Source organism: Neobacillus sp. Fa239 (genome assembly GCF_055395235.1).
Genome location: NZ_AP041611.1, coordinates 2,206,406 through 2,264,076, shown reverse-complemented (window position 1 = coordinate 2,264,076; position 57,671 = coordinate 2,206,406). Strand labels below are relative to the sequence as shown.

General features: G+C 37.9%; 55 protein-coding genes, 2 pseudogenes and 1 riboswitch (1 of these 58 cut by a window edge). Of the genes and pseudogenes, 20 read left to right on the top strand and 37 right to left on the bottom strand.

Going from position 1 to position 57,671, the window contains the following annotated elements:
- Window positions 1–685: the 3' portion of a helix-turn-helix domain-containing protein gene (locus ACZ5XR_RS10805; protein WP_464501658.1), read on the top strand. 524 nt of this gene lie to the left of the window's left edge; 685 of the gene's 1,209 nt are visible here — the last part of the coding sequence; its start codon lies beyond the left edge, outside the window; it ends in the stop codon at window positions 683–685.
- Window positions 686–986: 301 nt separating this feature from the next.
- Here the strand turns inward: ACZ5XR_RS10805 and ACZ5XR_RS10800 are convergent, their stop codons facing one another.
- The 3 genes from ACZ5XR_RS10800 to ACZ5XR_RS10790 form a co-directional block, all read right to left on the bottom strand.
- On the bottom strand, window positions 987–1,634 hold the full coding sequence (locus ACZ5XR_RS10800) for an SCO family protein (RefSeq protein WP_464501657.1): 648 nt from the start codon (window positions 1,632–1,634) through the stop codon (window positions 987–989).
- Between the two features lie 228 nt (window positions 1,635–1,862).
- Window positions 1,863–2,609: an SDR family NAD(P)-dependent oxidoreductase gene (locus tag ACZ5XR_RS10795; RefSeq protein ID WP_464501656.1), complete on the bottom strand. Its 747-nt coding sequence runs from the start codon at window positions 2,607–2,609 to the stop codon at window positions 1,863–1,865.
- Window positions 2,610–2,633: 24 nt separating this feature from the next.
- On the bottom strand, window positions 2,634–2,786 hold the full coding sequence (locus ACZ5XR_RS10790) for a hypothetical protein (RefSeq protein WP_464501655.1): 153 nt from the start codon (window positions 2,784–2,786) through the stop codon (window positions 2,634–2,636).
- A gap of 182 nt (window positions 2,787–2,968) precedes the next feature.
- Between ACZ5XR_RS10790 and ACZ5XR_RS10785 the strand changes: the two genes are divergently transcribed.
- Together ACZ5XR_RS10785 and ACZ5XR_RS10780 are read left to right on the top strand one after the other, a co-directional pair.
- Entirely contained in the window at window positions 2,969–4,198 is a 1,230-nt protein-coding gene (locus ACZ5XR_RS10785; RefSeq protein ID WP_464501654.1) for a cytochrome P450, read from the top strand.
- Window positions 4,199–4,503: 305 nt separating this feature from the next.
- On the top strand, window positions 4,504–4,992 hold the full coding sequence (locus ACZ5XR_RS10780) for a hypothetical protein (protein ID WP_464501653.1): 489 nt from the start codon (window positions 4,504–4,506) through the stop codon (window positions 4,990–4,992).
- 426 nt (window positions 4,993–5,418) lie between these two features.
- Here ACZ5XR_RS10780 and ACZ5XR_RS10775 read toward each other — a convergent pair whose 3' ends face one another.
- From ACZ5XR_RS10775 to ACZ5XR_RS10765, 3 genes and pseudogenes are all read right to left on the bottom strand, one after another.
- The gene (locus ACZ5XR_RS10775) at window positions 5,419–6,258 is read right to left on the bottom strand and encodes a pentapeptide repeat-containing protein (protein WP_464501652.1); all 840 of its coding nucleotides are present in this window, start codon (window positions 6,256–6,258) and stop codon (window positions 5,419–5,421) included.
- A gap of 124 nt (window positions 6,259–6,382) precedes the next feature.
- A pseudogene (locus ACZ5XR_RS10770) lies at window positions 6,383–6,670 on the bottom strand (DUF3231 family protein); the annotation flags it as partial.
- A 36-nt stretch (window positions 6,671–6,706) separates the two neighbouring features.
- Entirely contained in the window at window positions 6,707–8,953 is a 2,247-nt protein-coding gene (locus tag ACZ5XR_RS10765; RefSeq protein ID WP_464501651.1) for an MMPL family transporter, read from the bottom strand.
- 124 nt (window positions 8,954–9,077) lie between these two features.
- Between ACZ5XR_RS10765 and ACZ5XR_RS10760 the strand changes: the two genes are divergently transcribed.
- Window positions 9,078–9,695, top strand: coding sequence for a TetR/AcrR family transcriptional regulator (locus tag ACZ5XR_RS10760; protein ID WP_464501650.1), 618 nt, complete (start codon window positions 9,078–9,080; stop codon window positions 9,693–9,695).
- A 159-nt stretch (window positions 9,696–9,854) separates the two neighbouring features.
- Here the strand turns inward: ACZ5XR_RS10760 and ACZ5XR_RS10755 are convergent, their stop codons facing one another.
- Entirely contained in the window at window positions 9,855–11,216 is a 1,362-nt protein-coding gene (locus tag ACZ5XR_RS10755; protein WP_464500685.1) for an IS1182 family transposase, read from the bottom strand.
- Window positions 11,217–11,466: 250 nt separating this feature from the next.
- A complete protein-coding gene (locus ACZ5XR_RS10750; protein WP_464501649.1) occupies window positions 11,467–11,754 on the bottom strand; it encodes a transposase in 288 nt (95 codons plus the stop codon).
- 102 nt (window positions 11,755–11,856) lie between these two features.
- Between ACZ5XR_RS10750 and ACZ5XR_RS10745 the strand changes: the two genes are divergently transcribed.
- Window positions 11,857–12,402 carry an HXXEE domain-containing protein gene (locus tag ACZ5XR_RS10745; protein ID WP_464501648.1) on the top strand — a complete coding sequence of 182 codons (546 nt, stop codon included), beginning with the start codon at window positions 11,857–11,859 and terminating at the stop codon, window positions 12,400–12,402.
- 4 nt (window positions 12,403–12,406) lie between these two features.
- Here the strand turns inward: ACZ5XR_RS10745 and ACZ5XR_RS10740 are convergent, their stop codons facing one another.
- On the bottom strand, window positions 12,407–12,577 hold the full coding sequence (locus ACZ5XR_RS10740; RefSeq protein WP_464501647.1) for a hypothetical protein: 171 nt from the start codon (window positions 12,575–12,577) through the stop codon (window positions 12,407–12,409).
- Between the two features lie 141 nt (window positions 12,578–12,718).
- On the opposite strand from ACZ5XR_RS10740, the gene ACZ5XR_RS10735 reads away from it, so the two are divergent.
- Window positions 12,719–13,147: a pyridoxamine 5'-phosphate oxidase family protein gene (locus tag ACZ5XR_RS10735; RefSeq protein ID WP_464501646.1), complete on the top strand. Its 429-nt coding sequence runs from the start codon at window positions 12,719–12,721 to the stop codon at window positions 13,145–13,147.
- Between the two features lie 185 nt (window positions 13,148–13,332).
- Here ACZ5XR_RS10735 and ACZ5XR_RS10730 read toward each other — a convergent pair whose 3' ends face one another.
- On the bottom strand, window positions 13,333–13,881 hold the full coding sequence (locus tag ACZ5XR_RS10730; RefSeq protein WP_464501645.1) for a CBO0543 family protein: 549 nt from the start codon (window positions 13,879–13,881) through the stop codon (window positions 13,333–13,335).
- A 340-nt stretch (window positions 13,882–14,221) separates the two neighbouring features.
- Here ACZ5XR_RS10730 and ACZ5XR_RS10725 point away from each other — a divergent pair, with 340 nt between their 5' ends.
- Complete coding sequence (locus ACZ5XR_RS10725) at window positions 14,222–14,710, top strand: CBO0543 family protein (RefSeq protein ID WP_464501644.1); 489 nt, start codon at window positions 14,222–14,224, stop codon at window positions 14,708–14,710.
- A 170-nt stretch (window positions 14,711–14,880) separates the two neighbouring features.
- On the opposite strand, the gene ACZ5XR_RS10720 is transcribed toward ACZ5XR_RS10725, so the two are convergent.
- On the bottom strand, window positions 14,881–15,492 hold the full coding sequence (locus ACZ5XR_RS10720) for an FMN-binding negative transcriptional regulator (RefSeq protein WP_464501643.1): 612 nt from the start codon (window positions 15,490–15,492) through the stop codon (window positions 14,881–14,883).
- 171 nt (window positions 15,493–15,663) lie between these two features.
- Between ACZ5XR_RS10720 and ACZ5XR_RS10715 the strand changes: the two are divergent.
- Window positions 15,664–16,101: pseudogene (locus ACZ5XR_RS10715) on the top strand (MocR-like pyridoxine biosynthesis transcription factor PdxR); the annotation flags it as partial.
- A 318-nt stretch (window positions 16,102–16,419) separates the two neighbouring features.
- On the opposite strand, the gene ACZ5XR_RS10710 reads toward ACZ5XR_RS10715, so the two are convergent.
- Together ACZ5XR_RS10710 and ACZ5XR_RS10705 are read right to left on the bottom strand one after the other, a co-directional pair.
- A complete protein-coding gene (locus ACZ5XR_RS10710) occupies window positions 16,420–17,022 on the bottom strand; it encodes a hemerythrin domain-containing protein (protein WP_464501642.1) in 603 nt (200 codons plus the stop codon).
- Between the two features lie 136 nt (window positions 17,023–17,158).
- Window positions 17,159–17,866, bottom strand: a complete 708-nt coding sequence (locus ACZ5XR_RS10705; protein WP_464501641.1) for a DNA alkylation repair protein — start codon at window positions 17,864–17,866, stop codon at window positions 17,159–17,161.
- A 249-nt stretch (window positions 17,867–18,115) separates the two neighbouring features.
- On the opposite strand from ACZ5XR_RS10705, the gene ACZ5XR_RS10700 reads away from it, so the two are divergent.
- Both ACZ5XR_RS10700 and ACZ5XR_RS10695 read left to right on the top strand, forming a co-directional pair.
- On the top strand, window positions 18,116–18,892 hold the full coding sequence (locus tag ACZ5XR_RS10700) for an arylamine N-acetyltransferase family protein (RefSeq protein ID WP_464501640.1): 777 nt from the start codon (window positions 18,116–18,118) through the stop codon (window positions 18,890–18,892).
- A gap of 321 nt (window positions 18,893–19,213) precedes the next feature.
- Entirely contained in the window at window positions 19,214–20,008 is a 795-nt protein-coding gene (locus tag ACZ5XR_RS10695) for a YhfC family intramembrane metalloprotease (protein WP_464501639.1), read from the top strand.
- A 38-nt stretch (window positions 20,009–20,046) separates the two neighbouring features.
- On the opposite strand, the gene ACZ5XR_RS10690 is transcribed toward ACZ5XR_RS10695, so the two are convergent.
- The 7 genes from ACZ5XR_RS10690 to pruA all read right to left on the bottom strand — a co-directional run bounded on the left by ACZ5XR_RS10690 (window position 20,047) and on the right by pruA (window position 27,884).
- On the bottom strand, window positions 20,047–20,865 hold the full coding sequence (locus ACZ5XR_RS10690; RefSeq protein WP_464501638.1) for a DUF5995 family protein: 819 nt from the start codon (window positions 20,863–20,865) through the stop codon (window positions 20,047–20,049).
- Window positions 20,866–20,935: 70 nt separating this feature from the next.
- The gene (locus ACZ5XR_RS10685) at window positions 20,936–21,943 is read right to left on the bottom strand and encodes a M28 family peptidase (protein ID WP_464501637.1); all 1,008 of its coding nucleotides are present in this window, start codon (window positions 21,941–21,943) and stop codon (window positions 20,936–20,938) included.
- A 501-nt stretch (window positions 21,944–22,444) separates the two neighbouring features.
- Window positions 22,445–23,110 (bottom strand): MIP/aquaporin family protein, encoded by a 666-nt coding sequence (locus tag ACZ5XR_RS10680; protein ID WP_464501636.1) that lies wholly within the window; start codon window positions 23,108–23,110, stop codon window positions 22,445–22,447.
- A 265-nt stretch (window positions 23,111–23,375) separates the two neighbouring features.
- The gene (locus ACZ5XR_RS10675) at window positions 23,376–24,557 is read right to left on the bottom strand and encodes a cytochrome P450 (RefSeq protein WP_464501635.1); all 1,182 of its coding nucleotides are present in this window, start codon (window positions 24,555–24,557) and stop codon (window positions 23,376–23,378) included.
- Window positions 24,558–25,072: 515 nt separating this feature from the next.
- Window positions 25,073–25,219 (bottom strand): hypothetical protein, encoded by a 147-nt coding sequence (locus ACZ5XR_RS10670; RefSeq protein WP_464501634.1) that lies wholly within the window; start codon window positions 25,217–25,219, stop codon window positions 25,073–25,075.
- A gap of 99 nt (window positions 25,220–25,318) precedes the next feature.
- Complete coding sequence (locus ACZ5XR_RS10665; RefSeq protein WP_464501633.1) at window positions 25,319–26,233, bottom strand: proline dehydrogenase family protein; 915 nt, start codon at window positions 26,231–26,233, stop codon at window positions 25,319–25,321.
- Window positions 26,234–26,315: 82 nt separating this feature from the next.
- A complete protein-coding gene (gene pruA / locus ACZ5XR_RS10660) occupies window positions 26,316–27,884 on the bottom strand; it encodes an L-glutamate gamma-semialdehyde dehydrogenase (protein WP_464501632.1) in 1,569 nt (522 codons plus the stop codon).
- A gap of 193 nt (window positions 27,885–28,077) precedes the next feature.
- Here pruA and ACZ5XR_RS10655 point away from each other — a divergent pair, with 193 nt between their 5' ends.
- The 3 genes from ACZ5XR_RS10655 to ACZ5XR_RS10645 all read left to right on the top strand — a co-directional run bounded on the left by ACZ5XR_RS10655 (window position 28,078) and on the right by ACZ5XR_RS10645 (window position 30,936).
- Entirely contained in the window at window positions 28,078–29,463 is a 1,386-nt protein-coding gene (locus tag ACZ5XR_RS10655; RefSeq protein ID WP_464501631.1) for a sigma-54 interaction domain-containing protein, read from the top strand.
- A 229-nt stretch (window positions 29,464–29,692) separates the two neighbouring features.
- Entirely contained in the window at window positions 29,693–30,289 is a 597-nt protein-coding gene (locus tag ACZ5XR_RS10650) for a polysaccharide deacetylase family protein (RefSeq protein WP_464501630.1), read from the top strand.
- A gap of 350 nt (window positions 30,290–30,639) precedes the next feature.
- Entirely contained in the window at window positions 30,640–30,936 is a 297-nt protein-coding gene (locus tag ACZ5XR_RS10645) for a heterocycloanthracin/sonorensin family bacteriocin (RefSeq protein WP_464501629.1), read from the top strand.
- Window positions 30,937–31,100: 164 nt separating this feature from the next.
- Here ACZ5XR_RS10645 and ACZ5XR_RS10640 read toward each other — a convergent pair whose 3' ends face one another.
- From ACZ5XR_RS10640 to ACZ5XR_RS10625, 4 genes are all read right to left on the bottom strand, one after another.
- Window positions 31,101–32,195, bottom strand: coding sequence for a Ger(x)C family spore germination protein (locus ACZ5XR_RS10640; RefSeq protein ID WP_464501628.1), 1,095 nt, complete (start codon window positions 32,193–32,195; stop codon window positions 31,101–31,103).
- Entirely contained in the window at window positions 32,192–33,292 is a 1,101-nt protein-coding gene (locus ACZ5XR_RS10635) for a GerAB/ArcD/ProY family transporter (protein ID WP_464501627.1), read from the bottom strand. Before ACZ5XR_RS10635 ends, ACZ5XR_RS10640 begins: the two co-directional genes overlap by 4 nt.
- Window positions 33,293–34,657, bottom strand: a complete 1,365-nt coding sequence (locus ACZ5XR_RS10630; protein WP_464501626.1) for a spore germination protein — start codon at window positions 34,655–34,657, stop codon at window positions 33,293–33,295.
- 137 nt (window positions 34,658–34,794) lie between these two features.
- The gene (locus ACZ5XR_RS10625; protein WP_464501625.1) at window positions 34,795–35,370 is read right to left on the bottom strand and encodes a GNAT family N-acetyltransferase; all 576 of its coding nucleotides are present in this window, start codon (window positions 35,368–35,370) and stop codon (window positions 34,795–34,797) included.
- A 157-nt stretch (window positions 35,371–35,527) separates the two neighbouring features.
- Between ACZ5XR_RS10625 and ACZ5XR_RS10620 the strand changes: the two genes are divergently transcribed.
- A complete protein-coding gene (locus tag ACZ5XR_RS10620; RefSeq protein WP_464501624.1) occupies window positions 35,528–36,562 on the top strand; it encodes a DUF3231 family protein in 1,035 nt (344 codons plus the stop codon).
- An 83-nt stretch (window positions 36,563–36,645) separates the two neighbouring features.
- Here ACZ5XR_RS10620 and ACZ5XR_RS10615 read toward each other — a convergent pair whose 3' ends face one another.
- Complete coding sequence (locus tag ACZ5XR_RS10615; protein WP_464501623.1) at window positions 36,646–37,929, bottom strand: hypothetical protein; 1,284 nt, start codon at window positions 37,927–37,929, stop codon at window positions 36,646–36,648.
- A gap of 231 nt (window positions 37,930–38,160) precedes the next feature.
- Window positions 38,161–39,486, bottom strand: coding sequence for a glycosyltransferase family 2 protein (locus tag ACZ5XR_RS10610; RefSeq protein WP_464501622.1), 1,326 nt, complete (start codon window positions 39,484–39,486; stop codon window positions 38,161–38,163).
- A gap of 256 nt (window positions 39,487–39,742) precedes the next feature.
- Between ACZ5XR_RS10610 and ACZ5XR_RS10605 the strand changes: the two genes are divergently transcribed.
- From ACZ5XR_RS10605 to ACZ5XR_RS10595, 3 genes are read left to right on the top strand one after another with little or no spacing between them, the layout of a single operon-like run.
- Window positions 39,743–41,281, top strand: a complete 1,539-nt coding sequence (locus ACZ5XR_RS10605) for a spore germination protein (protein WP_464501621.1) — start codon at window positions 39,743–39,745, stop codon at window positions 41,279–41,281.
- Window positions 41,271–42,467 (top strand): Ger(x)C family spore germination protein, encoded by a 1,197-nt coding sequence (locus ACZ5XR_RS10600; protein ID WP_464501620.1) that lies wholly within the window; start codon window positions 41,271–41,273, stop codon window positions 42,465–42,467. The genes ACZ5XR_RS10605 and ACZ5XR_RS10600 overlap by 11 nt, the downstream gene beginning before the upstream one ends.
- A gap of 16 nt (window positions 42,468–42,483) precedes the next feature.
- Window positions 42,484–43,572: a GerAB/ArcD/ProY family transporter gene (locus tag ACZ5XR_RS10595; protein ID WP_464501619.1), complete on the top strand. Its 1,089-nt coding sequence runs from the start codon at window positions 42,484–42,486 to the stop codon at window positions 43,570–43,572.
- 86 nt (window positions 43,573–43,658) lie between these two features.
- Here ACZ5XR_RS10595 and ACZ5XR_RS10590 read toward each other — a convergent pair whose 3' ends face one another.
- Both ACZ5XR_RS10590 and ACZ5XR_RS10585 read right to left on the bottom strand, forming a co-directional pair.
- The gene (locus tag ACZ5XR_RS10590; protein WP_464501618.1) at window positions 43,659–44,054 is read right to left on the bottom strand and encodes a VOC family protein; all 396 of its coding nucleotides are present in this window, start codon (window positions 44,052–44,054) and stop codon (window positions 43,659–43,661) included.
- Window positions 44,055–44,257: 203 nt separating this feature from the next.
- Window positions 44,258–44,539 carry a hypothetical protein gene (locus ACZ5XR_RS10585; RefSeq protein WP_464501617.1) on the bottom strand — a complete coding sequence of 94 codons (282 nt, stop codon included), beginning with the start codon at window positions 44,537–44,539 and terminating at the stop codon, window positions 44,258–44,260.
- 524 nt (window positions 44,540–45,063) lie between these two features.
- On the opposite strand from ACZ5XR_RS10585, the gene ACZ5XR_RS10580 reads away from it, so the two are divergent.
- Window positions 45,064–45,891 (top strand): GNAT family N-acetyltransferase, encoded by an 828-nt coding sequence (locus ACZ5XR_RS10580; protein ID WP_464501616.1) that lies wholly within the window; start codon window positions 45,064–45,066, stop codon window positions 45,889–45,891.
- A 48-nt stretch (window positions 45,892–45,939) separates the two neighbouring features.
- On the opposite strand, the gene ACZ5XR_RS10575 is transcribed toward ACZ5XR_RS10580, so the two are convergent.
- The 7 genes from ACZ5XR_RS10575 to tenI form a co-directional block, all read right to left on the bottom strand.
- Complete coding sequence (locus ACZ5XR_RS10575; protein WP_464501615.1) at window positions 45,940–46,068, bottom strand: hypothetical protein; 129 nt, start codon at window positions 46,066–46,068, stop codon at window positions 45,940–45,942.
- Window positions 46,069–46,391: 323 nt separating this feature from the next.
- Window positions 46,392–46,535 (bottom strand): hypothetical protein, encoded by a 144-nt coding sequence (locus ACZ5XR_RS10570; protein ID WP_464501614.1) that lies wholly within the window; start codon window positions 46,533–46,535, stop codon window positions 46,392–46,394.
- A gap of 117 nt (window positions 46,536–46,652) precedes the next feature.
- Window positions 46,653–47,672, bottom strand: coding sequence for a thiazole biosynthesis adenylyltransferase ThiF (locus tag ACZ5XR_RS10565; protein WP_464501613.1), 1,020 nt, complete (start codon window positions 47,670–47,672; stop codon window positions 46,653–46,655).
- The gene (locus ACZ5XR_RS10560; protein WP_464501612.1) at window positions 47,669–48,436 is read right to left on the bottom strand and encodes a thiazole synthase; all 768 of its coding nucleotides are present in this window, start codon (window positions 48,434–48,436) and stop codon (window positions 47,669–47,671) included. The genes ACZ5XR_RS10565 and ACZ5XR_RS10560 overlap by 4 nt, the downstream gene beginning before the upstream one ends.
- Before the next feature lies 1 nt (window position 48,437).
- On the bottom strand, window positions 48,438–48,641 hold the full coding sequence (gene thiS, locus ACZ5XR_RS10555) for a sulfur carrier protein ThiS (protein ID WP_464501611.1): 204 nt from the start codon (window positions 48,639–48,641) through the stop codon (window positions 48,438–48,440).
- Window positions 48,642–48,651: 10 nt separating this feature from the next.
- A complete protein-coding gene (gene thiO / locus ACZ5XR_RS10550; RefSeq protein WP_464501610.1) occupies window positions 48,652–49,782 on the bottom strand; it encodes a glycine oxidase ThiO in 1,131 nt (376 codons plus the stop codon).
- A complete protein-coding gene (gene tenI, locus ACZ5XR_RS10545; protein ID WP_464501609.1) occupies window positions 49,766–50,407 on the bottom strand; it encodes a thiazole tautomerase TenI in 642 nt (213 codons plus the stop codon). Before tenI ends, thiO begins: the two co-directional genes overlap by 17 nt.
- Before the next feature lie 117 nt (window positions 50,408–50,524).
- A riboswitch (TPP riboswitch) is annotated at window positions 50,525–50,633 on the bottom strand.
- Window positions 50,634–50,943: 310 nt separating this feature from the next.
- Here tenI and ACZ5XR_RS10540 point away from each other — a divergent pair.
- Both ACZ5XR_RS10540 and ACZ5XR_RS10535 read left to right on the top strand, forming a co-directional pair.
- Window positions 50,944–51,597: an HlyD family secretion protein gene (locus ACZ5XR_RS10540; RefSeq protein WP_464501608.1), complete on the top strand. Its 654-nt coding sequence runs from the start codon at window positions 50,944–50,946 to the stop codon at window positions 51,595–51,597.
- An 8-nt stretch (window positions 51,598–51,605) separates the two neighbouring features.
- Window positions 51,606–53,498 (top strand): DHA2 family efflux MFS transporter permease subunit, encoded by a 1,893-nt coding sequence (locus ACZ5XR_RS10535; RefSeq protein ID WP_464501607.1) that lies wholly within the window; start codon window positions 51,606–51,608, stop codon window positions 53,496–53,498.
- A 56-nt stretch (window positions 53,499–53,554) separates the two neighbouring features.
- Here the strand turns inward: ACZ5XR_RS10535 and ACZ5XR_RS10530 are convergent, their stop codons facing one another.
- Both ACZ5XR_RS10530 and helD read right to left on the bottom strand, forming a co-directional pair.
- Window positions 53,555–55,048 (bottom strand): hypothetical protein, encoded by a 1,494-nt coding sequence (locus ACZ5XR_RS10530; protein WP_464501606.1) that lies wholly within the window; start codon window positions 55,046–55,048, stop codon window positions 53,555–53,557.
- A 91-nt stretch (window positions 55,049–55,139) separates the two neighbouring features.
- Window positions 55,140–57,467 (bottom strand): RNA polymerase recycling motor HelD, encoded by a 2,328-nt coding sequence (gene helD / locus ACZ5XR_RS10525; RefSeq protein ID WP_464501605.1) that lies wholly within the window; start codon window positions 57,465–57,467, stop codon window positions 55,140–55,142.
- Between the last annotated feature and the right edge of the window lie 204 nt (window positions 57,468–57,671).

Genomic DNA, 57,671 nt, shown 5'->3' with positions numbered 1-57,671 from the left:
AAGTATCAACCGCCAAAATATCTCTCTTCATCACGATCCTGCATTTGAGAAACATGTTCTTCAAGCCATTAGAGAAGGACGCTTAGAAGTATTATCCGAATATGCCACCTTAAATCCTCCGGAGGGAATTGGGGTCTTATCAAAGAAAAGTCAATTAAGGAACGAAAAAAATTTAGGTATTTGCGGTATTGCGCTTTTTACACGGGCTGCCATAGACGGAGGGTTACAACCAGAATTGGCTTATACCATGAGTGATTTATACATTCAAAAAATAGAAGACGCCACATCAGTTGGCGAAATAAATCATTTATCCTCTAAGGCGTTTATTGAGTTTTGCGACCGAGTACGTCAACGCAAACATCATCAATATTCCAACCCCGTATTAATTTGTCAGGATTTTATCTTTAACCATATTTATGAAAAAATTACAATTGCGGATCTTGCGAAATTGGTCCATCTTAATCCCGCTTACCTATCACGTTTATTTAAAAATGAATTGGGAATCCCCCTGGGAGATTATATTCAAAGAGAGAAAGTCGAGGAAAGTAAGAAGTTATTAAAAAATTCAACACACACGCTTCCAGAAATTTGCTCTTTACTTAATTTTAATGACCAAAGTTATTTCATAAAAGTATTTAAAAAGTTCACCGGTACTACTCCTAAGCACTTCAAAAACAAAATCTAAGCAGAGGATAGGGCAGGAGTTTTACATACAATTTAAACTCCTGCCCAATTTATCATACTTAAAAAAAGGAATTTTTTTAAAATCATCATTTAACTTGTTTACTGCCTCTAGACCCCTGAAGAATAGAAGCTGATAGTAATATTTTATAGTTCATTAATACAAAATGAATTTTTTTATATTAGTTATTGAAGGAATTGTGCCCTTTATATTTTCAAGCAAACGAAAAAGATTCGTCTCAATGGAAAAGGAACGAATCTTGGTTTTTAGGGTATTATGTCGCTCTATAGAAGTAAAAATTATATCAGGGCATCTTTTTCACAAGATAACTAATCGCATTTGACCATTCTTTGATTGTAGACCCATCATCTTGAGGGTTCCCATCATACATTTCTTTCCCACTGCTATTCACAAAAAGCATTTCAGATGTATGTATTACATCTGTTGTTTTACTTGGTACTACTGTAATCCCATAATCTTTCCAAATCTTTTTAAGAGTATCAACCGAACCAGTGAGGAAATACCAGTTTTTGAGGTGGGATAGACCTTCCTGGTCTGAAAAAGCTTTTACATCGCTTACGCTTTTGTGGTATTCGTTTACATTCAAACCGATGTAAACTACATCTTTCCCACTAGCTCCTAATTGTTGGTCCGCATCGATTAACTCTTGAGAAATAATCGGGCATACATCAGTACATTTGGGATCGATTGGTTGGATAACTAGTTTTTTATTTTTAAAATCAGATAAAGAAACTACCTTCCCGTGTTGGTCTGTAAGAGTAAAACTAGGAGGATTTTTAAGTGAAACTTCTGAAATGCCAAGGTCTTTTTTAAATTTATTAAGGGTGGGATCATTCCAGGCGGCGGTCTTTTGCTGAAAGTATTGCCAAATGTTAAAACCAACCAAAACAACTACAACAAAGTATAGAAACCATCTTAACTTTTTTAGCATTTTTCTACATCCTCTTCCATTCATTATTGATACTCTTTTAATTATAAAACAATTCAGCTAAAGAAAACCATAATATTATCTGATAATTCTAAAACCCACTTTCCGTTACATCAAAAAACGGTCTTGTATTAATATCTGCATTTATCAAATAATCGGGGGTTATTCGAACATGAAAAAGCAGCTGGATTATCATTCTAGCTGCTTTCATTTTTATTTTCTAAAACTTTTTTATTCCTCATATATCATTTTACGTGTCATTCCACCATCAACAATGATGTTTTGTCCATTAATAAAATTATTTTTTGGATCTGCAAGATATAAGCATGCCAAAGCAATATCATCAGGAGTGCCAACTCGATTTGACCAATGTTGAAGATGGTCCTTCTCACTTAATTCATTATAATTTACATTTTGAATCCAGCCAGGACTAATACAATTTACTGTGATTCCTTTTGATTGTAGTGATGCTGCTAATGAATGAGTTAAAGCCACAATTCCACCCTTTGAAGCAGCATAAGCTTCAGAATTAGGTTCAGACATAATCGCTCTAGTTGATGCCATATTAATAATCCTACCACCTCGAGGCATCATTTTAGAAGCCTCTCTTGAAGCGATAAAAGTGCCTCTTAAATTCGTATTGATTACATCATCCCATTCATTAGTCGTTAATTCAACTAATGGTTTGAATCTAGAAACTCCAGCATTGTTTATTAAAATATCTACCTTTCCAAACTGCTCTTTCACTTTTTTCATTAAATGAAAAATATCTTCTTCATTTCTTAGATCAGTCTTATAGAAAAATACATTTTGGTTGACTTCTTTGATTTGATTTAAAACATCACTTCCCTTTTTTTCATCTACATCTGCGATACAAATATTGGCCTCATAATTTCCAAACGCTTTCGAAATTCCTTCACCAATTCCATTAGATCCACCAGTAATAATGACAGTTTCATTTTTAAACCTTTCTATCATTCACGTTCATTCCTTTATATCCGATTAATCATGCTTAGGTGAAGCTGCTGGATCACCTATTTGCGATACGGTATGCTCATAAGCAATCAATGTAACACCTAATTGATTTTCAAACTGTATGAGCTTATGCATCTGTTCATCTGATAAATTAGCCACTTTAAAATCATTATTTGCCATATTCCCACCTCCCAAATACAGCATATTATTTACCAATATTTGAATTTCAAAACGAACATTATGTTCTTTTTAAAAATAAATATGAATATATTTTTAACTCAGTAAAATTAAGAATATAAAATAATAAGCATCCTTTGTAAAAGCATGTTCAAATATTAAAGGTACCGACAAGGAGGAAACATATGTATAAAGAAGTTATTGCCATTAATGAAATTCCAAATTTCCAATCTCGTGCAGAAGAATTTTTTCCTATTGATTGGTATAAAGAAATGCTTCACCATCATCCTGTTTATTATCATGAAAAAACGGATACTTGGAATGTATTTAAATATGAAGATGTTAAACTAGTGTTAAGCAACTATGAATACTTTTCAAGTGAAGGATCTCGAACCACTCTTTTTGTTGGAGCTAAAGGCAATCTAGAAAAGCACTCTCTTACCAACATAATAAATATCGATCCTCCCTTACATAGAAAGAGCCGCTCCTTGTTAGCGTCCGCTTTCACTCCACGCAGTTTGAAGAACTGGGAACCTCGTATTCAACAGCTTGCTTCCGAACTTGTAGGAGAGTTACATGAAAACACTACTCTTGATATTGTTCAAGCATTGGCTGCTCCATTGCCTAGCCTCGTTATAGCCGATTTATTTGGGGTGCCGATACAAGATCGGTTTCAGTTCAAAAAATGGGTTGATATACTTTTCCAACCTTACAATAAGGCAACATTGGAAGACATTGAGCTTGAAAAACTAAATGCTGCAAAAGAATATTTCCAATATCTCTTTCCTATTGTCGTTCAAAAACGCTCTAATCTCTCAGAAGACATCATCTCTGACTTAATCCAAGCTGAAGTAGATGGTGAAAAGTTTTCGGATGAAGAGATTGTTCAGGTCACAATGCTACTTTTAGGGGCAGGTGTCGAAACCACCAGCCATGCGATTGCCAATACTTTTTATTCATTGCTATATGATGATCAGTCATTATATAGGGAGCTTAGAAATAATTTAGAATTAGTGCCAAACGCTGTTGAAGAAATGCTCCGATATCGGTTTCATATGACAAGGAGAGAACGTACGGTTAAACAAGACAATAATTTATTAGGCATTGAGTTAAAAAAAGGAGATGTAGTGATCGCCTGGATGAGTGCATGCAATTTGGATGCGGATATGTTTGATAATCCTTTCTCACTAGACATTCATCGTCCAAACAATAAAAAGCATTTGACATTCGGAAGTGGCCCACATTTCTGTTTGGGTGCCCCTCTTGCACGCTTAGAAATGAAAATTGCCTTAGAGACTTTCTTACAAAAGTTTGCGCATATTGAACCAGTGAATGGGTTTGAATTAGAAGAAAATTTGACGGCTTCTGCTACAGGACAGTCGTTAACAAATCTTCCGATAAAAGTTTATAAGTAAGGATTTATTTATAGTAATGAATCCATATTCCAACCTAGATCTAACGGCGTTTCAATTAATATCACAGTGTGTACTTTTAAATAATGTTCAAAAGCAGAGGGGACTCCCCTCTGCTTTAATCTTTTGTTATGTATTTCATTAATTTATTCGCAATTTAGCCCCTTTACATTCCGATTCAGAACATTTTCTAAACCTATATAGGCACCTACACAGTCATATAGGCATTGACCTACATATGGTAGACAAAGTAATGACCAAATGCGGATTCCTTTAAATCTAAAGGTAATAGCATTGGAGGGATAAGGATGACAAAATTTTTTTCGTTTCAAGGTACCGTCACCAGGATTACTGATCTTATTGGTCAACATGGTGAAGAAGATGGCTGTAAAAAATTATTTACTGTAGAAAACGGAACGGGAGCAATCGTGAATTTCGTAGTGTCCCCCACCACTTACTTTGTCGATCATCTATTGGTGGCAGTAGGAGATCAAGTGACTGGATATTATGACGGGAATGCACCTGCTCCGCTTATTTACCCTCCACAATATCAAGCGCTTGTCATGGTAAACAAAAGCCCAAAACAGAATGTAAAAGTAGATTATTTTAATAGTGAGTTGGTGAGTAGTGATGGGCAATTACGATTAAATATTTCCCCCTATACTCAACTAAGATTAACCAATGGGCAGCTCTTTTCAAGGAATCCAGCGAACCGTGATCTCATCGTTATCTATGGACCTGCCACGAAAAGTATCCCGGCCCAAACCACACCCTACAGAATAATCGTTTTGTGTTAGTGGCGATAAAAAATATTCATCTATCAAAGCCATCAGGTTTGAAAATAAGCGGAGAAATTTCTCTTAATTTGGAAATAGCACTGAAAATTGCTTAAATAGACGGAGAGATTCCGCCTATTGACTCAAAAAACATGAAAATGAGGGATTTTTCTTTGCATAACCGGAAATCATCCCCTTATTTCCCCCGAAAAGAGCTCCATTCTGAATTTAACCGAAATATCTCCGTTTATTTTAAATATCACCGGTTACTCAATAATGGAAAAGACTTCTAATGTTTCAAAGCATTTTTTGTAAGATAAATTGTCTATCAAATTGAGGGTAAAATTGTAGGGTACAACAGTCATTGTACCCCCACAATTTGGGGTGCATTTCCCTATGTAATTTCCACTTAAATGGCTACACACCAATAAAAAATGAGTGTCAATTTCATATCAAAAGCCAATGTTCAGGAACTCTTAATGATGAAGGCAATATTGTATTCCTATCCCCTTTAGCCGAATTCACTTGTACCTGGGTAAGAAAAATGCTTCCTTCTAAATTAGCACCTGTTAAATCAGCGTCTCTCAAATCAGCACCAATAAGATCTGTTGATCTCATGTCTGCTCCCCGAAGATCAGAAGCAATAAGGAGTGCTCCTCTTAAATTAACTCCCCTGAGGTTCGCTCCTCTTAGATTCGCACCGATTAGGTCGCGACCCTTCATTTTTGTTCGTTTCCTTCCATGGTGATGGTTACTCTTTACCTTTGACCGGACAAGTTCACTTGTTTTTAAAAGTAATTCGTTAACCTTTTCCCGATGGCTGGGTACATAAATGGCTAGGAGGGCATCTGGGGTTAAATACGTGAGCTGTTCTGTTTCTTTCATTGCTTGCTCTAATTCCTTATAAATAGACCTAGCAGCATCATAACTAAGAGCCTCATTCAAATAATAAAGCATTTCATGAAGTTGTTGCATAATCGGAAATACCGCAAACATTTCATCTGCTGTTGCTTCATTATTCCGCCAATCAGATCCATTATAAGTTACTTGAGAAACCTTTTGGCCAGCTCCAAAGCATTCATATACTGTGCATCCTTGAAAGCCATTTATTCTAAGATTTTTATGGATCCCGCAGCGATAATCTGATTGCAGATTCCGGCAAGGAGTCCCTTCTTTTTTATCAAAGGCAAAATCACAAGATGCAGTAAATGATAAAGCTACACAGCATAAACCAAAACATTTCTCGCAGTCAGCACTCAATTTCTTATTTATTTGTTGCTCAGGCAATACTTACACACCCTTTTCGTTCTCGACATGGATTCACTGGGTATTAATATTCTAGGGTTGGTGGAAGTAATCCTTCTTAAAGGAAATCTTTCACTTAAAAAGAAAAAAGTGAAGCAAATAAACTTCACTTTTTTGACATGGATAATTTTTGACGATCTTCTGCCATAGGCGGCTCTTCAAGCCATTGATTATCTATCATTAAATCCATCCACTCTTTACCAATTTTTGCGTCGTCTGCAATGGCTGACATATATTTAGGACTTAAATCTTTTCTGGGAGAGGATCCCCATCCCGTACCATAATAAATCATGGCGGTAGTAAATAAAAATCCCACATAGAACATGATTTGCTTCTCCGAAAACGGAGAATTAATAGAATCCGTCACTTCTGCGTCAAAAGTGGGAGGTGCAGGTAAGTGGTCTTCCTCGGGTTAATATGTGTTACCTATTTATTCAGGTAAATTGGTTACAAGGTCATTTGTTTCATAGTTTTTATTCTTCCAAAGTTCACCTGGCCAGAATGCGAATCGCCCAAGAACGGTAGTAATCGCGGGCACAAGAAGTGGACGAACAAAAAATGTATCTAATAGCACGCCTACTGCTGTAACAATACCAAATTGCACCAAAACTTGAATTGGTAAAGTAGCTAACACAGCAAATGTTCCCGCTAAGATAAGACCTGCCGATGTAATAACACTTCCTGTTTTGACCACACCACTAGATACCGCATCAAGATGTGATTTAGTCCGCTTATTCTTCCATATTTCCGATACCATAAAAATATTATAATCTTCACCCAATGCAACAAGGAATACAAAGGCATATAAAGGAATTGCTCCTGAAATAGCAGAAGCTCCCAACCCAAAGTGAAGGATAAGCCAGCCCGCACCTAGTGCAGAAAAAAAGGATAAAACCACAGTTAAAATCAAATAAATCATGGCAATGATTGAGCGTAAGTATAGCAGTAACAATAAAGAGATAATACAAATCATAACAGGGATAATAATAGATTCATCCCGTTCTGTGGTTATTTTTGTATCATATAATGCAGCAGTCTCACCGCCAATCCAAAAATGCTTTTCAGTATCATGGATATCTGCGTTAGCTAGCATTTTCTTTAGATTACTTCTGAGCTTCGGAATCTGGCTCAGTGCTTCACTGGAAAACGGATTCTCAGCCAAGGATACTTCGTACAATTGAAATTGATGATTATATTTTCCTTCCATCGGCTGGGTTACATCCGCTACAAAAGAAAGTTGTTCCAATTTCTCTTTTAAAGGTATTCCTTTTCCCGTTGTATCGACAACAATTTGTACAGGTGCCAATTCACCGGGAGAAAAATGACCAGAGATTAAATCAAACCCTTCCCGTGAAGGCATATCTTTAGGAAAAGACTCCAATAAATCGTACGTATATTGAATCCGAGGAACAACTGAAGCCAATCCTCCCAGTAATACAAGTGTTGTAATAATAACAGTCCACGGTCGTCTAGTCACTAGCCCGCCAAGCTTCTTACTAAAGAATCCTTGCGTTCTTCTTAGTTTTATCGATTTTCCTTTCTTTTTAGCTAGATTTTCTGTCATTTCCTTTGTTCTTGGAATAAACGGAAAAAATGCCACTCTTCCAAAAATAGCAAGCAAAGCAGGAAGAAGTGTTAAAGCTGCAATCCCCATTAGGAGAACTGCCAGACTAAATGGAACAGCAAAACGGTGAAAAGAACCGAAATGAGCAAGTAATAATGTCCCTAACCCAATTACCACAGTAAGAGCACTCATTGAAATAGCCCCGCCTGATTCTTTAATCCCAAGTCGTAAGGCTTTAAACTTATTTTCCTCATAAAGCAAAAATTCTCTATATCTGGAGATGAGGAATAAACAGTAATCCGTTCCCGCTCCGAACAATAGGACCGTCATAATGGAAACGCCTTGGGCATCCGCGGTAATCCACCGATGATCAGCCAAAAAGCCAAGTGCTGGACTGATAATCCCGTAAGCAAATCCCACGACAATCAAAGGTAAAATTGCCAATAGGGGTGATTGATAAAGAAGAATCAATAGGACTAATACCAGAAGTACAGTTGCAACCAATAATTTAACATCTGCTTGACTGAACAAACTAACAGCGTCTGTTTGAATCCCAACAGGCCCAGATAAACGAACATGTAAACCGGAATCTGATACTTTTCGATTAAATGGATCTTCGTCCATCGTGCTATTAACTTTTTTCTTTAGCTCATCCATATTGTTTTGGAGAATTTCTATTCCGGCATTTTCATCAAAAAATACAGGAGTAATCAGCGTGGTACCATCTTTTGATACGCTTTGCGCAAGTGCCTGTTCCGGAATCGTATCAAGAAGAGGTAAAGTCAATTGTTTGGATAATGGGTTTTCTTTTAGCTGCTTATAGACACCTTGGATTGCTGTAAAATCCTGATGATCTAGCTTGTTATCATTGTGCCAAACCATTAGGACGGGGTTACCCGAATCGTTTGGAAATTCCTTTTTAATTAGTTTCTCAGCTTGTTGTGACATTGCTGAATCGGGAAGGTCTGCTGCTGAATCATCCTCGACTGTGTTAATAGCTGGCCAGGTGTAAGATAACACCACCGTTAGAAGGACCCAAATGACCAGAGTAATCCAGCGCGTCTTTGGACCTCCAACAATTTTCCCCCATGAATGTAAAGGACTTTTTTCCATATAAACCCACCTTTACCTTTATTTAATTTATAATTAATTATATATACTGGTAGGTTAATTACTCAAGTGTAATTTTAAAATATGTTATAATATTTTTGATATTAGGTAGTTAGGAGAGAATGACATGCAACGGGAAATTCGACCACTCGGGAGACCACGTCAAGATCATCAGAATAAGCCTACAAAAACTGTAATTTTAGAAGTAGCTACTCAACTGTTTCTGGATAAAGGCTATCAAGTAGTTTCCATGGACGACGTTGCAAAAGAATGTAGTGTTACAAAGGCAACCGTGTATTATTATTACAAAACGAAAGCAGACCTTTTTACCGATGCAATGGTCCAAATGATGCTTCGAATTAAGAAGCGAATTTTTGACATTCTTTCTACAGACAAACCGCTCAAAGACCGATTACTTGAATTCGCCAAGGCGCATTTACAAGCAACTGTCGATATTGATATAAATGGGTTTATGAAAGAAGCAAAAACTTCCCTTTCGATTGATCAATTACAGCAAATGAAGGAAGCTGAAGATAAAATGTATGAAGTAATAGAGCACGCTTTAACAACTGCAATGGAAAAAGGTGAGATTCGACAGGGACATCCGCAATTAGGTGCTCATGCTTTTGTAGCTTTGCTAACAATAGGAAATTATAAGGATGCTGGCCAAAAACCTATCATTCCATCATTAGATGAAATGACAAAACAAATTGTTGATTTTTATTGGAATGGACTTGGGAATTAATTTTATTTATGTAATCATTCGGTTGAGGAACATTAAAAGCCATGCAAATGCATGGCTTTCAGATTGTAGACAAAAGGCATCCGAATGTGTCCATTCGGATGCCTTTTTGTTGGACTTTTGCTCGTAAGAGCAAAACTTAGACTTATCTTATTCATATATTTACCCCATTACCGGACTTTTCCATGTCCAGCTGGCCATCTTTTTCAAATTCATGGCAGCAAAAGTAAGCATCGCTTGCATAGACAATTTTTTTAGACCTCTTAAGGTTGTCCATCGCATTCCATGCTTTTCCTTAGCATCCGCAAAGACACGCTCAATCGTTTCTTTACGTCTTGCATATATAGTTTTATTTTCTTCTGTATGACGAAGATGGTCGGCTTCTTCTAAATAGTTTTCCCACACATGTCGTTGAATTAGTTTTTTATGTTCTTTACTCTGTGTACACTGTGATAATAATGGGCAATTTTTACACTCAATGGGGTTAGAGAAGTATTGTCGATAACCCTCCTTTGTCGTTGTTGCATATTTTAATATTTGTCCTTTCGGACAGATATAACAATCATAGTATTCATCATAAACATATTCATGCTTTCTTAAGAAGCCATCCTTCGTACGAGGGCGAGTGTAAGGTAATGCAGGCGTTATATCATTTTCAAATAAGTATTGGGCAATGGCAGGCGTTTTATATCCAGCATCAGCAGCAACAGCCTCAGGTTTCCCGTGTTTTTCAATGACCTTTTCTAGAAGTGGTTCAAAAATAACGCTATCGTGTATATTCCCTGGTGTAACAATCGTACCCAGAACAAAACCATTTCGATCAGCAGCTGTATGGAATGAGTAAGCAAACTGTTTAGTACGCTCGTCCTTTACGTAATAACCACTTTCTGGGTCCGTGGTGCTTTCTTTAATTTCTTTCTTTTCTTCCTTTTCAAATTTATCTGGAGGAAATGGCTTTTTCCCGTGATCTTCGCGGTCACTATTAATCTCCTCTTGTAATCGCGCTTCATATGCTTTGGTTTCTTTTCGAACGACTTTCTTCTCAATTTTACGCTTATTTGCACTTGCTTTAACATGTGTGGAATCAATAAAAACGTGATCACTGCTTATTAATTTTTTATCAGAAGCTTCCTTCAAAATACGATAGAAAATCTGCTCAAACAAATCAGTGTTCTTGAAACGTCTTTCGTAATTTTTACCGAAGGTTGAGAAATGTGGTACTTTATCATAAAATCCAAAGCCTAAAAACCAACGATAAGCAATATTTGTGTCGATTTCCTCTATAGTTTTACGCATAGAGCGAATACCGAAGGTATATTGGATAAACGCCATCTTAATCAATACTACAGGGTCAATACTCGGACGACCTCGATCAGATGAATACATATCTTGTACAAGTGAATAGATAAATGAGAAATCTATGGCAGCTTCTATTTTGCGAACCAAATGGTTCGCAGGTACAAGTTGTTCTAAAGCTATCATTTCTATTTGGTCACGATTCATCTGTGTATTTTTTGAAAGCATAGTATCCACCTCATTAAAATCTTCATATATCAATTATACAAAAAAGACTGCCGGCAGACCCGATTTTTCTCGGATTTGTCGACAGTCTGAAAGCCATGCAAATGCATGGCTTTTTAACATTTTGAAGAATGATTAGACCCTAGTCGTCCTTTAATTTTGATAAAGCAGTTTCCTCACCAATTTATGTTGAAGCTAGTACACTAATACCAACAAGGCTACCATAATTTTCCAAATGAAACGAGGAGCGCATTCATGCCTCATCGATGGTTATTATTATCAGTCGATAAATGATATAAATACCTAAATATCCACCGGTTAATAAGAAAAATGGATTTAGGAAAATGGAATGGATATTTGTCATAAACACAGTATGATCTTTAATGATTTCATAAACAGACACAGAAGCAATATCTCCAAATATAATTGCTGATACAACGGCACCTAAATTAAAAATCATACGGAATTTTATTCGAAATTTCTGTAAAAAGAACATAATTACAGGAAGCACAAGGCTAGTTAGAACGAAGAAAATCTTCATAAAATCACCTTATATAATCAGTGTCCTAATTCTTAAATTCGTTCCATGGCATAAGAATATATTAATTAGACATGCTTAGGTATCCCCATGAGGAGGCTAATTATGCTAGAGACAGTACATAAACTTTTTAATCTTGAAACAATTATTTGGTTGTTCCCTGTCACTTTTATGTTCCATGCCTTAGAGGAGATTATAACTGTTGAGAGTTTTATGACAAAATTCAAAAATAAGGTCCGGGAAGCTTTCCTTGTTAAACTGACGTTAACCATCAAAAAAAAGTTGGGTGCGAAATCAGCCCAACTTTCTATTAGTATGGCATGGATTTTGCTTTTTATATCATTTAGTGCATTTATGGCAGCCTACCCTTTGCCATCCAGGGCAAACTTTTTTCTATTTACTGCTATATTAAATGTATTTTTTATACAATCATTTTCTCATATTGGTCAAACGATCATCTTTCGCAGTTATACACCTGGTATCATAACAGCGTTATTCATTGTCATTCCTTATTCTCTTCTAACCTATTACCGCTTGTTTGAATTAGGCGTCATAGACGATCATTTACTATTCAAAAGTATTCCCCTAAGCATTTTAATGGTAACCATTTTTCTTATAGGGAATCTTTTAGGACGAAAATTTATACGATAATCAATTATATTGAAGACGTATCTGCTATATCAGTAGTTCTCTCCGTGTTTGGATCAGGTTGTCCGTAACCGGTAACCTTTCCTGCATGATCCTCATGGTATTTCGATCCTGAACCCGGTTGATTTCCGGACTGCCCTCTTTGTTTCTCGGCATTAGTACGTTGCTGATTTGACAATATAAGCACCTCCTTTTATCCATTAGGATTTGTTACATCCCTGAAGTTATTCGAAGTATGTAAAAATTGTAATTTTTTTACAGTTTATTTGTCATGTTTAAGTGAAAATTAAAAAGAAGCTAATCCATGGGAGGAAAATCAATGATCAATCAAGATTTAAAAGAAAAGGTTGTTAACATCATCTCTAATCACAGGACAGGTACCCTAGCATCCGTTGAAAATAATAAACCTCATTCACGTTATATGACATTTTACAATGAGGACCTGACATTATATACACCAACGAAAAAGGACACGGAAAAGATTGACGAAATAAAAAAAAATTCCTATGTATCCGTATTGCTTGGATATGAAGATAAAGGACAACACGATGCCTTTATTGAAATTTTAGGTACTTCCTCTATTAATAATACACAATCTTTGAAAGATAAATTCTGGGAGGAATCATTTAATAAATGGTTTGATGGTCCAAACGATCCCAACTACGTATTTCTTGAAATACAGCCCGAAACGGTCCGTATCTTAAATCTAAACGGTGAACCACCACAAGAATTCTCGTTAAATTCCTAATTAGTTATAATAATTTTCCTCATCGGCTCTTCCTTGCATATGAAGAAGAAAATAGATGAATATGGAAAAGAGCATCCAAATGATGCTCTTTTCTGTTTTTTTTCACATCAGGAGAATACGTATTTATTATCCCCAACCCTTTTTGTTTCCTGATTCAAATTGTTCCTTTAATACCAACGATCTATCTAACTTAAAGGAGTAAAATCATTTCTTTTGGTCAGCTTGTCAGCCACTAAATAAATCACAATATAAATCGGAAACGAGTAGTAATATTTCCAAAAAAGTGGATCATAAATACCCATGAAACGAAAAAAAGGTTCAGATACAAAGGCTGCAAAAAAAGCAAAAAATACTGCTTTATAGGCAGGTTTAATATTTGGTTTTACTTGAATTAAACTCATGATCGAAACAGGCATGAGACAGAGATCAAATGGTAAATAAGCAGGGACGGCTGGAAAAATCGGATATATGTAATGCCATGCTTTTAATTGCATACCGATTGCGTCAAAGCTAACGGAAACCAACATAATAAACAAGCCTGAATAAAAAAGTCGATCAGAACTATTGCGTCTCCTTATTAAGAACCAAATGATCCAACTTAATAACGATAAACCAATTCCAAACCACCAACGCCAAGAAAACAGTACCTCTTCCTGCCATATTTTTAACCTTATTTCATAACCTTGATTGATTAAATTTAATCCTTTATACATTTCATAGTGTAATCGATCCAAAAACATCACCCAAAATATAAAATTCCCTATTATTGTTAAACTAAACTGCTATCGTTTGCACCATAAGAAAGTGCTCTATATTATACGTAGAATTTTTTACAACCCAGAGTAAATACTATAAAAAACTTTTTCCTTTTAGGAGGAGTTATGAAATTAATAAAACCAACAAAAATAGGTGCATATACATCATGAAACAACGAATTAAGAAGTACAAATATCGCATGCAACGGAATGGGAATAAAATAGATTCATGATTGTCTTCTCGACGATCAGTTCTTGTATGACATAAAGATGGAAATTTCTTACTATTCTCTTTTCCCCTTCTTATTGAGGTGAAGTTATGAAACACACATTAGAGAAAAATATATTAAGGGCTTTATTAATTTTTGGAATCATCTCATTCGTAAATTTGATTAGAAAACCACCCACAAAAGATTGGTTACTTGTCTTTCTTTTTAAAGGTTTTTTATCTTCCATTTTAGATAATTTAGTTGTGAAAAAAGGATACATTAAATATCCAATAAAATTATTCAAATCATTTGATTTTAGCTTTATTTTTGATTATTTACTTTATCCTATTACGTGTGTTTACTATAACCAAGTTACTAAGAAATCCAATATTTTAGGTATATTTTTTAAAACATTCTATTTTAGTATTCCGATGGCTGTAACAGAGCATTTGTTAGAAAAGAAAACGTCTTTACTTAAATTTAAAAAGGGTTGGACTTCCTTTACTAGCTTTTGGACTTTAAGTATAACTTTTCTTATTTCTAGGGCTTTCATCGCTATCGTCCGAAAAGCAAATAACAGTCCTGTACCAAAAAATTAATTTTCTTTGGATACAGGATTTTTTAATGAAAAACGCTTTTAAATATGCTATGAATTTTAAACATTTGTATGATAAGGTCAGCCATTTTTCTGGTTGACCTTTTTTGTAAGGAGGCTGTCGTTATTAGCAGCCAGTTCTAGTCGGTTCAACAAAACAGCATTAAATAATTTTTATTTTTGTAGATTTTTCTTCATTAGAGATGCCACTTGTAAGTTATCTAGTTGGGAAGTGTTTTCTAGTTGCTTAATAATTAACTCTTGTCGTTCCACGGGATGATTTTGACTTAATTTAGCTTTTGCTTCAATTTTTGAGATGTTAATTTTGAAGGCTACAATCCCTTTGCTCATTCCTTCGATATATTGGGAATCTACATCATTTAAATTGTATAAGCTATCTGGTCTTTCATATTTTTTTACCAAGTCATTTAAAGAATCAAATATTACTTTTGGATCCTCCACTATCTCCATCTTTCCATAGATTTGAATAGATACATAATTCCAAGTAGGTACTGCCTTCATTGTTTCGTACCAAGAAGGTGAAATATAACAGTGAGGACCTTGGAAAACAACAAGAACTTGTTGGTTTTCAATATCCTGCCACTGTTCATTTTGGCGAGCAAAATGACCATATAAGGCACTCTCACTTTTATTTAAAGTAAGAGGAAGATGGGTTGCGTATGGTTCTCCATTATGCTGAGAAAATAAAGTGGCAAAGCCGTATTTTTCGATAAAATCATAAATCATTTCTTCGTCCTCTAGTTTAAAATGTTTAGGAATATACACGATATTCTCCTCCTTAATTAGCGATATCATTATTTTATAATGCAAACTGACATATAAAAAGGTACAATTATAAAAAAAGAACATGTCAAAGGTGTATTGTAATTGAAAATACCATTTTTGCTTTTAAAGATGACTCTCCCAAATACAAACAAATCTACGAGCAGTTTAAATATGGTGCTACCACCGTTACTTTTAAATCGTTATAAACATCAATTTCTTCATTTCGAGAATACTGCTTCCCTTCTTAGCCAGCTAACAATGGCTAAATTTATGGAAGAAGGGGAATGGAATCGCCATATTAAACGGATGCGACTTGTGTATAAACGAAAAATGCAGTGCTTAGTTTCAGAATTAAAAAAACACTTCAACAAACATATATCCATTATTGGCGAACAGTCTGGTTTGTACCTTTTAGTGAAGGTTCATATAAAACGTTCAGAAGAATGGTTAATCGAACGTGCTTCCTTTTTTGGGGTTAAAGTGTACCCTACCTCCATCTATTTCATACAAAATCATTCTGATGAAGCAATGATTAAGCTCGGATTCAGTAATCTTACATGTGAGGAAATACAATTAGGTGTAGAGCTTTTAAAAAAGGCTTGGACATAAAAAACACCCCGTCACATTAGTTGAATCTAACGATTGCGGGGTGTTCCACTTGGAGAGTCATGGGACCACTTTGCAATTGGTGTTGCAAGGTTAGATTTATCTATTGAGGAAAGGTAATGAACCACAAGCCAAATTTTCCGACAATTTTGTGTAGCAAAACTATCCCGACCAATAAAATAAAACTAGTAAAAAAAGAAAAATGACCGCCTTAGTGACGATCATCTTGAGTGCAATTACCTCTTAACCTTTTTCCAACTTTTATACTACCTTGGAGTGGATAATCTAAATTGATATCCCATTTGATATGCTAATTTTTCTTTATTCAGCAAGAACAGAGTTCCATCCCGATTCAGGTGCGAATTGTTTTACCATTTCTAAAATCATTTTTCGTTCTGGTGGATTCAAGTAAGGCAAAGTATATCGCAAAAACGTGAGCATAGATGCGGGGTCTTCGTCTTTTCCCGCTTCTTGATGAATGGCGAGCAATTGTTCATCCGTCATAATTTCCCATAATGCAGGCACCGCTTGCACTTCTTCCACTAGAATGTGTTGAAAATAATCTGCTGTATATTGATGGAGCTTTTGTGTTAGATTATCCCAAAATACTGAAGGATCTTCGCATTCGAATGCCTTAACGGCGAATGCCCTAATTTCTTCTATTGTATGATCTAATCGAAGGTGATCAGATTCTAATTTTTCTGCAACAGCTGGACAAGCTTTAACGTATAAAGGATGAAGAAAATTGTCTTCTGTATGAGAGTGGAATTTGAGCATGTGAGTAACAAGTTCTACCTCTTCGATAAACCCTTTAATCGCTTGTGCATCGTTTACATCCATGGAACTTGCTTTCATACAAAGTGTGTTCAATGCGTTTCGTAATCCTCCGTGTGGTAATTTTAATAATTGCAAACGTTGATTCATGGGACACCGCCTTTTTCTTCTTAAAATTTCAACCCATGTCCAATGTATGCCATCAATCCCCCAAAAATACTCCAAATTAGGCATTTATGTGTAGTATTTTTATACTACGAAGTATTTCATCACACCACAATCGACTCTAACACCTTACATATTTCCGTTTAAAACCAAGTCTCCCTCGATCTATTTCCTTTTGGATATTTTCGGAAGCAAGGAGAATGCTGCTTTTTTTCTGGTCCCTTCTTATTTCGACTGGCCCTACTGCCTTTGCAGTTTCAACCGCCTTTTCGTGAAGCGGCAAATAGTGAATCCCGACTGTGAATATAAAATTATTCATAGCAGATTTTGTTCGATCCGGAGAATTATGAATCGTTTTTTCTGCCTGATCAAGCATACTGGCAATCTTGGTTTCGCTAAATTCGCTGTCCTTGCGATTCCCCAAAAGCCAGCAGTAGCAGCTCCATCCTGCCGACATTTTCAGTTCTTCCCCACTTGCGATCCATTTATCTGCAACCTCTTGCGCAATATCAGTTTCAGCCAGAGTGACGGCAACTACATAATCAGACAGCATATAAAAATACGCCGCATCGATCCAACGCTCAAAATCCGCCTCCGTCATGATCTTTGGGTCCGCAATAATGCCGGCAAAATACATGGCATCGTAGTTTCCGGTGGCGTAAAGCTTCTCGGCTAGAGGCTGGTTGTTCTTGATTTTCTTTGCGAGTGGCTTCATTGCGCCTGTAGCCACACCAAAAAGCGGTTCATGTGCCCCATTGCTTAGATAAGTCTTTTTCATTCGTTCCTTGCCAAGCGCTTCCAATTCCTGCATCACCATTTCAAAATCCATTGTTTTGCACTTCCTTTACAATCATTTCCATTACATTGTACCATCTTTGATTTTATTACCTAAAAGATTTTCTGGGAAGGAAATATTAACTACAGCCCTAAAGAGAAGGTACATTTCATCTCACAAAAGGATGCAGGCGATTTCAATAAAGAGTATCATTAATTGAAACACCTATACCAATTGAATTAGAGGTTTACTAACAAGATAAAAGTTTGCTCTTGTTTCACAATCATTTAAGGGGTGCGATTAATGAATAACTTAAACATACTATTTCGTAATAGAATTGGGATCCCACATCATGAAGTCATTACATTTGAAAATTTAGATAAGGTGCTTGAAAAGACAGCGAAGGTAATTCCGTTTGAGAATTTGTGTATTATAGAAGATCGAACAACTGAAATTACGAAAGAAAATTTAATGAGGAAAATACTCGAAAAAAACGAAGGCGGACTTTGTTATGAACTAAACTCAATCCTCCATCTATTTTTGATTGAAAATAACTTTAACACAACCTTAGTCCGTGGAGTGGTATATGACCAATTGAAACAACAGTGGAATACGATGGGGAAAACCCATGTGGCTAATCTTATTAATCATAATGGGCAGCTTTATCTGGTTGACACTGGTTTTGGAGGGAATTTACCGTTAGTTCCTGTACCGTTAAACGGGCAGACAGTGGTATCTAACAATGGGGAATTTCGAGTTGATCGTGTAGAAAGTGAACATGGTGATTACGTTTTCTATATGAAATTAATGAAAAAAGATGAAGATTGGAGAATAGGCTACGCATTTAATTCTAAGGAAGGAATTCACGATATAAGTAAATTAAATGAAGTACAGAAAGTCATCATTGAGCATCCAGAATCGTCATTTAATAAAAAGCCATTAATCACTAGATTAACAGACAATGGAAACATAACATTAACAGAGACTTCGTTTACCGAAAGTGTGAACGGAAAAGTGAAAAAGGAAGAGATTAATGAAAAACAATTCAAAGAAATAAGGAAAGCATATTTTGGGTTATAATCTTTTGCTATGACAAAGTTTTTGATTTTTAAATAATGCGAGCATGGTCTAATTCCCTCTTCACTTAAATATGTTTTTACTCTAACCTTTGGAGATGATGATTTTTAGATTAGGTGCATCAGTTTATTTAAAAATTTTTCCATTTTAGTTGACTTATTGGAAAAAACTTATTATTATCAAAAGTGATAATAATAAGTTTTTTATTTTTTTGACCGAATATTATCAAAAATGATAATAAAGGATAGAATTCGAAAAACGAACAGTACTATTATCATACCAAAGAAAAAATAATAATTTGATAATCTTGGAGGGGGAATCAGATTGGTTAGTCAAATGAGTTTTATCGGAATGGGGATTCAATTATTGTTTGGAATTGTCTTACCGGTTGCCGTTTATCTATATTTGAGAAAAAAACAGTTGGTTTCATGGAAGGCCATTGGCGTGGGGATTTTAACCTTTGTGGTTTTTTCTCAAATTTTAGAAAAAGTCCTTCATTTTGTCATGCTGAATCCTGATGGAATATCATTAAAATGGACCTCCAATCCCTATATCTTTGCCTTATATGGGGGATTGGCAGCAGGTATTTTTGAAGAAGTTGGCCGCTATTTAGCTTTTAAACTATTACTAAGAAAAAGACATAGTTATAAGGATGGTTTGTCATACGGTTTAGGACATGGCGGTATCGAAGTCATTCTGGTCTGTGTGCTTATGGCCCTTAATTCGTTTATCATGGCAACACTTATCAATACCGGAATGTTTGACAGCCAGCTTGGTGCGAAATTACCAGCCGATCAGCTTCATGCGATAAAAGACCAAATCATCAATCATGGAATTGGATTTTACCTTCTATCATCATTCGAAAGAATTCCTGCATTCTGCATTCACCTATTTTTAAGTTTAGTTGTACTGTTAGGTGTTAAAAGAAACAAACTTAAGTATCTCTTTTTGGCCATCGGCATACATGCTCTCATAGATTGTTTCCCTGCTTTATATCAAGTGGGAATCATAAAAAGTATGGTTTTATTAGAACTGATTGTCTTTGCCTCGGGTTTGATTTGTTTCTTATTTATTAAGCGGATCAAAATAGAATTTGAAAAAGAAGAAGCTTATGATTGAGCTTCTTCTTTTAATGAAATCGTTCCTCTCTTCTATCTCTATAATAAAGAAATCCCCCCTTCTGGTTGAGTTTCAAATTTATAATGGTTCAAGAGCTCCAAATTTCGTTTAATATTATTTGATTCTCGAAGCCGAATCACCCATAGCCCCGTCCTTAGTATCCAGTCTTCTGGTTGTGCGACCATGTTTCCGATCCCGGCAATCTCATGATTTCGAACCTTGATTAGCTCATCCCACTCCGTTTTAGCGGCTGCCGCAAGTGTCTGCGCAAAATTCCATGCATAATCGCGAGCTTTCTCCATACTAAAGTTAATCATCGCTTTAGATGCCTTCCAATCAATCCGGTCTAAAAAACCAATCCATGGCGAAATCTGATCCAGCTCACTTCTTACCTCATCCACGAGCGATGCCAATATGTCATTTATTTTCATGAAATCATCATGAAGGGATAATATATCGGAGTTTTCGCAGGTCATTGCCGCAGCAACCCCTAAATCGAGATTGATATGGGCATTCATGCCGAGCAGTAAATGCTGGAGAACAATGGGTCTTCGTTTTCTCGTACAGCGAAAGGCGACGTCCCAGCTAAGGCTTGTTGGTTTTTCATTGAAATGGTCGTTTAGCGCATTCAAATAAAAATTGGCAAAACATACATCCAACTGTTCCATTCTGGCGCCGTTTTCAAATTGATTATTTATAATTCCTTCTTTCACTCTTACGGTTACCATCCGATAAAGAGAGGTAAAATATCCTAGTTTGCTTTTCGTTTGGATGCTCATCGCAATAATTTCGTCCAATTGCCAAATGACTTCCTCAATGGTCCTCGCATTCCCTAGCCTGCCAGCCAATCGATTCATTTTTCAATCTCCTAACTTCTAATATTCATAACCTGCAAATATGAAGCAACTCAACTGCGGCTTAACATTATTAAAGAATCCGCAAAGCCTTCATCATATATCTGATTCTCCCAAGATCGGTCGGTTGACCTTTCTTTAATTCTTTCAATAGCACTTGACAGATGAGATCAAGATTATGATGAGGACCTAGTTCCACTTCTAAAAAGCGTCCCAGCTCAGCGGCTTCCGCTTCACGATTAAATGGAGGATAGCTGTTTCCCTCAAAATCCGAGTTGATATTCAGAACCGTCTGTTTTACAAGGTCAGTGACCGCTTCGATTTTCTTTAAATTAAGGTTTTCAAAGGTATCTTTCGGGGTATGCATGCGGGGGTCATGACCACAAGTAATAAATAAGTTCGGGTTTTTGTTGATATCAAAGATGTAATGATCGGATAAATAATAAAATTCTCGGCTTTTTAACCGATAGACTTGGAGATCCTTTATATTGCCTTGAGCCCTTTCCATCGATTTTGAAAGCAGTGGAGATGAATTAGCTCCGACCGCTAACAAAGCATTTTCACGTCCTTTTACAGGAACATTATGACCGCATAAGTCTAAGATCAACGTGCCAAGAAATTGATCGTAGTCCAATTGTCTTAGAGACTGATGATAAAATTGAATACTTCCCATGCTATTGGTCATGAAGTATCGTTGCTCTTCCATATCAAAGAACGCTAATACAATCGTAATATTTAATTTGGCAGATTTCAATGAATCAATGACTGATAATAAAATCCCAATCGCCGCTGCATTATCATTTGCACCTGGGCAGCCCCTTACATGATCATAATGCGCGCCCAAAAGCAGCCATTTATCTTCAATCCCCTTTCTACAGGCTAAGAGGTTTTGGCCAATCTGTCCATTGAAAGCCGTGTAGGATTGTTCCCATTCCGTATCAAATAAAGGGGTTAAGGACAATCTCTTAAACTGTTCTAAAATAAGATTTTTTGCAGTATCATGGCCTTTTGTGCCAGGAACACGCCCTTCCAGGCTTGGGTCGGAAAGCTTTTGAATAAGGCGGATATATTCTGTTTTCACCCCTTCCCCTCCTTCGCCAGGTAATGGTGTTTTTTTCTATAAAAATGAGTAAATAAGGATGTAATTCAAATGATGGCAATGCGCGGGCCCAAGGTACTTAAGAGCAGCTCATATTGCCCGAACAGACACGTTAAAATCCTTCAAGGTAAATAAAAGTGGCTCCTATTGACCGAGCAGGCACGAAAAACCACTTCAAGGTAATTAAGGACCGCTCCTATTGACCGAGCAGGCACGAAAAACCACTTCAAGGTAAAAAAGAGCGGCTCCTATTGACCGAACAGGCACGAAAAACCACTTCTAGGTTAATAAGAGCGGCTCCTATTGACCGAGCAGACACGAAAAACCATTTCAGGGTAAATAAGAGCAGCTCCTATTGCCCTTCCGAACTGGGATGGAATGACAATAACTAGAAAGGGAACAAAATCAATACGATTTTGCTCCCTAAAATAAACAGTCATTCTGTTATTTGCCTGTCAAATCCACAAAGCAGCGACTTTCAACTTAATCTTCGGAATCTAACACATATTTTGCAACAATCGCTGCAACGATACCGCCTACAATTGGGGCAACAAGATATACCCAATATTGAGAAAGAGCATCCCCGCCAGCAAATACAGCTGGTGCCAAGCTGCGTGCAGGGTTAACCCCAGATCCTGTCAATGGAATTCCTAATAAGTGAACTAACAGCAAGGTAAAACCAATGACAAGTCCGGAGAAAGCTGCGTTCCCTCTTTTACCCGTTACCATCATAATCACTAGAATAAAGACGAATGATAAAATAAATTCCACTAATAAAGCACCCGATGTTCCAAGATGGGTAAAGGTATTTTGACCAACATTTGCTGTTGACATCTTTGATAATTTTAAGAAAGCATCTAAAATAGCCGTTCCTAAAAAAGCACCTAAAACTTGTGCGACAACATAACCAACAAGCTCACTGCCAGTTATTCTTTTGTTTACATACATGGCAATCGATACAGCCGGGTTTAAATGGGCCCCTGAAATGGATCCGATACTGTAGGCCATAACGAGCAGCGATAAACCGAAGGCCAGACCAATTCCAAAAGTGCCAATTCCATTGACTCCGCCGCCTAAAACAAGCGTTCCCGTTCCGAATAAGACCAGCACAAAAGTACCAATAAATTCAGCAATCCCCTTTTTCAACATAAAATTCCCTCCTCACAAGTTGTTAAAGCATCAGTTTGCAAAGAATATGGGTCAGTTTGTAGGGTATTTAAACATTGCCTTACCGGATCCGCAAGCAAAATATGAAATTTTAAGGTCACAAAAATTGATTCTTGCCTTAGAGCTCTAAGTTACTATGAATATATGACAATTATGTTACAAATAAAACTTATTTTAACTTCTTTTTTTTCACTAAAAAAAGTACCCCAAAAAAGCTGCTTTTGGGGCACTTTTATTAAATCTTCTTTTATCCTACAAAAACAGGAAGCTCTTTATATCCATACACAAATGTACTAGGTATCAAACGAAGAGGTTTGGTTGAATCCAATTTCATTGCTGGCAGTACCTTCAGCATCTCGCTCATGCATATATTCGCTTCTAATTTTGCCAGCTGCGATCCGAGACAAAAGTGTACTCCCGCTCCAAAAGAGAGATAATTGTTTGGTGTCCGATGGAGTTCAAAAACGTCCGGGTTTGCAAAAACGGTTTCGTCTCGATTTGCCGAACCAATCCAGGCCATGACTTCCTGCCCTTTTTTCAAGTTCATCCCTTTAAATTCCATATCTTCCGTAACGAAGCGATTCATGCCGTGAACGGGAGGCTGAAAGCGAAGGGATTCTTCAATGACTGCCGGAATAAGAAAATGGTCTTTATATAATTGGTTTAGGATATCCGGATGCTCAAACAAAGTAAGCATGGTATTCGTTATTAAATTTGTAGTTGTTTCATTCCCTGCGACAAGAAGAAGGAAGCAAAAGTTTAATAATTCTTCCATCGATAATTTCTCTCCATCCACTTCAGCCGCGATTAAAGTCGAGATGATATCGTTGGTAGAGTCAAATCGCCTTTTTTCAACTATATGTTTAAAGTATGTTTTCAGGTCTAAGAGTGCTTTGCCATGTTCGACAATGAGCTGGTTCATCTCCTCAGCAGATTGGGTTTGTGTACCAGTTACGATGATATCAGACCATTCTTTAAACATGTCGCGGTCCTCGCTCGGTACACCTAGCATTTCGGCAATCACGATTACAGGTAGTGGATAAGCGATATCCGTGACAATATCAATCTCGCGTTTTCCTCTTACCGAGGCCAATAATTCATGTGTAATCGCCGTAATTCTCGGTGCAAGCTCTTGTATGGCTTTTGGTGTAAATGCCTTGCTGACAATATTGCGGTATCTGCGATGGGTTGGAGGATCCAAATCCAGTAAGGTTGGAAAAAGCCCATTTCTTTTTGAACTGAATTGCTTGTAATTTTGTAAAACCATTTGGACATCCTCATAACCAAATACATCCCAGCAATTCCGAACAGGATCAAACGATACCGGAGTGTTGTTTCGCATCTTTTTATACCATTCATATGGTGAGTTTGTTTCATCCAAGCCTCTTGGTCGTACTAGCAGTCCATAGCTAATTCTTTGTTCCTCCATCTTGATTCCCCCTAAAATACACTATTAGGTATTTCCTTATTGGATAAGTTATGTAACCATACAATTTATGCGGTTTAATTTGTAACTATGTACTTATTAAACGGTAGAAATAATACCTGCAGATTAATCTTTCTTCAACTAGTCTATTTTTATAAGAAGGAAACGCTGAAAGGATTAAAATTCAAATTTCCTGTTTACAAATTTCTTATTTCAAACCCGTTCACCTCCCTCAACAATCCATGCCTCAGCCAATATGGCATAATGATTTCTCATAAATCCGTTTTATAAAAATTCTCATAACCATAAAAATAAAGAAGCATTTGCAATCAGCAAATGCCTTAAGAGGAAAAAAGTTTTGGTTGTACAAATAAGGTATGTCCAAAAACTGAAAGTGACTGGACATGTACCAAATAATTATTTAACTTTTCATTTTGATCATTCTTCTAAAGAAGCAAAGTGGTCTTACATGCATGATACCTTCTTCTTTTTTCCTTAAACCAAAATGGAGTGAAGATTTAACTCAAAAAATCATCATTGTAATAAATCACGTGGGAAAGAATCTTACAGCCTTGCATTCTTTCAAAAGTTAGCTTTGCTCCTTTTTCAGTTTCAAATTCAAACATTTTGATGTTGTCCTCGGAATGGACAGTGATGATCCACATGAAAATTTCCTCCACATTTAAAAGATTTTTTTAGACTTATGAAATAGATTGCGATATTTCCTTTCCAAACCCTACATTTCTTTATAATTGCTCCATCCTTCACTTGGAAAAGAGTCCTCTAAGAGCAAATGCTACATTTTGAGGTCTTTCTGCCAACCGGCGCATAAAATATCCGAACCAATCATTACCGAAAGGCACGTAAACGCGCATTTTGTACCCTTCCTTAACCAAGCTCTGTTGCATGTCTGTTCTAAAACCATATAACATCTGAAATTCAAATTGGTCACGGGGAATATCATGTTTTTGGACGAACTCTTTTACGCTCGCAATGATACGATGATCATGGGAAGCAATCGCGGTATAGCTTCCGCTCAGCAAATGCTCTTCGATAATTCGTAGATAATTTTTATCCACTTCCTCTTTCTCCTGAAAAGCAACTTCAGGAGATTCCTTGTAAGCACCTTTCACTAACCGAAGGGATATCCCTTTTAAATCCTTTATGTCTTGTTCAGCGCGGAATAAGTAGGCTTGAATCACCGTTCCTACATTATCATAAGTTTGCCGCAGTTCTCTTAGGATATCTAACGTCATTTGACAATGTTCGTGATCTTCCATATCGATGCGGACGAAATTATTGTGTTTCTTGGCAGTCTCAAGAATTCGGCGCATATTCCTCACACAAAAATCCCGGTCAATATCGAGCCCCAGCTGGGTCATTTTAACGGATAAACTACTGTTTACTCCGGCTTTGGCAATCGCTTCTAATGTTCTGACATTATAATCGACCGCCTCTGCCGCTTCTTCTTTGCTAAAGACGAATTCCCCTAAATGGTCCAGCGTACAAACCAAGCCTTTATTATTTAATTCTTGTACCTTTTTAATCGCGCTATCAATGGAATCTCCCGCCACTACCTGTGAAGCCCCAAATCGAAGTCCCCACTTTTTAGCTGCCTTATTTAACCCTTTATTTTGGGAAGCGTATAGAAATATATTTTTTGAAACCTCTGCTAACATAAATTCTCCCCCTAGATGATAGGCTCTGTTTGAGTTTTCCTAATTTATCAAGGGCAACGTAAAAACGTTGCCACACCGCTTCTTATAGTACTTCGCTCGTTGTTTTTGCTTGCATGTGCAGAATCAGATAATCTGGTCCCCCTGCTTTCGAATCAGTACCAGACATGTTAAAGCCGCCAAACGGCTGGTATCCCACGATCGCTCCTGTACAACCCCGGTTGAAATAAAGATTCCCCACATGGAATTCTTTCTTTGCCCGCTCGATATGGTCATCATTGTTCGAAATTAACGCACCAGTTAAGCCATAATCTGTGTTATTTGCGATTTCCATCATATGGTTAAAATCTCGTGCTTTACAGAAGGCTAAAACAGGTCCAAAGATTTCTTCTTGCATGAGGCGTGCTTTTTCGTCTACATCTGCAAAGATGGTGGGTTGTATAAAGTACCCTATGGAGTCATCTCCTTCTCCACCCGTTACTAACCGTCCTTCTTCTTTTCCAATTTCGATATATTTTCTAATTTTGTTATAAGAAGCTTGATCAATAACCGGTCCCATGTATGTTTGGATATCCTCTGGATTCCCTATTTTTAACGTCTTCGTTAATTCTACAGCTTTTTCAAGTACTTCCTCATATACATCCTGGTGTACGACTGCACGGGAACCGGCTGAACATTTTTGCCCTGAAAAGCCGAATGCTGAATAAACAATCGAAGATGCAGCTAAATCTAAATCTGCATCCTTATCTACTACGACGGTGTCCTTTCCGCCCATTTCAGCAATGACTCGCTTTAACCAAATTTGGCCAGGCTGTACCTTAGCAGCACGCTCATATATACGGCAGCCAACCTCGCGGGAACCAGTAAATGAGACAAAACGTGTTTTAGGATGATCCACTAGATAATCGCCGACTTCTGCGCCACTTCCCGGAATAAAGTTAAGCACACCTTGAGGTAGACCTGCTTCTTTCATTACTTCCACAAATTTCGCTGCCACTATTGGGGTATTATTTGCTGGCTTTAGAAGAACGGTGTTTCCTGCAACAATCGCTGCCGCAGCTGTACCAGCCATAATAGCTAATGGAAAGTTAAATGGTGAAATAATGATTCCAACACCAAGTGGGATATAATGAAAGCTGTTAACTTCTCCTTTACGGCTTTGTACTGGCACTCCGGCTTTTAACTTCAGCATTTGCCGTGCGTAGAACTCAAGAAAATCTATAGCCTCTGCTGTATCGGCATCCGCTTCTTTCCACGGCTTTCCAGCTTCTTTAACTAGATACCCTGAAAACTCATGTTTACGGCGGCGGATGATATCTGCTGCATGGAATAAGATGTTGGCGCGCACATCGGGATCTTCTTCTTTCCATGAGTTAAAGGCAGATCGTGCAGCCTGCATCGCTTTTTCAGCTAATTCTTTATTTGCTTTTGAAACTCGCCCAATAATTTCTTCCTTATTCGCTGGATTAATGGAGACAATTTGTTCTTCCGTAGTAATAAATTCTTCACCAATGACAAGCGGGTACTCTTTTCCAAGCTCCGCTTGTACAGTTTCTAACGCTTTTTCAAAATCTCTTTTATTTTCCTCAAGTGTAAAATCGGTAAATGGTTCGTGTTTGTACTCGGATACTTTGACTAATTCTTTTATATTCATATGTTTCTCTCCTTTTGATAACCGTTACCTCTTATATTGCAAGAACTATGCCAATCACAAGAATCAGGTAATTTCTAATTTTCTTGATGTTTCATTTACAAGGAATCTCAAATACTGTATCCTTTAGTAAACAAAACTGTATACCTAGTGTTTAAATGTTAAACACTTACTTTATATATTTTGGAGGAATTCTATGAAACCCGCAGACTCTTTTGCCGTTCATACTCTAAATACCTTGTTATCCAAAATAGATGGGGCCATTTCGATCATTAATACAAAAGGTGATATCATCTATTGGAATGAGGCCGCCGAAAAGACCTATAATATAAAAAAAAGCGAAATTATTGGGAAAAATATCCGCAAATTCTTTCATCAAGATGACATTATCAATCTTCAGGTCCTTTATACCAAGCAGCCAGTCGAAAATATGTATCACATCCCCAGACCTGATATGCATGTATTAATCCAATCTGCTCCTATTTATAATGAAAAAAATGAACTAATTGGCAGCTTTTCAATTGAAAAGGATATTACTACTACAATTAAATTAAACGAAAAACTTTCATCGACAACAAAAGAACTCCAACAACTTAAACAACAAATTAACCACTCCAAACTTGAAAATCCCTTTGACAAAATCAAAGGAAATAATCAGGTCATTCAACAAAATATTTATGATGCAAAAAAAGTCTCTAAAACTGACGCTACTGTTTTGCTTAATGGAGAAAGCGGTGTGGGGAAGGAATTATTTGCACAGGCAATCCATGAAGATAGCTTACGTAAAGATAAACCTTTTATCGCTATAAATTGCGGGGCCATTCCTCATGCTTTATTTGAAAGTGAACTATTCGGTTATGAGGATGGAGCCTATACAGGAGCAGCAAAAGGGGGCAAACCGGGAAAAATGGAGTTAGCCAATGGGGGAACATTATTCTTAGATGAAGTCGGTGAACTTCCTTTGGATATGCAGGTAAAACTCCTAAGAGCATTACAAGAAAAAGAAATTTATCGAATCGGCGGGAGAACCCCGAAAAAGTTGGATGTACGAATAATCGCCGCGACGAATCGTACTCTAAATCAAATGGTTTTAGAGGGAAGATTTCGGTCAGACTTATTTTATCGCTTAAACGTTATCACCATTCAAATTCCTCCACTACGTGAACGATTAGATGATATTCCTTATTTAGTTAATATTTTTTTAAAAGAACTTTCTTATAAATATCGAAAATCGATTCCAAAATTACAAAATGAAACGTATAGACGATTTTCTCAGTACGACTGGCCCGGTAATGTTCGAGAATTGCATAATGTAATAGAAAGATTGGTAGTCTTAAATGACCAAGAAGAAATTGAAGATGGCGAGATTTCTAAACTTTTGCCTCAATTCCAAGAGGGTCATCAAGAAATTATTACCGCACCGTTAACACTTTCACTTGAGAAAGAACGGCTTGAAAAAGAGAGCATTCTTCTGGCTCTCAAACGCACATATGGAAATAAAAGTATTACTGCAAAAGAATTAGGAATGTCTCGTGCCACACTCTATAAAAAAATCAAAAAATATAGGATTGAACTAACATAAAAATAATAGCGGAAAAAACATTTGTTGAAATATGAGACATTTCAAATATTGTAATTACGCTTTCCAAATCAAATGTGTATTAAGCTATCTTTAAAGGAAATACATCGCCTTCAATTGGTCCGTTTTGATACAACCCCCATATACTGTAATAGCCATTTCGAAAGGGAAGAAAAAATGCTTTCGAATCGCTATTCATTGTATCTTGTTATGATAAGAAAGGGTGTACAAAATGACTAATTATGTTGCATTGACCTTTGATGACGGACCATCGCCTTTTACCGTTTATATTTTGGATATTCTAAAACAATACAATGTCCCTGCTACATTCTTTGTCACTGGTTCAGAAGCTAAAAAATTCCCTGATCTAGTACAACGCATACACGCAGAAGGACATGTAATCGGAAATCATACTTGGAATCATCCTAATATTACGACGCTTTCCAAAGGTGAATTGCGGCGTGAAATTAAATCAACCAATTCTCTGATAAAAAAGTTAATAGGAAAAGCTCCATATCTTTTTCGGCCTCCCTATAGTGCAATTAATAATGATAATGAAATTGTTATTAAAAAAATGAGGATGACTTCTGTACTGTGGAATGTAGATAGTCAGGATTGGCGTGAGAAATCAGCTAGTGCCGTAATGCAGCATATCTTTAATGGATTACAAAGTCATAGTCTTATTGTCATGCATGATGGGGATCAACACGGCAGTGGACCTCGAGATCAAACTGTTGGATCTTTGACTCAAATCATTCACTATTTGCAGGAAAAAAATTATCAGTTTGTAACCGTTCCGGAGTTTCATCAATTAGCGTTTAAGATATAAAAAATAGTTTTTTCATTGGATGGCAAAATTAAAGGCATATTGGCGGATGAAAATGCGCAGAAATCATTGAAACGCTATCGAAAAAAACGGCAATTTTTACAGAATATTGATGTTCATACCCCTGTTCCAGTTTAAAACAACTCTAAGTTTCCCGTAGAAAATAGGCATACAGTGGCTTTGAAATAGGCATCTAAATCAGTAACAGTGACCTACTTTGAATCATACTTTGTTGAAGAGAGTACCTGAGGTATTTGATGGTTTATCTAACAGAACTAAAAATTATCTTAATGACACTCTCTGTTCAAATATCTGTTTTAACATATTTTATATATTCTATGGGGGGGATAAATGTGCAAAATTTTCCAAATGGATTACAGATGTTGGGCTTGGATAATTACCAAGTTGGAGAGGTTATTCCAATAGGTCCTCACCAATTTCTAGAAGATTCACGGCGTTGCGGTGGATTTGGTTGTGGAGGATTCCGATGTGGGGGATGCTTCGGCGGATTAGGTGGATTAGGTTTAGGTTTAGGATTAGGTTTACTTGCTGGCGCTTGTGGTGGCTGTGGCGGCTGTGGTGGCTGTGGCGGCTGTGGCGGTTTTGGTTTTGGTGGTGCTTGTTCAGGACTTGGTATCGGTTTTGTATAAAAAGAATGTGCCACTGCTGGTTCTGCCTAGGGGTATTCCTATATTCTTTCCTCTATAGGACGTTTAAAAAGGGAAGCAGCATGCTGCTTCCCTTTTTAAACGTATTTACCACGCATTTTCACCGAGATTATAACATATCTGAAACAACACTCAACCACTCTATTTTAATACATAGCCCCTGTGCCTTTTAATTTCACTTTTGAATTTACATGAAATTCAAGGTTAGGGTATATGACCTTCCATTTATTCACTGCATCCTTTGAATTTCCATTTTTCACCTGGTACTTTAAACCTAAACCAAGTGGATCTACCCCTAATTTTTGAAGATGTTCAAGGAAATTCTTAATTCTTAAATTAATTAATGTCGATGCTTTTTTTTCATACTCTTTTATTTTTTTCATTTGAAACAGGTTCTTATCTGACTCTTCAACAAACCCTTGTATCTTTATATTGACATCCACATAAGGCTTGCCTTTTTTCGGTACAACTATATCCATATCAGTCTTAGTGTGTTCAGCATCGACAAAAAATTGATTTTCTCCTTTCCCAACATCTATTAATGTTGTTTTTTCAGGATTTAAAAGTTCGTTTAAAACACGAGTTTCATCTCGATTTAACTCAGCTTTTACTTCTCTTCCCTTAAACAATACAGAAGTATTAATTCGATAAGAACCTTTTATTGGTTCTATAATCGGTAGGTAAGGATCTATTCCATCCTCTCTTAATCTCATGTAGTAATCATTTAGAATTTCAGACATAACATACGGGGAGTTATTTGTAATTTCATTAAAAGCTAACACAAGAGCATTAGCAGGCAATCTCTCTGATTTCACTTTCCAGGATAATACTTCTTTAGCTGACGGCTTTCCAACTGCGACATACGATATTCCTTGTATATCAGGACGTTTAACAAACCACTTCATTAGTTCTAGTTGATCTTGATGTAGAAGATTCTCGTTTAAAACTAGCACCCTGCAATGACCGAAATCTAATTTTTTATCAACTAATGACTGGATAACTCTAAGGGCTTCAGGGATAGAATTTGCATCTTGAGAAATAATTTGAAAATCCGATTTCCCAGGTTGGACCTGGGCGGAGGGGATTGTTAATTTCACCAAAACACGGTATGGATTTTTTTCATTTTTAGACTTATCGATTCCAATTGCCACTACAAAGAAACGTTTGTCCAAATCATTATACTGGCAGCCAGTTAAGATAAATGCGGATAGGATAAAAATGATGATCAAATAATACTTCATGTTTTTTGCCTCCTAGATAGGAAAAAAACGAAGGCTACTAACATTAATTCAGCAGGAAAGCGAATGTTTAGCCATATTCTTACAACATCAAAAAATTCCCTTTGATTTGTTACAGATTGGAGGATCTCGGTAAGGATTCCCACAAATGTCAAGAATGTAAAGCTAAAAAGCTTGCTTCTTTTCTTTTTGTTCGGTTTCAAGATATTTTTATTAATAAACATTCCTTCTATAAGTTTTAGTCCAATATGCCAAGTTACGATTCCAAACAGGAGAATCAATAAAAGGTACAAGCATAGAATCAAAAAAAGAACCCTTTCAATGAAACCAAATTCCATCCTCAAGGAATCCGATATGAATATCCAAGGAAATACAACTTCACTTACTCCGTTAATCCCTAAAAATGCAATTGGAATAAAAAAGGAAGAACAAAAAACAAAAAATCCAATTAAAGGAAGCGCCCAAAGAAACTTAATAGCCTTTTTAGAATCAATATAACGATTAATGATAGCCAAATTTATATAACCGATAAACACATATGTAGCAGCAGAGATCGAACTATAACTAGGGAATTGCCATACATAATGAAGCATCCTTAAAATGTGGACAGTATAAAAATACTTACTTGTTAACGATTTAAATAAAATGAAGGCGACTAATGGAGCAGTAACTAAAACAATGATTTCGATTAAATAAAGGATGGAATCTGTCTTTTTAGAAGCACCAAAAATAATCACCATGAGAAGAAAACACAAGATGACTTTCAAATTCATATCAGGGCTAAGATAAAGTTTTATCACATAACTATATGCAATTAAGGCAAATGCACCAGATGCCATCCACATGATACCTAAAAAGGCTAGATACGGGATTCGAATAAAAGCTGGAAGCTTGTCATGGAAAATTTCAGGCAGCCCTCTATTAGGGAACCTGCTCATTGCTATTGTAAACAGGTATATAAAAATTCCACCTAGCAAGACGCTTATCAACATGGACATAATTGCACCGTGAAAGCGGTCTTGGATCAAGATAGATGGTACGTTTAGGATGATGTTCAACATCATGGTTAATAGAACAATATAATAGAAATGGCGTACCAACTAATGATGCCCCTCCTTCGAATTCTCGTTTATCGCTTCTATTTTTTTTGAAGTCCCCCATTTGATAGCTAAAAAAGGTGTGCCAAAACTTCGCATATCAACTAAAACACATATTGTTACAATTATTCCTGCTACCAAACCAACTATTCCAAAAAAGGATGCTAATAAAAGTAATGGGTACCTTACACATCGAATAGCAAAACTCATGGCATTAATGGGAATCGTAAAGTTGGCAATCGCTACAAATGCAGTAACAATAATCATAATGGAGCTCACAAGTTCTGCCTGTTGGGCAGCTTGCCCTAGAATAAGACCACCTACTGTTGTGGCTGTCGGCCCTATCGCCTTCGGAAGTCTAATACTTGCTTCAATGAGCATTTCGACCGCTAACATCATAAAGATAACCTCATAAAAAGATGGATATGGTACTCCAGCCCTACTTCCTGCCATCGTTAAGGTAAGTTGTGATCTTAATATTTCAGGATTAAAAGATGTAAGTGCAACATATAAGGCAGGTAAAATCAGCGTGATAAGAAGAGCCACATATCTAACGATTAACATGAGCTTCTTTACCCAGTAGGCATGATATAAATCATCCATGGAAGACATAAAGTCAAAGAAAACAGCTGGAAGACTGAGAGTGAATGGTGTGCCATTGATTAAAATGACAATTTTGCCTTGGGAAAGATTCAGTGCAATCCGATCTGGTCTTTCCGTAATCATCAAAGCTGGGAATAAGCGGAATTTTCCTTTCATAAGTGCATTATCTAATTCCCCCGCCGCTTGTATTACATCCTTATCCACTTTATTCAGAAGACCCTTTAATTGGTCTAAAACTTTCAGGTCGGCATAATCTACGTCATAAATCAAGGCGATTTTCGTCTTGGAGATGCTCCCAACGACTTGATATTCTACCTTTAACTTGTTAGATGGGTATCTATTTCGGACTAGAGAAATATTCGTATCTAAATCCTGAGTAAATGCTTTCTGGGGACCCTGTACAGACATTTCGACGCTTGCTTCTTCAGGTTTGTTATTTACTACCTGGGTCACTTTATAGGAGTAAATAGATTTTGACATAAAAATGAGAACATTTCCTTCGATTAATAACCCTTCAAGGTCTTCATGATGCTGAATTTCTTTACTGGAGGTTAACGATAACAGATGTAATTTAAATTTACTTTCTTTTTCGCACATCATTAATGGCTGGATAATGTCACTTTTTATTTTTTCCGCATCACACAAATTTTGAAGGTATACCAAATAAATTTCCTGATTGTAATATTCAAATGAATGAACAATGAAATCTCTTGTTTCCTGAAATTGTTGCTTTAAATGGTTAATTACTTCACTTTGATATTTCATCCGTACTCACCTTTTATGCATGAAAATAAATGCACTTTCGAGATTTAATAAAATATATCAGGGTCTCCAGAGTTGTCGTATCATATCAATATATAAGTAAAAGCCTAGTATTCCCTACCAGGCTCAAAATTACTTTTTTATAGATTATCCAATATATTTTCATTTAAAGGCTTTTTATGAAAGGTTAATACTTCATGAACGGGCTGATAGGATTCTCCATAGAAGTGTTCATCCTTATAAGTGTGAATCATATCATAGGTTTTTTTCATCGCTTCAAAAATCATTTCTTCAGACTCATTGGACGGTGACCAATAGAGTATTTCTAAATCATTCACCTCATTTGTCGCCAGCGAACGTCTTCGATAACCAATGGAGTGGGCGTGCTCGAACCCTTCCCGTTTATAATAATGCAGCCTTTTCTCGGTATCACTGTCTTGATAGTTAACTGGTTCTACTTCCAGGAGGATTGGTTTTCCTTTGCGTTTCATTTTTTCCATCAGTTTATGACCAAGCCCCTGACCTCGGGCATTTTTCGAAACGAACAGGTAATCAATAAAGATAAATGTATCAAATTCCGCATACATAAGGACATGATTGGGCCCCTCATCCTTATGATATATGTTAGAACGCTCTTTTAGGAGTGTTTCCATATGTTCTTTGGATTTCATTTCTTCAACCGGAAAATACTGATTTAATTTTTCATACCAATGCATAGATTTACTCCCTTATATTGTTTCCTAGAAATTGAATATAAGAGAAGTATGTGTTGATTTTTATAATTAATACCAAATTATCTTTTGAATCTCATAAATTGAGTATGATTCCAAAAAAAGGGGACACTAAACAAAAGTGTGAAAGAAGGGAATAACCATGAAAACGATTAAGCCGATTAAATTAAATTCATACAAAGAAGAGACTAGCGAACAATTAACTTCTGCCGAAATGGGTAAACTTTGGGCGACCTATATGGGAAACAGCATGTCAAAATGCATATTAAGTTATTACCTTCATCATGTTGATGATGAGGATATAAGAACTCTATTAGAAAACGCATTAAAATTAAGCCTAGAATTCATGGAAACAACTAAGAGTATTTTCGAAAAGGAGAACTTCCCCATTCCTAAAGGATTTGGAGAAGAAGACGTAAACCTTGGTGCTCCCCGTTTATTTCAAGATGAATACTATGTTCATTATTTGAAATACGTAGCAAAAGCTGGAATGAGTATCTATAGCATTGCTATACCACTTGTTTTTAGAAAGGACGTTAAAGAATTTTTTCGGTATTGCATGGAAGCCACAATGGATTTAATGGAGCAAATCAATGAAATAGAAATGAATAAGGGGCTGAACAATAAACCTCCATTAATTCCAATACCTGAAAAGGTGGAGTTTGTTCATAAGGACTTTTTAAATGGTTTCTTCGGACATGTGCGTTCTTTGCATGCTTTAGAAATTTGTCATCTTTACGATAATATTGAAAATAACGTTACGAGTAAAGCACTCATTATGGCATTTGCACAAGTTGTTAAAGATGAAAAGATTCGGAAGTTGTTTGAGTGGGGCAGGGAAACGACCACCACAAATATTGAAGACTATATGCAAAAGCTGCATGATGAAAATTTGCCTACTCTCTCTTTTTTGGACGATCTTGTGACAACATCTACTTTTTCTCCTTTTTCGGACAAGTTAATGCTATTCCACAAAATGGATATGTTTTCTATGAAGATAAGAGCGTTTGGGAATTCAGCAGCTGTAAACGGGAGGCATGATATTGGGCTAATGTATACGAAATCGTTAATGAAAATCTCCCAATTTGTCGAGAATGCAGCAAAAATTTTCATTGAAAAAGGTTGGATGGAACAACCGCCAAGAGCTGTTGATAGAAAAAATCTAGCAGCTGAATGAGAAAATTGGCGCAACCCTATGTTCACCAAGGCGCCTGAAAGAAATGGGATAAAACAGAAAGAAAAAGCGCCTTGCCGGCGCTTTTATTCTACTTTTCCTGCTTTATTTTCCTCTAATTCAACCTGCAGCTCCCTTCCGAATTCGAGGGCTTCATTCAGTTTATGCTGTAGTTTTTCGATTTCTAAATTTAGGCGTTCTTGTTCCTTCATGGATTCCTTCCGAATTTCCTCAATCTGTTTTTTCGCCTTCCGTTCATCTTCTCTTGCTTCCCAGTCCTTTTTCTTCGAAATCGTGATCCATGTTTCACGAAGGGAATCTATCTTCAAATCAAATACTTTTTTGTGTTTTTCTATTTTCTTTTCATATTCCTTTTGAAGCGTTTCAAATTCATTTTGGATCGCTTCATTTTCCTTTTGGAGCGTTTCTATCTTCGTTTCACATTCCTTTTGGATTGTTTCTATCTTCGTTTGACATTCATTTTGGATCATTTCATTTTCCTTTTGGAGCGTTTCTATCTTCGTTTCATTTTCCTTTTGAATTGTTTCTATCTTCGTTTCATTTTCCTTTTGGATCGTTTCAATCTTCGTTTCATACTCATTTTGAAGTGCTTCTATCTTCGTTTCATACTCATTTTGAAGTGCTTCTATCTTCGTTTCATATTCGTTCTGGACTGTTTCCTTAGCCATTTTAATATTGTCTTCGACGTCTTTTTCGTGTTTGAGCTTTAGGTCCTCGATGGCATGAGTATGGTTCGATTGTTCATTAACCAATTCCTCTTTTTTCAGTTCAAGGTCCTTTTGCAGCTGCTCGTTTAATTTGGCAATCGGCTCCATGTCCGCTTCGAGTTCAAGGATTCGATCATTCCTTTGTCTTAATTCTTCCTCCTGTTCACAGATTTTTTCTTTTAGGCTCTCTTCTTTAGCAATGAAGAACTGTGTTTCTTTTAAGAGTCGTTCATGTTCTAGATGCAGTATTTCCATCATCTGCTCGACCGCTGCTTTTTCTTCCTTGACTTTGATAATTTCAGCGGTGTGGTTATCGACTAAACTGCTGACCTGTTTTTTTAAGACTTCGGCTTCCTTGATAGCCTGCGACTCTCGGACTCCCAGTTTTTCGACCATCGCGAGAAACACTTTTTGCATACCACGTGTAAAATCATCCAACGCCAGGAAATCCCCACTAATCACCTTTAAGGTAGCCTGATGAATGTTCTTGAGATCTCCCGCTTTTATTTTTTCGCGTTGATGCAGATCCAACAGGATTTCCACCAAACCATGATTGGTGGTGCCAAATTCGCTTTTCGTCTGCTCAAGGCGTTTTATTAATTTTTCATCCGTCGTTTTCAAGTTCCATTGGTATTCCGTCACGGTGCACCTCCTCCTTTTATTACTCAGTGTATTGTACGCCGTACTTAGACCAGTTGGTTCCATTCGTACCATCACTTTTTCCGTTTTATTAAAAAAAGGGCTGTGTTAATCGTGCCAGTTGATTTCCACTCAAATTAGCAAAGATAAAAAATCAATATTTACCAATAAACACAGCCTAATAAAAAAAAACGTTGAGAAATATTTTCTCAACGGTAAAATTCAAAGGAAGGATTATCCCTTTATTTTTTTGTGATGGACAATGGTTTTGGAATGGGTTGTTTTTACCCATGTATGCTGTTGACGCCATTTGATTAATCCGAGAAACTGGGCATAAATATACGTGTAGCCAAAATAAAAAATGGAAAAAATCATGGAAATTAGGTTGAATTTATGCTTGCTGTCTGTTTTAACCGCGTAAGGCATACAAATTAAAAACTGATAGGTAAACAATACAAGAGTCAAAATGCTGGAACCAAGAATCACATTAATAAATTTAGACCATAAATGAGTATCAGCCTGAATATGGCCTGTAGCTGTGTGGTAGCCAATGGTGACGATTATTCCGGCAAAAGCTAATACCATTTGAATGGCACGGGTCATTCCAAATAGATAAATTAATTGATCAAGAATCTTAAACTTTCCTTTTTCCGTAAACATTTTTTTAAGCAATGGTTTGTAATTCGTAAAAGCAACGAACCAATGTCCTTGTGACCATCTTGTTCGTTGTTTAATACTCATTTTTAAATTATCCGGTTTCTCATCATAAATCCGCACGAAATGATTCCATAGTACACGGCCATTGTCTTTAACGATCTCCATTTCCAGCTCTACATCTTCTGTGAGGGATTCAAAGCGAAATCCCCCATGCTTCATTAAATAATCCAAGCGAACGATGAATCCAGTTCCCCCTATCGAATTGGTTAAACCAACCCGATATTTTGCCAACTGAAAGAAGCGGTTAGACAAATAGTAGCTGGTGGCGTAGCCCAAAGACAGCGACGTTGTAGAATTTTTTGAATCTAAATAGGCTTGGATCGCTTCAGGCTTTCCTTTTGCGATATACTGGGAATTTAATTCTTTTAAAATATCGGAATCGACATGATTATCAGCATCTAAAATGAGTAAACAATCATATTTTTCAGGAAGTCTGCTAAAACCTAAATAACGGAGTGCGTATTGTAATCCCGCCGGTTTCCCTACTCCTTCCCTTGGAAACATTTTATGGATGGTGTCGATATGGTTCATTCCGAGCTCTTCACAAATTTCTCCAGTCCGGTCAGTACTGTTATCATTCACAATATAAATATCATAAAGATCTTTTCGGTAACGAATTTCTTTAAGATTTTGAATGGTCGAACCAATCACCTGCTCCTCATTGTGTGCAGCCACTAAAATGAGAAACCTTGTTTCGTCTTCAGTTAATGGGTAATCGCGTTTGGCCTTGCCAAATCCAAATAGACTTAAAATTAAATAATAGACCGTATTAAAGTTCACATATAAGGTAATAAGTGCGTACAAACCTATAGCGATTGCTGCTAAGATCTTGATCATTTCCATTATTCGTCCTCCTGATCATTGGTATATTAATAGGATACATGACCATTATTAAGCAACTATAGGCAGTGAATTAAGTTTAAATAAATAAAACGTAAAGTTTTAATGAAGAAATTTCCGACATTTCCCCTATTGACTTTTCTCCTTCTCATTTTTCTACTTCCTACTCGTCTTTAAAGTTGCTGGAATTGAATCACGTGAAATGGAAGAAAATATATAAAATGACATTTTTATATGACATGACATCAAGGTGACGACCATGAATTTTTCCTTTTATAAAAAAAGCAGCCTGGATCAACCTGAAGAAAACAAACCGGCACCCATCATGATTTCCGAAGATTTACATACGAACTTAGAGTCAGTGAAAAAAGAGTTTGGTGAATGTATCGATCTAATTATCCGTGAATTGGACTTTGGAATAGCAGTGGTTCATCTTGGCAGCATGACGGACCCAAAAACGATCAATGATGACATTATCTATCCGTTGATGGCTCTTGGATTTGATCCAAACAACCATCCTGTAGAGGCCGACAAGGTTTTGTATAAATTAAAAAATCATACCCTTGCGGTTAGTTTATTAACATCTACGACTGATTGGTATGATGTGATTGCAGCCGTTGCCTCCGGCAGATCCGTTATCTTGTTAAACCAATGCAAAGAGGCATTAATTGCCGGCTGCGATCATGTAGATGGCCGTTCTGTAGAGGAATCAACGACACAGGTTCTCATCAGGGGTCCGAAAGACAGTTTTACCGAATTGATTCGAACCAATATTTCTTTAGTTCGTAATCGGGTCAGAAATTCAAGCTTGCGTGTGGATGCGCTTAAGCTTGGAAAAGTGACTCAAACAGATGTCGTCATTATGTATATAGAAGGAATTGTAAGACCAGATACTCTTAAAGAAGTGAAGCAAAGGCTGTCGACAATAAAAATCGACAGTGTATTAGAATCTGGATACATTGAATCCTTTATTCAAGACAGCAAATTTACCATCTTTCCGACCATCCTCAATACGGATCGGCCAGATGTAGTAACGGCCAACTTATTGGAGGGCAGAGTGGCGATTCTGATCAATGGAACCCCCTTTGCCTTGATTGTACCTACTGTATTTATGCAGTTTTTTCAATCACCTGAAGATTATTATCAGCGCTATGACATTGGATCTTTAATTCGGATGCTGCGCATTTGTGCTTTTTTTGTATCCTTGCTCGTACCCTCCCTCTACATTGCGGCGACGACTCATCATCAAGGAATGATTCCAACGGTATTGGTATTCAGTATTGCCGCACAACGGGAAGGGGTTCCGTTCCCGCTTATAATTGAAGTGATGATCATGGAACTGGCATTTGAACTTTTACGTGAGGCTGGTATTCGGATGCCCCGCGCTGTCGGACAGGCCGCCTCGATTGTCGGGGCTCTTATCCTTGGGGAAGCTGCCGTTCAGGCTGGATTTGTATCTGCCTCCACGATTATTGTTGTCTCCACTACAGCGATTGCAAGCTTCGCTGTTCCAAACTATAACATTGCGATCACAGCAAGGATTCTTCGCTTCATTATGATGATTATGGCCGCTTACATCGGGTTATACGGAATCCTTATCGGTTTATTTGCGGTCGGACTTCACCTTTGCAAATTGAGCTCGTTTGGAGTGGCTTACTTAACGCCCATAGCCCCGTTTGTGGCTGAAGAACAAAAAGACGCCGTCTTCCGTTTTCCTTTGACCTTTATGTTCAAGCGGCCTGCAACAGCTAAGGAAACCAATCTGCAACGGTTGGACGGTGATCAAAATGAAACTTAAAGTTTGGAGTATTTGTTTATGCCTTATGTTCTTTCTTTCAGGCTGCAATGGCTACACAGAAATCAATCGGGTTACGTTTATCGTCGGGATGGGGATTGATAAAGCAGGTAACAAATATCGGGTTACCTTTCAATGCATGCTCCCGAATCAAATTTCTTCCTCCTCTAGTACTTCGGGGGCTGGTCAAGGACTTCCGGTGATTAACTATACGTCGGAAGGAAAAACGTTGTCTGAGGCGGCAAGAAATAATACGAAGAAAATTACAAGAGAGGGCTACTATGGTCACATCATCATGCTAGTCGTAAGTGAAAAGGTAGCAAAGGAAAATCTATTAAAGGTATTTGATGTATTTGAACGGGACTCCAAGGTCCGGGTAGGGACGCCGATAGTCATTGCACGGCATTATTCTGCGGAGTCGGTTTTAAATGCCCTTACCCCCTCCAGCAAAATACCGAGTTTTGATATTAATAATAAAATGCAAAATACAGAAAAATTACTTGGGGAAAATGCCAATTCAAGTGTGAATGAGGCGCTGCAAATTGTCGAAAATCCTGGAGTCGATATGGCCATCAGCGGTGTCGATCTTCCCACGGACGCAAAGAATATGGATCAGATGACGCACTTGGAGCAAACCCATCCTACCGTTCCGATCATAAACGGTATGGCCTTGTTTCACAAAGGAAGACTGGTCCATTGGGTAGAGGGGAAAGAGGCACGAGCCCTTTTATTGGTCAATAATCGTCTGAAGGGATCGAATATCAGTGTTTCTTGTGGAAAAGATCAGTATGTATCCGTGGCACTCAGTAAGGCCCGCATGAAAACAAAGGTGAAATTCAAAAATCACACACCAGATATAACTTTTGAAGTAAAGGGAGCCGGTGTGATTGATGAAGTGGTGTGCGAACAGGATTTTACCAAAATGGCCACCATTAAAATGTATGAAAAAAAAGCCTCGAAGTCACTGCAAAAGGATATAGAAGAGATGTTTGCCATCAGCCAAAAATACAATAGTGATGTGTTTGCTGTCGGCCGAACCCTGTATGAAAACGATCCTAGACAATGGAAAAAGTATGCAAAGGATTGGAGAACCCAAATATTACCCAAAGCCCGTGTACATGTACATGTTGCCTTATCGATAAATGGAACCGGCATGCGGTCGAATTCTGTTTTGAGAGAAGAAAAATAAGGAAGGTGGTGTGCGCATGAACAAAATTAACACTTTACAATTTTTTTGCCTGATAGTCTTGTTTGAATTGGGCAGTGCACTCTTGCTCGATGTAGCAAAAGATGCCGGTCGTGATGCCTGGATTGTGCTGCTGATTGGCACTGTTTTAGGCTGCGGCCTGTTTCTTCTTTATGTTTTTTTGTACCAGCAATATCCCACCCTCCCCCTTACCAGTGCCGCACAGCGGATTGTTGGGAAACCCATTGGCTGGATCATTGGGTTTCTTTACTGTTTATACTTTCTTTATATAGCAGCCAGAGTGATGCGTGATTTTACCGAGATGCTGATTATCGTTGCCTACAATGAAACATCCCTATTCACGGCTGGCCTGCTTATGGCCCTCATTTCCATCTATGCCGTCCATCAGGGATTAAAAGCCTTCGGACGTTTAGCGATCATTTGTTGTTTTACGATTTTCGTCATCATCATTCTTTTAATGTTGTTTGAGACATTTAGTAAAATTTTTCATCTACATAATTTGAAACCCGTGCTCGGAGAAGGGTTTGGCCCTGTTCTAAAAACATTATTTCCTACTGTTCTAACGTTTCCATTTGGTGAAACGATTGCCTTTACGATGATTTTCCCGCTTCTAAGCGAGACTCGGCACGTGAAAAAGGCAGGACTTATCGCTATTGTGATCAGCGGACTCCAGTTGGCCCTTTCTGCAGCCCTTCATGTTGCATCATTAGGGGCCAATATCGTTGAACGCTCGACGTTTCCTGTTCTCACATCCGTCTCACTCATTAATATCGCAAATTTCATTACCCGGTTGGATGCATTTGTCGTCGTTTTTGCCGTCATATTCGGCTTTTTCAAACTGACCATTTACTTGTATTGTGCTGTCCTTGGGATCGGCGATTTATTTAAAATGAAGACACCCAACAAGCTAGCCATTCCAATGGGCTTGATCATGCTTGCGTTGTCGATCTATATGGCACCCAATTTTACAAGACATCTTGAGATTGGGCTGAAAATAGTCCCTTTTTACGTAAACATTCCTTTTCAGATTGTCCTCCCCATCCTGTTGTTAGGGATTGCCATGTTTAAGAAGCTTCTAAAACATTAGTCCGTTTTTTAACCATTTCTTTCCTTTCAAAATAAAAAAATCACAGACATTCTGCCTGTGATTTAAGTTTCCATGCTTTTCTTCACCTATTTTGCATTCGCATCTGGCTGATGAATGCCAAATATATTTCCTTCGGTATCGATATAGTATCCTTGCCACGCCATTCCAGGCAGCGCATATTTCGGCAATGCAACCTTGCCGCCAAGTTCCAAAATTTTCGCTTCCGTTCCGTCGTAATTTTCCACTCCCATTGTACAAGCAAATCCATTTAATCCTTGGTTTGCTTGTGGCGGAGCACTTTGACGCTGCATTAAGGCACCATTGATTCCTGGTTCATTTTCATCCCCAGTCACGGCCCCAAAGTAAGGCATTCCAGCATAATCGCTCCAATCCTGAAATGTCCATCCGAATACCTCACCATAAAACTTCTTTGCCCGCTCCATATCATCCACATGCACTTCGAAATGTACTAATCTTCCCATGTTTGCCTCCTATTTTATATAAAAATTGTCACTTTTATCATTTCGTTGGTTTGTACCGAAAATCCTCTCTATTATCGTGAAAAATATGGAAAAATATACAATCATCATCATTTGCATTCATGTCTGCGCCACTTTAAGGGACATATAAAAAAGTTAAGCGAATGAATTCAGTATCTCTCATTCATTCGCTTAACTTTTCTCATTTACATTTGCCCTTCATGCCATACTTTAAGTTTCAAAGTACCGTAATAAACAGGTGCATTAATAGGTGATTCCATTTTGTTATTCATTTCAAGTTGATTAATAGGAACAACCTTCTTTGCATTTTTACGAACGAATGGATAGTAAGCATTGGATAAAGCCATTTCCATTCCCTTTGTCATCAGCGGTAATACCATCTTATCTAAAGCTAAGAAACCAATCGTTATACAAATAGCGATACAAGCCGCAAAAATTTCCATATGGTTCTCAATTAAATCTATCATTAATAAAACTTCCAAATATATATAATTGACATTTTGATGTCTCCGAATTTAAAATGTGAAATCTTTCACACATAGTATTTTATCAGAGACTCTATATTTGTATCTGTGATAATTATCACAAATCTGTGAAAGAAGTTTTTAGAAATGGGCCATTAAACTATTCATTTTTAAAATAAATTCCGCATATATATGTATAATATCTTCCCTTGAAAGGAGTAATGCTAATGGATATTTGCATTTCATGCGGAGAAGAACTTTCAATTATGGAAAGGAATCGTGCCGAGTGCTGGGAGTGCAGAGACACAACAACGGAAGCTTACACCGAATCAGATTGATTCATGCAGGTAAACATAGGAAGAAAAATTACTAATGGCCTTAGTCCTTTTACCGATCATTGGACTAGGGCCATTCCTCTGTAAATGTACATAACAATATTGACGTCCATATCCCCCATTCTGCTTTAATTGTCAAAAAAAGAAGGAGTTCCCATGTTTTGAATAGAACTTTTAATCAGGGGTGAAAAAATGTTAACACAAGAACAATTGGATGAAATTATTGCACTTCAAGAAGCGTGCGAGAAAGACGGAAGATTTCAGCTAAAGCTGAATTTTGATATGCTCCATAACCGGTCGGGAAAAAGGAAGGAAGACTTCTTCCATTATGAAAACGGCAAGCTTGTCGGTTTTCTGGGGATTTATGGTTTTGGTAATAAAGTAGAGCTTTGCGGGATGGTGCATCCTAAATACCGTAGAAGTGGGATTTTTTCAAAGCTATTTGAAATGGGAATTAAGGAGGCGAAGAAACAAGGTTTTGAGACCATCTTGTTAAATGCACCAACCGATTCACAAACAGCCAAGGAGTTTTTAAAAAACCTACCATGCACCTTTGCGGTGGCGGAATATCAAATGAAATGGCAGAAAGCAGTTCTTTCCGACGATCCTGCTGTAACCGTCAGACCGTCTGTTTCGCCTGAAGATTGGGAAGCAGAAATACAGCTTGAAGTTTTGTCCTTTGGTTTTTCTGAAAAAGATGCTCGTGACTTCAATCAGAGGATCAAGGAGAACCATGGTGATCAAAATCTCATCATTGAAGCGGAAGGTAAAACGGCCGGGAAAATGCGCGTTTCCGAAGCTGATGGCGAAGCATGGATTTACGGATTTGCTGTTTTTCCTAAACTCCAGGGAAAAGGGATTGGCAGAAAGGCTTTATCAAGAGTGGTCAAAATGGAGGTCGAGAAAGGTTATTCTGTTTTTCTAGAAGTAGAAGCCAAAAATGCCCGTGCACTAGGACTCTACGAATCATGTGGATTTAGAAGCTACCATTCACAGGATTATTATAAATATTTGAACTAAACGTTTGAACAGCCTGGCTTTAGTGACAGGCTGTTTTTTACATTAATTTTATTTAAATTGTTGAAACGGTCCGAATAGATGAAGCCGGTCGACCATTTCCTCTTCTTGATCCTGCTTATGGGCACGTAGACTCCTCCTACGTGACCGTTTCTTCTTCTTGATCCTGCTTTTGGGCACGTAGACTCCTCCTACGTGACCGTTTCTTCTTCTTGAACTTACTTTTGGTCACGTAGACTTCTCCTACGTGACCGTTTCTTCTTCTTGATCCTACTTTTGGTCACGTAGACCCCTCCTACGTGACCATTTCTTCTTCTTGATCCTGCTTTTGGGCACGTAGACTCCTCCTACGTGACCGTTTCTTCTTCTTGATCCTGCTTTTGGGCACGTAGACTCCTCCTACGTGACCGTTTCTTCTTCTTGATCCTGCTTTTGGGCACGTAGACTCCTCCTACGTGACCGTTTCTTCTTCTTGAACTTACTTTTGGTCACGTAGACTTCTCCTACGTGACCGTTTCTTCTTCTTGATCCTGCTTTTGGGCACGTAGACTCCTCCTACGTGACCGTTTCTTCTTTTTATCCTGCTTTTGGGCACGTAGACCCCTCCTACGTGACCGTTTCTTCTTCTTGAACTTACTTTTGGGCACGTAGACTCCTCCTACGTGACCGTTTCTTCTTGTTGATCCACCTTTTGAGCACGTAGACTCCTCCTACGTCGTGACCTATTAGATTACAGATTTGAAAAGATAATACCATCCATCTAATTACCCCAAATAACGATGATACAATGCCTTTGCCTCAGAAATATCCTTCGTTCCGTGGACTAAAACCCTGCCGTCCTTAAAAACAACTAATCTATGAGGATTCAGCGTATAAGATAAAAGGTAAGGATTTCGCTGTATCTCTCCCCCAAGTTTTGCCAATAGTTTCTCTAATGCTTCCAAATCACGAACGGTTGGAATCGAAGGTCGAATTTGAACAGAGTCCCTACCGCAAAGAACAGCTGTTTTTGTTTGAGTTTCAAATGATAAATAAGGATAGGATCGATTTTCTCCGCAAGAAGGACACTCCTTGTTTTTCAATTTATCTGCCTGTATGGCACTAAATTGATTTTTCCATAGATCAAATGAAACAAGTTTGTTTCGCAAGGAATCCCAATCTCCGACCAAAATTTTCAATGCTTCACTGATTTGATACGAAACAACCATATTAACAGCTGGACTTATAATTCCAGCTGTATCACAAGTCAATCCTCCCAGCGGCACAGATTCTAATAAACATGTAAGGCATGGCGTTTTTTCAGGAATAATCGTGTAGGTTATTCCGTAACTCCCAACGCAGGCTCCATAGATCCACGGGACACCGTACTTTTGTGATACATCATTAATGATCATTCTTGTTTCAAAATTATCCGTGGCATCGATGATAAGATCAACATTTTGGGCCCAGTCCTCCAGCTCAGCAACGGAGGCATCTGCAATAATGGCCTCAATCAGAACAGAAGAATTAATGGCTGTTAAGCGGTTTTTCGCCGCGATAACTTTTGGAATTCGATTTTTCGCATCTTCCTCCGAATATAACTGCTGCCGCTGCAAATTGGACCATTCTACATAATCACGATCCACAATCGTTAGTTTACCAATTCCAGCGCGGACAAGTGCCTCGGCACTGCCTGAGCCGAGTGCCCCGGCTCCGATGATGAGGACATGTTTACTGGAAATCCGCTCCTGCCCAGCTTTTCCAATTGGTGAAAACAGTTCTTGTCTTGAGTACCGATTACTCACCCGATACTCATTCCTTCCTTTGGACTGCTCGCAGTCGCATATCTCTTCTTCTCTATTCGGCCTGCTTCAAAGCCAAGCCGACCAGCCTCAATCGCCAATTTCATGGCTTTTGCCATTTTGACCGGATCTTTTGCCGCGGACACAGCCGTATTTAATAACACTCCATCGGCTCCTAATTCCATTGCCAAAGCTGCATCAGCCGGTGAACCGATACCTGCGTCCACAATAACAGGTACGACGGCCTGTTCGATAATAAAGCTAAGGTTCACGGGATTGATGATCCCTTGGCCAGACCCAATTGGCGAGGCGCCTGGCATGATGGCATGACAGCCAGCTTCTTGAAGCTTTCTCGCTAAAACAACATCGTCTGATGTATAGGGAAGGACAATAAATCCTTCCTTCACTAATTCTTCTGTGGCCTTTAGAGTTTCAATCGGATCTGGAAGCAAGGTTTTATCACAACCGATGACTTCCACTTTAATCATATCGCATAGGCCCGATGCTTTCGCTAATTTTGCGATTCGAACCGCTTCTGCTGCCGTTTTTGCTCCAGCTGTGTTAGGAAGTAATGTATATTGAGTGGGATCCAGCTGCTCTAAAAAATTCGGCTGGCTGGCTTCAAAAATATTCATTCGTCTTACTGCAAAGGTGAGGATTTCTGCCTCGGAAACTGCCACTGCTTCTTTTTGGATTTCATAGCTCGGATACTTGCCCGTTCCAAGCAACAAACGAGATTGAAAAGATAATGAACCAATTTTTAACATATCATCCGCCTCCTACAAAATGAACGATTTCGATTTTATCTTTATCTGATAATCTAGTACTTTGGTGTGCTAATTTATTTAAAATTTCACCGTTTACTTCCACTACAACAACCTTTTCGTGAATTTCATAATGTTTAAGTAAATCCGAAACCAATACGACATGTTCTGGCAACTGTACTCTTTCCCCATTTAACAATACTTTCATGCTTTACCCCCTAACGAACCGTTTCTTTATGTCTTGCCAGCTGAAAAGCGGAGAGAAGTGTTTCATCACCGAATCTCCCTAGTACTAGCTCAGCGAAGAGCTTACCCGTAATCGGGCTTAATAAAATTCCGTTTCGAAAATGGCCTGCCGCAACGAACAATCCCCTCCAGCTCGGATGAGCACCAATGTAAGGAATCCCATCGCCTGTTTGTGGTCTAACTCCACTCCATACGCGCTCCCAAGCTGCATCCTTTATTTGAGGTACAATCTTAGTTGCTCTCTCGATTAATGCAGCAATTCCCCCTGGGGTTACCTTGTGATCAAATGTATTTTCAATCATCGTGGCTCCAATATAAATTTCACCATTTCGTTTTGGGACTAAGTAACAACGTTTATCGGAAAAAATGGTGGAGGTAATAATTGGCTTTTCAGTCCGAACGGAAAAACATTCTCCTTTAACAGGGTAGATCGGAATGTCCATCCCGGATTCACGGATTAATTTCGCTGCCCAAGCTCCTGTGGCAATGACAACCTGTTCACTATGTATGTTGCCACATTCTGTCTTAACCCCTTTAACCTGACCGTTTTCAAAAATAAAAGAAAGGACCTCTGTATGTTCACGGATTTCCGCTCCAAAATGGACAGCAGCACATGCAAACGCTTGTGTTAATTTTGCTGGTTGAACATGTCCATCATTGGGGATATACATCCCTCCCGCCACACTTGGGGAGAGAGCCGGCTCCATTTCTCGAATTCCCTTGGAATCCAGCCATTTTATTTGGGGCTCCCACTTCCTTTGAAAGGTAGCTTGTCTTTCTAATTCTTTTGCTTGTTCTTCATTTTCGGCAATCTTTAACATCCCTTTTTGAACAAATTCGATATCGATTCCAGTATGTTCAAATAATTCACTTGAGAGCTCAGGAAACATCGCTTGACTTTTTAATGCCAGCTGGAACAGTGGACCGTCTTGTTCAATCTCCGCCTGTGCGGCAAGCATTCCTGCCGCTGCACTGGAAGCTTGCGAAGCGACAGATCCCTTTTCAATCAAAATCACTTTTTTCCCTACCTTCGATAACTGGTAGGCAATCGAGGACCCGTTAACTCCTCCTCCAATGATGGCAACATCATAAGAATTTCTCACTTAAACCATCTCCATATTTTAGTTCATTATAGTAAGACCTTACAGCCGATAATGGGTCCTGCGCTTCTATAACTCCTGACATGACAGCGATTCCTTTAGCACCAGCATGTAGTACCTGGCTAGCATTCTCAGGTGTTATGCCGCCAATGGCAATAACCGGAATATCCAGTTTCGCGATCCTTGATAATTCCTCTAGACCTTTTGGGGCCTTTCCTGGTTTTGATTGCGAAGGAAAGACATGGCCGTAAAGCACATAATCAACACCGTTCTCCCGTGCTTTTTGTGCTTCCCCGTATGAGTGAATAGAACTCCCTACCGTAAGCTTGGAAAAATGTTTTTTTACCATGTGTGCTTCTAAACTATGAAAGGCTAATTGAACTCCCCTTATCCCGGTAACGAAGGCAACATCCACACGATCATTCACCATAATCTTCGATAATGGTATGTTCGCATTAGTGAAAAGCTGGACTGCTTGAAAAAGCTCCCGTGCTGTTTTTTGTTTTTCCCGCAAGTGAATCGCTGTGATATAGGGGTGAATATCGATGACAATGTCACGTAACTGCTCAATCGGCATTTTGCCATTAGAAATAATATGTAACTCTTTATCTTTTATACTAGTTATCATATCCGCCCCCTAGTTCGCCGTTTCCGCTTATCGATGATTGAAAGTGAAAAACAAAAAACCACTTTCTTTTCATAAGAAAGTGGTTGAAAATTTGAATAAGAAATATGTATTCTCCAAATATTCACGTTTCCACTTCCCTACGCTGGTATTACCCAGATCAGGTTCATAGAGTCCCGAAGTAACACTTCAATCTCAGCCCTTTAAAAAGGCACCTCTAGCGGATTTGCTTCAAATATGTAATTGTAATGATAAACTTTCATGGATAATGTTAACACTTTCGTTTGAAATGTCAAACAAAATCTTTTCACATCCTCCTATGAAAGATTAGTATATTCCATATTATTCAAGTTCCTGTATAGACCATCCACCACAAAATAAATATTGATGCTTTCTTCTTGAATAATCATTAAAAATGACTATAAAATACTATACAACGAGTTTAAAAAATATACTTATGGTATAAACGAGGAGGGTTCACAACTTTAAGTATGCAAAAAGTTATTTTTATCAATACTTATTAGAGGAGGAAAAGGTTCATGAGCACGAAACGTTTACTTTTATTGAACATTATTATTTTACTTATTTTAGTCGGTGGAGGTTTTGGAGCTTATGCCTATTATAATCAAAATGTGAATTATCTAACCACTGATAATGCCCAAATTGCAGGACAACAAGTTACCATTGCCGCTCCGGCAAACGGGAAATTAACCGATTGGAAAGGCAATGTGGGATCTACCTTTTCGAAAAATTCTACAGTTGGAACCATCGCAACAACAGACATCAATGGAAAACCTGTGAATATGAATGTGACTCTTCCAACGAATGGAACGATTGTCCAAAATAATGCAGTTGAAGATTCCTTTGTTGCGGCTGGCACCCCCCTTGCACAAGCATATGATTTAAACAAATTATGGGTAACAGCGAATATTGACGAAACGAAAATTGATGATATCGCAGTTGGTCAGGATGTTGATATCTATGTGGATGCGTTCCCAAATGACACGTTAAAAGGAACTGTCCAACAACTCGGCTTAGCAACAGCTGGAACGTTTTCTTTATTACCAAGTTCAAATACTACAGGTAACTATACAAAAGTTACCCAAGTCGTTCCTGTCAAAATATCCATAGATGATTCTAAAGGTGTTAAAATCGTTCCTGGTATGAACGTAACCGTTAGAATTCACAGGTAGGTGATACGATGTCAATATTGATCATGATTTATATTATTTTAAGCATTTTGCTGTTGCTATTCATCAATTTAAGGTTGATGACACAAAAAAAAGCGAAAAAAATGAATCAAGAAGATTTGGAGAATCCGACGATAAGCGAAACGAAGGTTCAGACGGATCTTTCTCAAGATGTATCAAGTCATAAGGAAGAAATGCTTGAAGATTCAGCCATACCTGATCCTGTTTTGAAAAAGGACCATGCTGCCGATCAATCGAAAGAAAGCTTGAACCAGTCTGTTCTAGACACGGAAAGAGATACAGACACAGTAAAAAAACATGTAGAACAATCGGCTGGCTCCTTGTATGAAATCGATCGGATTAAGAACCCTGCCCTGCAGATGACCATCCTTATTCTTGGTGTGTTTATGGCGATTTTGGACACGAGTGTCGTCAATGTAGCGATCCCCAAAATGGAAACTGCTTTGAACGCAAGTACGGATGAAATTCAATGGGTTGTGACAGGATACATGCTCGTACTTGGTATGTTAATTCCTATTTCTGGATGGTTGACGGATAAATTTGGAGCGAAAAAGCTCTTTCTGTTTGCCTTAACCACCTTCACCATTGGTTCCGCCTTATGCGGGCTTGCATGGAATCTGGATTCCATCATCCTGTTTCGAATCGTTCAAGCGGTTGGCGGCGCCTTGATGCAGCCAGTTGCTATGTCGATGATTTTCCGTATCTACCCGCCGGAACGACGCGGGACAGTGATGGGAATATTCGGAATTGCCATGATGGCGGCTCCCGCATTCGGCCCTGCACTAAGTGGATATTTAGTAGATTATTGGTCATGGCGGTATATTTTTTACATCAATGTCCCAATCGGGATTGTAGCAGTAATACTCGGTGCCCTTATGATGCACGAATTTCCACATGAGGCGAAAGGTAATTTTGATTTTTGGGGCTTTATCTTCTCAGTTATCGGCTTTGGAAGTTTATTGTATGGATTTAACGAAGTATCTTCTAAGGGATGGAGTTCAACTGAGGTTGTGTCTTTTCTTTCTGTAGGTATACTTTGTTTAATCATATTGGTGATTGTTGAACTTAAAGTAAAGCATCCAATGATCAAATTGCAGGTATTCAAATCGTATCAGTTTAACATGAGTCTTGTCATTGTTTCAATTGTGATGATATCCATGTTTGTGGGTGTTTTCTTCCTTCCACTTTATCTTCAAGATATCCGGGGATTTTCAGCTGTACGTACAGGCCTTTTCATGACACCTGCTGCACTGGCTTCAGCTGTTATCATGCCGATCAGCGGACGACTATTCGACCGCATTGGAGCACGCCCGCTAGGTATTACCGGACTAGTAATCGTTACACTCGCCACGCTGGGATTTACGAATTTGGGGGTAGATACAAGTTCAAACACAATCCAGTGGTTATACATTTTACGGAGTGCAGGAGTGTCTATGGCTATGATGCCTCTCATGACAGCCGGTATGAATGCCATACCGTTTGAATTGACGAGTCAGGGTACGGCGATGAACAACACCGTTCGGCAGGTTGCGTCCTCATTGGGAACAGCCATTCTTACGACTTACATGACCACCCAGTCAAAAATTGCCGCTGCTGTGCTTTCATGGCAAGTGACACCAACTTCACCGTCCGGTCAATTTTTGACGAAGATACAACAAGGATTTCAAGCTCACGGCATGGGAGTTTCTGGTTCAAAACAGGCCGCCCTCTCCATGATGAATGGATTGATCAGTCAGCATGCATTTGTCTCTGGAATGAATGATGCCTTTATGGCGGCAGCCATTTTAACTGCGGTCGGGGCCATTCTTGTCATCTTTTATGGCAGAAAAAAACAGAGCCAAAAAGATTCGCTTCAAAAGACACAACATGTAGTAACAGATTAACCGTTACTTTAAGGATAGAAACTCGAAAAGGTTCTTTATATAAGAACCTTTTCGAGTTAGACTTCCTTTTTCGTTCCTCTCTTTTCTTTAATTGACGATAAAACGGTTTGCTCTACCCACTTCTCCCTGTTTTTTCGGTCCACGGACCATTGATGAAGACTGTGAATGCCTAAATAAATCGAAACTAAGATCCCGCTGGCTCCCACAAATAGCCCCAGGAATTCAATTGGATTATAATGCAACAAGTGATTCCATTTAATTTTTCCGATAAAATCCGGAATAACAAAACTCATTCCCATCATTTGTCCCATGACAGAATAGAGGGTTAAGATTAAAAGCAGCAGACTGTCTTTTTTGGAATTGGCATTTTCCTGGTATTTAAACAGGCTATAGAGCGTTTCTTTCGCATCCTTATATAGCAATTCGATGTTGAAAGTTTCCCTTAAGTAAAAAAAGATTTCCCTTCCTTGTGACTGTGCGGCTAGTTCTGTAAAGAAAAAATTCGCTGTAAAGGAATTAATCGAATAAATCAATTTTTCCATTTTATTCGCGTCTCGTTCAATATGAATTTCAGCAAAGGCATGCCCAATCTTTAATAATACAATTTTATGAAAAAGATTTAACAATAAAGCATAGTAATATTCACCATATACTTGACTAACCAGTTGAGTAACGCTGTTTCGGTTTTCGTTCGTTAGACAAATTAAACTGTGTTCTTCCATTGTAAAATACGTATTGGGCGCCCAGCGTTGATAGGAGTGGGTTTTTAAATATTCGCGAATATAAGGAAGGTTATTGGCACTAATAAACGGCTCTCCATCCTGGTCTAACCCGCATAGGCTGATCGAACGATAAACATCCACTAAATGGATGGCATCCGTTTCTTGCACCGAGATCAAACCATACGCATACATTCTTTCATCTTCAAAGAATGGAAAAGTACCGAAATAAGATTTTCTGCTTGTTTTTTTGTCAAAGAATGCTGTCAATCCCTCAAACAAATATTCAAATACAAAACGATCGAGTTGATGAAATACGTTTCCTTCACATTCAATTTGTGTGTTAAGATCCCTATCCGACCGAGGTTCAAGTACTCGAAATCGAGCTGCAAACTCTAATGCACGGGACAGCGACAGTCCCGTTGAATCATTCACTTCTGTCCGAATTGTTATAAAACCAAGTTCATATGGACATAGGGTGACGTCAATAGAGTGGATCTGAAAAGGAATCCTCACAAGATCCGTTATTAAATACCCGTTGAATTCAAGAGGTTTGGAATACCTTTGAATACCTTTTTGCTGTTCAGATATTGGAAAAAGAATTTTATTGGTAAATGGGAGAAAAAAAGCTTCCATATCACGGTGGGAAACACGAAAATCGCCATAATACTTCGATTCATTGTTGAATTCATCTAATTGGAAGTGCTTAAATTGATGACTCCGCAAATAGGGGAATATGTTTTGTTCGCTCCCCTCTTGAAAAGAAAACGGAAAAATAAACTGGAACAAGGCGGAGTTTACATTTTTTTCCTTCACATCAATTCGCTGCATGAATTCTTTCCTCTCAACTATGGAAAAATAAACCTGTATCCATTGCTTATCCTCGATAGTTTTCTACAACAAAATCCCGCCTATACCATATTTATTCGGATTCACAAGCATCCAGAGAATCGTAATCCAACGAATCCGCACTATTTAATAAAAAGTCTGAACGGTCTTTTCCGTATAAATACAAACGATGCATCGGTCTCGTCATGGCCACGTAGAGTAATTTGATGTCCAGATCCACTTCCCTGTATGGTTGTTCTATGCATACAATCAAAACGGCATCAAACTCCAGCCCTTTCGATAAATAGGAAGGCAAAATCACCACATGCCCCTTCTTCATATCCTCTTTCTCTTCTAATAATTGAATCGAAAGATGACTACCTTCAAAGATTTGATGGATTCGCTGACATTCGCTGTCCGTTCGGCCAATGATTGCAATGGAATTAAGCTCCTCCTCTTTAAGTGAGACAATATCTTGTTCCAGCTGCAGCTTCACTTGTTCCGAATTTGCAGGGTCTATCGTTTTAAACCATGGTTTTTGTCCATGGCGAATGACGGGCTGAACCTTTGGCAAGTCTTCGTCGATTAGTTTCAGAATCTCATTGGCCAAGTTCATAATTTCAACGGTCGTTCGGTAGCTTTTTTGCAAGGCTTGATAATTCGCATTAGGGAAAATCTCATTCAATACAGGCTCCCAGCTGTTCAAGCCGCGATAGGAATGAATCCCTTGTGCTAAATCTCCCACGATGGTAAATAAATCGGTTTCGAATCCTTCTTTTAAGGCGGAAAATTGAAAATAGCTGTAATCCTGCGCCTCATCAATGAAAATACTGCGCATTTTATATTTTTCATCGATGCCCTCTAATTTTGCCTTCATATAAAATAACGGAGCCAAATCCTCAAGCTCATAAGCCCCTCTGGAAAAAATCCGCTGACAAAAATTGCTTAGGACCTTACATTCCCGATCGGATAGAGAATTGGAATGCTCTTTTATCTTTTCAGGCGAGGACATCAGTTCCTTATACAAGGTAAACACATCTTCCATGACAAACGATTCCATATATTTTTTTACCGCTGTCTTCGATTCCTTCTCAACCTTGGCCATTCTTTGTTTTTTCATATCCATGAGGTCAACGATGCGATTTTTTCTTTTTCCTGATTCCATCCTCCTGCTATAAAGAGTCTTATCTAACGCATCATCATATTTGGTGGTAAGTTTTGCGAGCATGAGTGACTTTTTCTTCTTTAGATTCTCATCTAATAAGGATTTAATTTTTCCAATCCTTTTATAGATTGGTAAGTACGTATATTCTTTTAAAAATAGCCGATTGAGCTTTTTTCCCTTTAGGAGAATCGATTTTTCAACAATAAAATCCTCTTCAGGAGCGAGCTTTAATTCTATTTCCTTTATATAACTGTAGATTAATTCCTTAAATTCAAGTGAACCTTTAAAGCCCGAAACCCATTGAATGGTCTTGGATGATCCGTTCCCTTCAAGCAGTTTCATCAGTTTCGTATTAGGAGCAAATAGTTTGATTTTCTGCCCTAAGCAGCTTCGCATAAAATCAATAAAGGTCGTTTGATTAATTTTGTTCACGCCGAGTTCAGGTAAGACGGCAGATATATAATCAATAAAAAGCCGGTTAGGTGCGAGAATCATTAATTTTTCTGGAGGAAATTGATAACCAAAGGAATAAAGAAAGTAGGATATTCTATGGAGTGCGATTGTTGTCTTTCCGCTTCCCGCGGCCCCTTGAACGACAATAGGGTGTTTGAGTGATGCCCGGATTACTTCATTTTGCTCATTTTGAATGGTTGCCACGATTTCTGTTAAGCGATTGTCCGCTTTCCCTGCCAATGATTTCTGCAGCAGCTCGTCGTGAGTGGTCAAATCGATGTCTCTGATTTCTTTTAATAATCCATCAATGATTTCATACTGCCTTTTCAAGGATAAGAAACCAGTTTGTGTCTCGCCATATGCGTCATAGGATACCTCTCCAAGCCGGCCATCATAATAAACGTTGGCAATTGGGGATCTCCAATCCACAATGATCGGCTGTTGTGACACACGGTCAAACAAGGATACCTTGCCTATGTACAAAATTTCTTCCTTATTACTGTTATCGTTTTTAAAATCGATCCTTGAAAAATAAGGTTTGCCAATCACGCTTGCTAATCTTTTCAGTTCACTTTGAGCTAATTCAAGAAAGCTGGCATTCGCAAGGAGATCCGTGTAGCTTGCGCTGCTATCTTTATCGTCCAGGTTTGCAAACGCTTGCTTCATATTTTCCACAAAAAACTCTTTATTCCCTTTCGAAATCTCCAAAACGGTTTTTATGTATTCCTTTGTAAACTCAAGACGCTCCACTTCTGCTTGATAATCTTTATGGTCACGAACAGACACTTGATCTTTGGCACTCATCCTATTATAAGTCACCTCACTATTCAATTATGGTTACATGGGAATAATTAGAATAACCAAAACTTTTATCCTAGTCAAGTTCCAAGCTCAAAGCTGAAGGGTTCACAACAATTGTTACATCATTCCATTTTAGGATATAAAATGGGGCTTAAAACGATTAGTTGGATAACGTATAATGGAAAACGTTGAACTGAGTATTTCAAC

Coding starts and splice junctions, on each gene's coding strand:
- ACZ5XR_RS10800 (WP_464501657.1), bottom strand. CDS start 1,634: ATGCTAAAAAAGTTAAGATGGTTTCTATACTTTGTTGTAGTTGTTTTG.
- ACZ5XR_RS10795 (WP_464501656.1), bottom strand. CDS start 2,609: ATGATAGAAAGGTTTAAAAATGAAACTGTCATTATTACTGGTGGATCT.
- ACZ5XR_RS10790 (WP_464501655.1), bottom strand. CDS start 2,786: ATGGCAAATAATGATTTTAAAGTGGCTAATTTATCAGATGAACAGATG.
- ACZ5XR_RS10785 (WP_464501654.1), top strand. CDS start 2,969: ATGTATAAAGAAGTTATTGCCATTAATGAAATTCCAAATTTCCAATCT.
- ACZ5XR_RS10780 (WP_464501653.1), top strand. CDS start 4,504: ATGACAAAATTTTTTTCGTTTCAAGGTACCGTCACCAGGATTACTGAT.
- ACZ5XR_RS10765 (WP_464501651.1), bottom strand. CDS start 8,953: ATGGAAAAAAGTCCTTTACATTCATGGGGGAAAATTGTTGGAGGTCCA.
- ACZ5XR_RS10760 (WP_464501650.1), top strand. CDS start 9,078: ATGCAACGGGAAATTCGACCACTCGGGAGACCACGTCAAGATCATCAG.
- ACZ5XR_RS10755 (WP_464500685.1), bottom strand. CDS start 11,216: ATGCTTTCAAAAAATACACAGATGAATCGTGACCAAATAGAAATGATA.
- ACZ5XR_RS10750 (WP_464501649.1), bottom strand. CDS start 11,754: ATGAAGATTTTCTTCGTTCTAACTAGCCTTGTGCTTCCTGTAATTATG.
- ACZ5XR_RS10745 (WP_464501648.1), top strand. CDS start 11,857: ATGCTAGAGACAGTACATAAACTTTTTAATCTTGAAACAATTATTTGG.
- ACZ5XR_RS10735 (WP_464501646.1), top strand. CDS start 12,719: ATGATCAATCAAGATTTAAAAGAAAAGGTTGTTAACATCATCTCTAAT.
- ACZ5XR_RS10725 (WP_464501644.1), top strand. CDS start 14,222: ATGAAACACACATTAGAGAAAAATATATTAAGGGCTTTATTAATTTTT.
- ACZ5XR_RS10710 (WP_464501642.1), bottom strand. CDS start 17,022: ATGAATCAACGTTTGCAATTATTAAAATTACCACACGGAGGATTACGA.
- ACZ5XR_RS10705 (WP_464501641.1), bottom strand. CDS start 17,866: ATGGATTTTGAAATGGTGATGCAGGAATTGGAAGCGCTTGGCAAGGAA.
- ACZ5XR_RS10700 (WP_464501640.1), top strand. CDS start 18,116: ATGAATAACTTAAACATACTATTTCGTAATAGAATTGGGATCCCACAT.
- ACZ5XR_RS10690 (WP_464501638.1), bottom strand. CDS start 20,865: ATGAATCGATTGGCTGGCAGGCTAGGGAATGCGAGGACCATTGAGGAA.
- ACZ5XR_RS10680 (WP_464501636.1), bottom strand. CDS start 23,110: ATGTTGAAAAAGGGGATTGCTGAATTTATTGGTACTTTTGTGCTGGTC.
- ACZ5XR_RS10675 (WP_464501635.1), bottom strand. CDS start 24,557: ATGGAGGAACAAAGAATTAGCTATGGACTGCTAGTACGACCAAGAGGC.
- ACZ5XR_RS10670 (WP_464501634.1), bottom strand. CDS start 25,219: ATGTGGATCATCACTGTCCATTCCGAGGACAACATCAAAATGTTTGAA.
- ACZ5XR_RS10665 (WP_464501633.1), bottom strand. CDS start 26,233: ATGTTAGCAGAGGTTTCAAAAAATATATTTCTATACGCTTCCCAAAAT.
- pruA (WP_464501632.1), bottom strand. CDS start 27,884: ATGAATATAAAAGAATTAGTCAAAGTATCCGAGTACAAACACGAACCA.
- ACZ5XR_RS10655 (WP_464501631.1), top strand. CDS start 28,078: ATGAAACCCGCAGACTCTTTTGCCGTTCATACTCTAAATACCTTGTTA.
- ACZ5XR_RS10650 (WP_464501630.1), top strand. CDS start 29,693: ATGACTAATTATGTTGCATTGACCTTTGATGACGGACCATCGCCTTTT.
- ACZ5XR_RS10640 (WP_464501628.1), bottom strand. CDS start 32,195: ATGAAGTATTATTTGATCATCATTTTTATCCTATCCGCATTTATCTTA.
- ACZ5XR_RS10630 (WP_464501626.1), bottom strand. CDS start 34,657: ATGAAATATCAAAGTGAAGTAATTAACCATTTAAAGCAACAATTTCAG.
- ACZ5XR_RS10625 (WP_464501625.1), bottom strand. CDS start 35,370: ATGCATTGGTATGAAAAATTAAATCAGTATTTTCCGGTTGAAGAAATG.
- ACZ5XR_RS10620 (WP_464501624.1), top strand. CDS start 35,528: ATGAAAACGATTAAGCCGATTAAATTAAATTCATACAAAGAAGAGACT.
- ACZ5XR_RS10610 (WP_464501622.1), bottom strand. CDS start 39,486: ATGGAAATGATCAAGATCTTAGCAGCAATCGCTATAGGTTTGTACGCA.
- ACZ5XR_RS10605 (WP_464501621.1), top strand. CDS start 39,743: ATGAATTTTTCCTTTTATAAAAAAAGCAGCCTGGATCAACCTGAAGAA.
- ACZ5XR_RS10600 (WP_464501620.1), top strand. CDS start 41,271: ATGAAACTTAAAGTTTGGAGTATTTGTTTATGCCTTATGTTCTTTCTT.
- ACZ5XR_RS10595 (WP_464501619.1), top strand. CDS start 42,484: ATGAACAAAATTAACACTTTACAATTTTTTTGCCTGATAGTCTTGTTT.
- ACZ5XR_RS10590 (WP_464501618.1), bottom strand. CDS start 44,054: ATGGGAAGATTAGTACATTTCGAAGTGCATGTGGATGATATGGAGCGG.
- ACZ5XR_RS10585 (WP_464501617.1), bottom strand. CDS start 44,539: ATGATAGATTTAATTGAGAACCATATGGAAATTTTTGCGGCTTGTATC.
- ACZ5XR_RS10580 (WP_464501616.1), top strand. CDS start 45,064: ATGTTAACACAAGAACAATTGGATGAAATTATTGCACTTCAAGAAGCG.
- ACZ5XR_RS10560 (WP_464501612.1), bottom strand. CDS start 48,436: ATGTTAAAAATTGGTTCATTATCTTTTCAATCTCGTTTGTTGCTTGGA.
- thiS (WP_464501611.1), bottom strand. CDS start 48,641: ATGAAAGTATTGTTAAATGGGGAAAGAGTACAGTTGCCAGAACATGTC.
- tenI (WP_464501609.1), bottom strand. CDS start 50,407: ATGATAACTAGTATAAAAGATAAAGAGTTACATATTATTTCTAATGGC.
- ACZ5XR_RS10540 (WP_464501608.1), top strand. CDS start 50,944: ATGAGCACGAAACGTTTACTTTTATTGAACATTATTATTTTACTTATT.
- ACZ5XR_RS10535 (WP_464501607.1), top strand. CDS start 51,606: ATGTCAATATTGATCATGATTTATATTATTTTAAGCATTTTGCTGTTG.
- ACZ5XR_RS10530 (WP_464501606.1), bottom strand. CDS start 55,048: ATGCAGCGAATTGATGTGAAGGAAAAAAATGTAAACTCCGCCTTGTTC.
- helD (WP_464501605.1), bottom strand. CDS start 57,467: ATGAGTGCCAAAGATCAAGTGTCTGTTCGTGACCATAAAGATTATCAA.